The sequence below is a fragment of the Microbacterium aerolatum genome (genome assembly GCF_007988825.1).
Lineage (GTDB): Bacteria > Actinomycetota > Actinomycetes > Actinomycetales > Microbacteriaceae > Microbacterium > Microbacterium aerolatum.
This window is the reverse complement of record NZ_BJUW01000001.1, coordinates 398,163-446,009: the sequence shown is the minus strand read 5'-3', so window position 1 is coordinate 446,009 and position 47,847 is coordinate 398,163. Positions and strand designations below refer to the sequence as shown.

Below are 47,847 nucleotides of genomic sequence, written 5' to 3'. Positions count from 1 at the left end.
GCCGTCGTCGCCGAGCTGCTCGCGCTGCTGCCGCGCCACCGGGTTTGGGAGAGGACGGAGGGCATCCCGGCCTGAGCACGCGTCGGCTCTCGGAGCTTCCGAGAAGATCTGAGACGATGAGGCATCTCGCGACACTCTCCCAGTGAGAGACACCGAAAGGAAGCGGATGTCCGAGCTGTCTGCGGATCAGGATCTCGTGGCACGGGCCGCGGCGGGAGACGAGAGCGCCTTCCGCGAGCTGTACCGCGTGCACGTTCGGCCGGTCTACTGGATCGCGCACGGCATCCTGCGCTCCCCCGCCGACGCGGAGGACGTGACACAGGAGACGTTCGTGACCGCGTGGCGCAAGCTGCCCGGTCTCGAACTGGCGGGGGAATCCCTGCTCCCGTGGCTGGCGACGATCTGCCGGTTCCAGTCGGCCAACCGGCTGCGCACACGCCGCAGGGAGCAGGCGCACACCGCGGACGCAGTGGACGAGGACCTGCCCGACACCGTGAACGTGGAGGAGCAGGTGATCACGGCGGAGCTCGCCGAGCGGATCACCGACGCGCTCGGCACACTCGGCGAACTCGATCGTGAGATCTTCCGGCTGTGCGCTGCCGAGGGCTTTGCCTATCAGGCGGCGGCCGACGAACTCGAGGTCACGACGGCAGTGGTTCGGAACCGTCTCTCACGGGTGCGCACGCAGTTGCGCGGCACCGTCGAGGAGATGAGAGACGCATGAACGACCAGACGCCCACGAACAGCGCATCGGATCTGCCCGAGCTGTCGCAGGCCAGCATCGACCGCATCGAGACGGCGGTGTTCTCCGAGATCGCGAAGGACCGTGTCGCCGCGCCGGCAGCGAAGGCGACGGCGGTGTCGTCGAAGCGGCGCAGCCGCCGCCGGGTCTGGCTCACCGGGCTCGGTGTCGCGGCGGCCTTCGTCGCCGGGGTGCTGCTCACCCCGCCTCTTCTGAACATCACGACGGGCACGACCGCCGGCAGCGCGGGCGACACGATCGGGCTCGTCTCCGACTCCGCCGGGGGCGGAGCGGTCGGCGAAGCGCTGCCGGAGAACGCCTCGATGGATGCCGCAGACGGGGCCGCGACGGAGGACAGTGCGCGCGAGATCATCGCGACAGCGCAGGCGACCCTGCGCGTCGACGACATCGCGGGCGCGGTGGATGACATCGCGGCGCTCGCCGAAGAGCACGACGGCTACGTCGAGAACACCGACATCTCCGCGACGGAGCCGTCGGCCGACACGAGCGTTCCGGTCCCTGCGCCCGAGGGCGAGTACGGCTGGATCAGCATCCGCGTTCCGGCCGCAGACCTGACGACGGTCATCAGCGAGCTCGGTCAGACCGGCACGGTGGTCTCCTCGTCGACATCTCAGCAGGACGTCACGACGGCGGCGATCGACCTGCGCGCACGCGTCGATGCCACCCGTGCATCGGTTGACAGGCTCACGGAGCTGATGTCGCAGTCGGGCAGCGTTTCAGAACTGATCGACGCCGAGGTGGCGCTCACCGACCGTCAGGCTCAGCTCGAGTCGTACACGCAACAGCTCGCCGCTCTCGAGGACCAGGTCGCGATGTCGTCGCTGCAGGTGCAGGTGACGAAGTCGACGACGGTGGCGCCGGCGGACCCCGCAGGCTTCGCTGACGGGCTGCTCGCCGGATGGAACGGACTGATCGCGTCACTGAACGCCCTGGTCATCGCGATTGGGTTCCTCCTCCCCTGGCTCGTCGTCGCGGGGGTCATCGCCGTGATCGTCTGGGGCATCATGCGCAGGCGTCGCCGGAGTACCGCAACCGAGATTCCCTGATTTTCCGCGGTATACAAGAACTCTTGTGAGAATTCGGGACCACGCTTAGCGTGGCTCCCATGGAAGAGATCGAGGCGATCACCGCCGTCCATCAACCGGTGCGACGGCGGATCGTCGACTACCTGGGCCTGTACGGCCCCAGTCAGGTGACGAGCCTGGCTCGCTCGCTGGACCAGCAGGTCGGCAGCATCAGCCATCACCTGCGGATGCTGGAGCGGGCGGGCATCGTCGAACGAGCCGATGACCCGACCGGCGACCGGCGTACGAGCTGGTGGCAGACCGCACGCAAGAGCTTCTACTGGTCGGTCGACGACTTCGCCGATTCCCCGGCCGACGCGATGCTCGCCCGCAGCGCAGAGCGAGCGAACATCAACTCCCAGATCGCGCGCCTGTCGGCCTGGCACCGGAGTGCCGCACCGAGCCCGGAATGGAATCGCTCCGCGTTCAGCACCGACACGCTGACCTGGGCGTCCGCGCAGGAGCTTGCGGCGCTGTCCGCCGCCGTCAACGCGACGATCGAATCCTGGCGGCGTTCGATCGATCTCGAAGACGGCGTCGAACGCCAGCCGGTCTTCGTCTTCGCGCACGGATTCCCCACGGCGCCATGACGACCTCCGAACCCGCCCTGCTGCGCGAGCCGCCCAGATTCTCGCGCGACCTCGCCGTCCACGCCTGGATCACGGTCAAGGCGCTGTCCGACGCCGGCGACGCGATCTGGTCGATCGCGCTGGCCTGGACCGCGGTGCAGATCGCCTCCCCCGCCGTCGCGGGGCTCATCGTCGCAGCGGGCACCGTGCCGCGCGCGGTCATCCTGCTGTTCGGCGGCGTCCTCGCCGACCGCGCGAACGCCCGGCACGTCATGATCGTGTTCAACGTGCTGCGGGTCGGCGTGCTCGTGGGCGTCGCGCTGTGGGTGCTCGCGAACCCGCCGACCGTGCTCGTGCTGACACTGGCCGCGATCGCATTCGGCGTGTGCGACGCGTTCTACGAGCCGTCGGCGGCGACCATCGGCCGACAGCTCGTCCGCGTGGACGACCTCCCGTCGTACAGCGCAGTGATGCAGACCGCGACGAGGCTCGGAACGATGGGAGGCTCAGCCCTCGGCGGGTTCCTCGTCGCGTATGCCGGCCTTGCCGGGAGCGCGTCCATCAACGCCCTCACCTTCACCTTCGTGATCGCCTTCATCGCGATCTGGCTGCGTCCCCGGTTCGCACTGGCTCGCGCCGAGAAGGAGACCGCGCTTCGCGGCATCCTGCGCGGCTTCACGCACATGAAGGATGCCCCGACGACGCGCACACTCGTCATCGCCCTCTCCGGGCTGAACCTCGCGGTGGGCCCCGCGACCGGCATCGGTATCGCGCTGCGCGCTCACGATGAGGGCTGGGGCGCACAGGCCGTCGGCATCTTCGAGGCGCTCATCGGCCTCGGCGCCGCGCTCGGCGCGATCGCTGTCGCCAGGTGGCGGCCGCGGCACGAGGCGCTCGGCGGGTTCTGGGCGCTGGTCGTGCAGGGCGCCGGAATCATCCTGATCGGCGTCGGTCCGGTCTGGCTGACCGGCATCGGAAGCTTCGTGATCGGCCTGACCGCGGGATTCGCCTCCGTGCTCCTGAGCGCGACGTTCGCGGCTACGATCGACACGGCCTATCTCGGCCGGATGAGCGCGATCACCCGGCTCGGCGACGACGTGTTCATGCCGCTGGCGATGGCCGCATTCGGCGCGCTGGCCGCTGCGACGGCCGTCTGGATCGCGTTCGTCGTGTTCGGGCTGGCGCTCATGGGCATGATGTGGTTCCCGCTGCGCAATCCGCAGTTCCGCGAGATGTCGCTGCGGGCCGGGTAGTCGCAGCATCCCCATACGCGAAAACCCCCGGCAGAGCCGGGGGTTTCGGTGTTGTGTGACCCCAGCGGGATTCGAACCCGCGTTACCGCCGTGAGAGGGCGGCGTACTAGGCCGCTATACGATGGGGCCAGGTCTTGCGGAGCGTTTCCGTCCCGCGACAACCGTTCAAGTATGCCACGAGGATTTCACCTGCGCCAAATCGAGGCGAGGCGCGCGCGAATCCCGGGCGCGTCCCGCCGTCAACCCCGTTTGCCGTACATGCCGGAACGGAGTTGACTCTCTCCATGCGCGTAACGAAGCACGAACATGCCACCCTCCGTCTTGACGAGAGCGGAGAGAGCCTCATCATCGATCCCGGCTCGTTCACCACACCCCTCGACGAGCTCTCGAGCGTGGTCGCCGTGGTCCTCACCCACGAGCACCCCGACCACTGGACGCCCGAGCACCTCGACCGCATCCTTCGCGCAGCTCCCGCGACTCCGATCTTCGCCCCGGCAGGGGTCGCAGCCGCCGCCGGCGACTACGAGATCACCGTGGTCTCCCCCGGCGACACCGTGACGGCCGGGCGCTTCACGCTGCGCTTCTTCGGCGGCGATCACGCCGTGATCCACTCCTCGCTCCCCCTGGTGCAGAACGTCGGCGTCCTCGTGAACGACGTGCTCTACTACCCGGGCGATTCGTACGCGGTGCCCGAGGGCGTCGAGGTCGACACCCTGGCCGCCCCCGCCGGTGCCCCGTGGCTGAAGATCGGCGAGGCGATGGACTTCGTGCTCGCTGTGAAGCCCCGGCGCGCGTTCGGAGTCCACGACATGACCCTGTCGGTGATCGGCCGTGGCATGCACCGCCAGCGGCTGAAGTGGGCGACAGAGCAGAACGGCGGGGAGTTCTTCGAGCTCGATCCCGGCGACGCGCTCGACCTGTGACGCGGCGCCTGTTGCCGCAGCCGACCACACGGCTGCGGTTCCGCGAGATGACCACCTCTGACCTCGATGAGATGGCCGCGATGCTCGGCGATCCCGACGTCATGGCGTTCTACCCGACGCCGAAGACTCGGGCCGAGAGCCTCGAGTGGATCGAGCGGATGCAGGAGCGCTACGCACGCGACGGCCACGCCCTCTGGGTGATCGAGACGCACGACGGCGAGTTCGTCGGCGACTGCGGCATCACACGGCAGTCGTACAACGACACCCCGGTCAGAGAGGTCGGCTATCACGTGGTGCGCCGCTTCCAGCGTCGGGGCCTTGCGACCGAGGCCGCCGGGGCGTGCGTGGAACTGGTGCGTCGTGAGTTCGCCCCGACGCTGCTGACGGCGATCATCCACCCCGAGAACGCCGCATCGCGCAGCGTCGCCGAGCACCTCGGCATGACGCACATCGATGACGACCGCGCGCACCCGTGGATCGTGCGCACCGTGATGGGGATGACCGTCGAGGCCGCGGATCAGCCTTCGCGCTGAGGCTGATCCGCGCGTACGCGAAGATCGCGCGCCAAGTGGTCGCGCTGCTCCACGATCAGACGTCGCAGCGCAGCCGGCGCGGAATCGTTCGCTGCGAGCCAGCCGTCGACGAGATCCAGATCCGGGGATGCCGGGAACAGCCCCACCACGAGGCGTCGGGCGATCTCGATGCTGCGGTCCTGCCACGCACCGGCGACCCGCTCGAAGTATCCCTCGTCGAGTGCACCGATGAGATCTCGGCGTCCGCCGGCGCGCACGCCGTCGATCGTGGCGCTGAGGTGGTCGTTGCTCAGCTCCTCGTCCTCCCAGGCACGATGCCAGGCGACCAGACGCACCTCCTGCACCGGGCGCGACGCCAGCGCCCGCAGGGCCGCCGTCCGCCCGCTCGCGGTGTCGTCGCGCGCCAGCTCGGCAGCCACGTCGTCACCGCTCGCTTCGCCGACCGTCGTGAGCGCGGTGAGCAGCGCCCAGCGCAGATCGGGATCGACGCGCAGGCCGTCGGGCCCGCGACCGTCGAGGATCGCACGCACGTCGGTCGCACGTGAGGCATCGAAGGCGGACGCCGCGGCGAATGCCCGCGCCCATGACAGCTGGGCGTCGCTGCCGGGTGCGGCATCCGTCAGCGCGGCCCAGGTCCGCTCGAGCCAGGTCGCGCGGTGGGCGGCTCGCTCGTCATCCGGCACGTAGTGGCCGATGGCGTACGAGGCGTTGGCCAGCACGCCGGTGAGCAGGCCGATGTTCTGCTCGGCCGGGGCGTGGGCGCCGACGATCGCGAGGTATCGGGCGGCGGGCAGCTCGCCATCGCGGGCGGCGTTCCACAGCGAGGACCACACCAGGGCGCGCGGCAGCGGCTCGAGCGTGGACAGCGCCTGCTCGACGGCGTCGAGGGAGCGTTCGTCGAGCCTCGCCTTGGCGTAGGTGAGATCGTCGTCGTTGATGACGACGAGGTCGGCATCCGCGAAGTCCACCGGGGTGCGCGCGGAGGCGATGTCGAGTTCGACCTTCTCCCTCAGCGACAGCGCACCGTCTGTGAGGCCGTACAGTCCGACGCGGAGCCGGTGCAGGCGCGGGTCGGTCTGCACCAGCATCCGCCCGCCGTCGGCCGCGGTCTCCAGCGCGATCGTCGACATGCCGCTCGTCTCGAGCCAGGCCCGCGACCAGGCGCGCACGTCGCGACCGGAGACCGCCTCGAGCTCCACGAGCAGGTCTTCCAGAGCGGTGTTGCCGTAAGCGTGGGCGGCGAAGTAGCGGCGTGCGCCCTCGAAGAAGTTCTCCTCGCCGACGAAGGCCACCAGCTGCTTGAGCACGGACGCGCCCTTGGCGTAGGTGATGCCGTCGAAGTTGAGCTTCGCTGCCTCGAGATCGGTGATGTCGGCGACGATCGGATGCGTGGTGGGCAATTGGTCCTGCTGGTACGCCCACGCCTTGCGGTTCGCGGCGAAGCGCACCCAGGCGTCGGTGTACCGCGTGGCGGCGGAGGACGCGTGCGAGCCCATGTAGTCGGCGAACGACTCCTTGAGCCACAGGTCGTCCCACCAGCGCATGGTGACGAGGTCGCCGAACCACATGTGCGCCATCTCGTGGAGGATCGTGTTCGCGCGTGCGCCGCGCTGCGCGTCCGTGGCGGCGCCACGCGACAGGTACGCCTCGGTGAAGGTCACCAGTCCGGGGTTCTCCATGGCGCCGAGGTTGTACTCCGGCACGAAGATCTGGTCGTACTTTCCCCACGGATACGGGAACGCGAAGGCGTCGGTGAAGAAGTCGAGCCCCTGCTTGGTGACCTCGATGATCTCGTCCGCCTCGAGGAACTCCGCCAGAGAACGCCGGCACAGCACGCCGAGTGCGATGGTCTGGTCGTCGCGGGTCCACTCCGCGTCGACGCGATGGTACGGGCCGGCGGCGACGGAGGTGATGTAGCTCGACAGCGGCAGCGTCGGGGCGAACTCGACGGTCTTGGCGCCGTCGTGCTGGCTGACGGCGGACGCGCTCTGGTTCGACAGCACCTGCCAGCCACCGGGCGCGTGCACGACGAAGGTGTACACGGCCTTCATGTCGGGCTGCTCGAAGCAGGCCATGACCCTGCGCGCATCGGCGGGTTCGTACTGCGTGTACAGGTAGGTCTCGCCGTCGACCGGGTCGACGAAGCGGTGCAGCCCCTCGCCGGATCGCGAGTAGACGCCGACTGCGTCGATCACGACGGTGTTGGATGCCGCGAGCCCCGAGATCGCGATGCGTGCGCCGTCGTACTCGACCGGCCGGGCCTCGCCGTTCACTGTGACGCCATGGACGGCACCGCCGATGAAGTCGATCCAGGTGTCCGGTGCGGTCGCGTCGAAATGCAGCGTCGTGGTCGTGGGGAACCCGGTCTGCTCGGGATCGGGCGCCGCACGAAGATCGAGCTCGACTCGAACGGTGTGCAGTGTCACCGCCGCAGATCGCACGGCAGTCTCGTCCCTGGTCAGATTCGCAGAACTCATCGCTCCATCGTTTCATGAGGATTCGGCTCAGAGTGAGGCGCAGAGCGAAGAATCCGTTAGGCTGAGCATGTATCCGCGATGGCATGAGGAATCTCCACATGCTCATCGGTCCGAATGCCTCACCGCATGGTGGCCACTTGTTCTTCCGCCCCTCATCTATCTCACCCTCACCGGGCACGTAACGCCGCTTCTTCGCCGCTCCCCGGAGAGTCTCCGAACTGCCGAGCCGATTCATGGTCTCGGTATGACGGGTCGACGGTCGACCCATGAACACCAAAGGAAAACAGCATGGCCACTGGCACTGTCAAATGGTTCAACTCCGACAAGGGCTTCGGCTTCATTGCTCCCGATGACGGATCCGCCGACGTCTTCGCGCACTTCAGCGCGATCCAGTCGAGCGGCTACCGCAACCTCGAGGAAGCGCAGAAGGTCGAGTTCGACACGGAGCAGGGACCCAAGGGCCCCCAGGCGACGAACATTCGTCCGCTCTGATCTGAGCTTCGAAGGCCCGATCCCGCATCGCGGGGTCGGGCCTTTCTCATACCTGTTCAGCGACGGCTGAGCACCTTGAGCACGCACTGCTCCTCGACGGTGAGGTGCTTGCGCGGTCGCATCCGGCTCATCGCGCCGCGCACCTGCGGGATCGTGACCCCGTCTTCGAAGGCGGAGAACACCCGAGGGTCGATGTACGAGTCCTTCGTGACCGCCGGGGTGTTGCCGAGGCGCTCGGCGACGTGGGCGACGACATCGCGGACGACGGCCGCGTCCTCCGCGTCGTCGTCCGTCTCCATCGCGAGAAGGGCCGAGGTCGCGAGCAGCGTGCCGCCCCAGGTGCGGAAGTCCTTGGCGGAGAACTCCTCCCCCATGTGGCGCTTGACGTAGGCGTTCACGCGCTTGCTGTCGACGTCGTGGATGATGCCGTCCTCGTCGAAGAACCGGAAGATGTCGTACCCCGGCATTTCCTCGAGCTGGGAGATGACGCGTACCAGCTGCGGGTCGCGGACGGTCTTCACATGGCGACGGCCGCTCTTGCCGACGAAGTCGAACGTGACTTTCGAGCCGGACACCTCGGTGTGCTTGCGCCGCAGCGTCGTGACACCGTAATGACCGTGCTTCCGGGCGTACTCGGTGTTGCCGACACGGAAGAACTCCTGGTCGATGAGCCTCACCACGCACGCGACGACCTTGTCCTCGCTCAGACGACGGCGTCGGAGGTCCTTCTCGGCCTGGATGCGCAGACGCGGGAGCCGTTCGGCGAACCGCAGGATTCGCGCGAACTTCGCCTTCTCCTGGCGGCGCCGGAACGCGGGGCTGTAGATCGTCTGCGTGCGGCCCGCGTCGTCGACGCCCTTGGCGAGCACCTTCGTCGAGGAGGAGCGCGAGATCCCGACCTCCGTCCATGCCGGCGGGATGGCGAGGGAATCGATCCTGGCGATCTCGCGCTTGCTGGTGATGCGGCGGCGGCCGTCGCGGTACACGGTCTCGTCGTCGACGAATTCGCGGGTGATCGGCAACCGGCGTGCCCTGGGCGTCATACGTCTATTGTGCGGCCCGGCGCTCGCGGAGGACGCCGTCGTGCAGTTCGAGCACGCGATCGGCGCGCGCGAGCATCGCCTGGTCGTGTGTGACGACGACGGCCGCAGTGCCCCTGTCGTGCACGAGCCGCGCGATCAGATCCATGATCTGCGCGCCCGTCTCGCTGTCCAGTTGCGCGGTCGGCTCGTCGGCGAGCAGGATGCCGGGCGCTGTCACGAGCGCCCGTGCGATGCCGACGCGCTGCTGCTGACCGCCGGAGAGCTCACCGGGGCGCTGCTGCGCATGTTCCTCCAGACCGACATCGCGGAGAGCGTCGGCCACGCGGCGGTCGCGCTCGCGCGGATCGACGCGGCGGATGCGCAGGGGCACCTCGACGTTCTCGGCCGCGGACAGAACCGGGATGAGCCCGGCTGTCTGGAAGACGGAGGCGATGCGAGGGCCACGCAGCGCCGTGACGTCCGTCGACGGATCGGCGAGATCTGCGCCGTCGACGAGGACCCGGCCCGCCGTGGGGCGATCCAGCCCTCCGAGCATCGTGAGCAGGGTCGTCTTGCCCGCACCAGACCTTCCCGCGACGACGACCAGCTCCCCCGCCGCCACGGCGAGGTCGGCATCCCGCACCGCGAGGACGTCGCCGCCCGGGCTCGGGAAGGTTCGCGAGAGCGACTCGGCTCTCAGCACGATCGTCATTCGGCGGTCTCCTTCGGTGTGCCCTCGTCGACGTCCGGGCGTCCCTGCCCCGGTGCGACGCGAACATGATCAGGTTCGAGGGTGAGCCGCACGCGCTCTCTCAGGTCGAGCGCGGAGACGAAGTCCGCGGGGAGCTGCATGCGGCCGGCACGGTCGAGCACGGCATACTCCTGGGCGGTCCGGACAGCGCGGCCCTCGTGATCGGTGTCCGTGTGGCGCAGCGTCTCGGTAGAGGTGCGGCCGTCGCGGATGTGCACGGTGCGGTCAACGTGCTCGGTAACACCCGTGTCGTGCGTCACGATCAGCGTCGTCACGCCGCGTTCGCGGTTCACCGTCTCCATGGCGGCGAGCACCTCTGCGCTGGTGTGCTCGTCGAGCTCGCCGGTCGGCTCGTCGGCGAGCAGCACCCGCGGTCGGTTCGCGAGGGCGACGGCGATCGCGACACGCTGCCGCTGTCCGCCGGACATCTCCGCGGCGCGCTTGTCCGCGACCTCGCCCGCGCCGAGCAGGTCCAGCAGCTCGTCGCCGGCGGCGGCGCGCTCGAAACGCGGCACGACACCGGCGACCTGGTGCACCATCGCGATGTTCTCGCGCGCCGACAGGTACGGCAGCAGGTTGCGCGCGGACTGCTGCCACACGAATCCGACGCTGCGGCGCCGGTAGCCCAGACGCTCCGCGCCCTTCATGGTCACCAGGTCGTGGCCGGCGACCCGTGCCGAGCCCGCGGTGGGGCGATCGAGTCCGGCGAGGATGCCGAGCAGAGTGCTCTTGCCGGATCCGGAGGCTCCGACTACGGCGACGAGCTCCCCGGTCGTCATCCGCAGGTCCAGTCCCTGCAGAGCCTGCACCTCGACGCCCTGCGCCGTGAAGATCCGCACGAGCCCCTCGCACACGATCGCGCCGTCCGACATGTCAGCCATTGTCTCGCTCCTCTCCCATCACTGTCCCCCTTCGTCGTCCGCGCGGATCACGTCCGCCGCGCCCGCACGCGAAGCGAGGGCGGTCGCCGCGACGACCGCGCCGAAGACGCTCAGCGCGAATCCCGCCACGACGAGCAACGACCACGCACCGCCCAGATCGATCGGCGGCTGGCCCGATCCGCCAACGAAGCCGCGCAGATCCAGCTGCGGGATCACCAGCCATGCCATGGCGATCCCCGCCGCCAGTCCAAACGGCAGGGCAAGCAGCAGCGCCGGCGCCACCTCCCATGCGACGAGCCGCCCAGCGGCGCGCCGCGGGTGGCCGAGCGTGCGGAGGATGGCCAGGGTCCGCGCCCGAGCGGGCGCACCGAGCACGAGCGTCGCGACGACGGCCACGGCCAGAAGCAGAGCCACCAGCAGGCTCGCCGCGACCAGCGCTCCCTGCACGATTGCGAAGACGGGATCCTGCGCGTAGCCCGCGGCGACCGAGGCGGGCGTCTCGAACGCGGCGTCACCGCCGAGCGCCGCCACGGCCGCCCCGCCGACGGCGTCGGGATCCGCGCCTGGGGCGAGCGCGAGATAGAGCTGCGATGCCCCGGTGCCCCGCTCCCCCAGAGCCGCCGCGTTGGCAGGGTCGACGATCACCCACTGCTCGGCCGTGCCGAAGGGCACCTGCGACGGCGCGGTCCCGACGACGCGCACCTGCGTCCCGGCGACCTCGAGTTCGGCCTCGCCCGGGTCGTTCACACCGAGACGCGCGAGCAGTCCCTCCGAAACCACGACCGGCACGCCTTCGTCGGCATCCTCGGTGAGCGCGTCCGCGAGGGGCAGCGGCGTCGCGCTGCCCCTCTGAACGGTGACCATCTCGTCCCGATCGACCGTGTACACGTGCGCTCGCACCGGCTTCCCGCCGACGGACACGTCGACGGTCGAATCGCCGCGCAACGACGCCATGGCCGCGACGCCGTCGAGCGCGGCGACTCGGTCCGCGCCGGCACCGTCGATGTACGCGGCGTCGACGCGAACATCCGCACCCACGTTGATCATCGCGGAGCGATCGACACCCGAGGAGACGGTCGCGACGAACGCCACGGAGAACACCGCGACGCCCAGCCCGACCGCGGCCGCGAGCACAGGGGCGATCCGTACGACGGGTTCTCTGCGTGCCCGAGCCGGACCGAGCAGTGCGGTGAGCGACGGTCTGCGTCGACCGCGGTTCTCAGCGAGCCGGAGGAGCACCGGCAGCACGCGCAGCGCCAGGATGCCACCAGAAGCGCCGAGCAGCACAGGCAGAGAGAGCAGCAGAGGATCGACGCCGCCCGCCCGGCTCCGCGTCACGACGAGGACGACGAACACGACCGTGACGGCGAGTATCACCAGCTCCAGCGCTGCACGGCCGGCTCCGGACCGGCTCCGCTCGCCCAGGTCGCCTCGGCCGCGCCCCTCGGCATCCGTCAGCGCGCCAGAGGGCAGCACGAATGCGGGCACGACGGCGAGGAGGATCGGAACGAGGAGGACCCAGGGTGCGGCCCAGCCCGGCTGCACAGCGGCGATGCCGGCGCCGATCAGCGCGCCGAGCAGGCCCAGTGCCGCGCCCTCGCCGCTCAGCAGCGCGATGAGACGTGCACGGGATGCACCGCGTGCCCGCAGCACTCGAGCGGCAACCGTGCGGCGCACCGCGATCAGACGGCTCACGAGGGCCACCACGACGAGCGCCGCGGCGATCGGGCCGCCGGATGCGACGGCGACGACGTCCGTCATCGCATCGCCGCGAAGGGTTCCGGTGTCGATCGCCTGCGGAAGCGAGGAGCCGAACGCCAGTCCGCGGTTGAAGAACGTCGTGTCGTGCAGCGGGACCTCGACGGGGCTGGCGGTGAGCAGCCGCAGCTGCGCGGCCGTGGTCGCCGCTGAAGCCCCGTCGAGCGCGGCGGAGTCGAACGGCATCCACGCGCTGGTCTTGACGTCGCCGCTCCGAGCGGTGAGGGCTGCCGCCTCGTCGACGTGCATGAACGCGGCGGTGACAAGGGTGCGGTTGCCGTCCGCATCGACCTCGATCAGGGGCTCGACGGATCCGCTGATGAATGCCCAATCGCCGTCGTCGTCCGCAGACGGGGCGACGAGGCCCGTGAGTGTGAGCGTCGTGCCATCCCACTGGCGCACGGTGCCCGTCTCCCAGCGCAGCTGTTCGGCGATCGCCTGCGTGAGCACGATCTCGATCCCGTCAGCCGGATCGGTGATCTCAGGGAAGCGTCCCTCCACGAGGTCTGCCCGGCCGAGGAGTCCGGGATCGGAGACGAGTCCGACCTTGTTGCGCGGGACGACGGAGGCAGATCCGGGGTCGGCACTGGGGGACGGATCGACCGTCACCGTGACGCGAGGCTCGCCCAGCAGGCTGCGCAGCGGCTCCGGCTGCTCCGCGCGCTTCGCCTGCACGGCCGCCAACGTGCGGCCCCAGACCCCGACACCGGGTTCGGAGACGGCGGTGAACGCGGGAAGCCCTGGCGCGGTCGCCGAGGGCCACCGTGCCAGCTCCGGCAGGGAGTCGACCGCGCGCTGGACGGTCGCGGTGCGCCCATCGGCGAGGACGGCAGGAGCCGCGACCCCGAGATACGACAGCACCGCGATCACGACGACCAGGAACAGCGACAGAGCGGGGGTGGTGGATGCGCCGCGCATCGCGAGCGGAGTCCGGCCCATCATGCGCCCAGCCCCAGCACGATGGGCAGCACCGCCGCGGCCACGCAAGCCCCCAGAACGGAGCCCACGAGCAGCGCGTAGACCGCGACGCCCGCGATCTCGCCCGCGCGCAGGGCCCGCTGACGCGACAGCCCGAGCCCGAGCGCCCGCAGCACGAGAGTCTCGTCGCGGCGAGCACGACTCGCGGCCGAGGAGGCGGCGAGGAAACCGATCACGCCCAGCAGCGCGGCGACGAGCGCGCCGGCGGTCAGCAGCGCGGGGGCGACCGACACGACCGGCGCTGCGCTGACCTGATCGGCGGTGAGGATGCGCACTGGGTCAGTCGCTTGCGCACGCACCTGCGCCGCCGTCTCCTCGGGAGTCTCGCTGCCGATCCAGAGCTCGTTCGCGGGCAGCTCCGCACCCGCCGCGCGCAACTGGTCAGGGTCGGCGGCGACACCGAATCGCTCTCCCACACCGGGGAGGGCATCGACGATGCCGGCGACTTCGATCGGCACCGGCCTGGCCACCGAGCGCACGCGGGCAGTGAAGACCGCCCCCGTCGTGGCGCCGAGCCGTTCACCGAGACTGCGGGTGATCACGGCGGAGATCGTTTCGTCCGCGCCTGCGGGAATGGGACCTGAGAGTCCCAGGGCATCGGGCGGACCCGCGACGAGAACGGCGGTGTCGGATCCCACAGTGAGGGGCGTGCGCAGAATCTCGGTCGCGTCCGTCACGCCGCTCCACGTGTCAGCGGACCTGGCGATCGCATCCAGGCCGTCGTCCGCGATCACCCGGACGTCGCCGCCGAGAAGGGCACCGCGCGTGCGCTGCTCCGCGGCATCCGCGGCTCCCGGCGCCGTCACGGCAAACGCCACGGATGCGGCGGCGAGAGCCAGGCACAGGATCGCGACGGCGACGCTGCCCATCCGTCGGGCGATCTGCCGGATGGGCAGGATCGGAGCGATCCCGCGGCTGCGGCGCAGGAGCCGCTCGGCGACGGCGGCCAACGGGCCGATCGCGACGGGGCCGACGAGGCACGCGGTGACGAGCAGCAGCGCCGGCGCCGCGGCGGCCAGTGGGTCCGGAGCGCCGTCTGCGCGCACGACCGTGCCGGTGGCGAACAGTTGCCATGCCGACAGGGCCGCCAGTCCCACGGCGACACCGGCGACCAGGAGCAGCACGGCGGGTGGGCGCACACCCGCGTCGCTCCGCTGGGCCTCGGGACGCCTGCTGTCCGCGCGACCTGCACTGCGGACGGCGAGGAGGCCTGCTGTGACAGCCGCGGCCACGACCGCGCCGATGGCCGTCAGAACCGCGGTCGTGCCGATGCCGACGGCGACCGCGAGACCCGCCAGCGCGAGGGAGGAGCCGACCGCGGCGGAGACCGCGGCCTCGCCCGCGGCGCGGACGGCGAGACTCCGTCCGGATGCGCCTCGGGCGCGCAGGAGGACGAGCTCCTCACGACGGACCGTCGACAGTGTGGAGAGCACGGCGCCGAGCACGAGTGCGCCCAGCAGCGCGATGATGAGAAGCGGGGCGACGAGCAGTCCGCGTGTGGCGGCGACAGCGGCCGACTGGCGCTGGAGCGTGTCTCCGAGGCCGCCCAGGACTCTGGTGTTGTGCTGACGCTGCGGATCGATGCCATCGGGCAGGCTGCGCAGCGACGTGATTCCGCGCTGCATGCGCTCGAGATCGGTGAGCCGACTGGCGGCGGGGGTGATCTCCCAGGTGACCGTCGGAGCAGCGGGGAAGGATTCCAGCGCGCCCGGCGCGACGACGCCAGGGCCGGTGGCGCCGTCGCTCTGCCCCGAGACCACGGCCGAGTCGCCCTGCCAGGCGGAGTCCTCGGGATCGTCAACGGTCCAGGTGCCCACCAGAGTGAGCGTCGTGCCGTCACGTGAGACGGTGACCGCGTCACCGATGCCGAGGTGCTGTCGCGCCGCCGCGGCCTCCGGCAGTGCGATCTGGTTCGGCGACCGCGGCCACTCCCCGTTCGTGAGCGTCGCGAGATCCGGAATCCGGTCGTCGTGGAGCAGTCGCAGGGTGAACGTCTCCCCCATCGGCGTCTCGGCTGCCGCCTCGAGCTCGGCCTGGCGTGCGACGACGACGTCGACGCCCGTGAACGCGTCAGCGATCGCTTCTCGCACCTGGCCGTCCTGCGCGGTGAGATCGGGAGCCTGGACGGCCACGACTCGGATGCTGCGGGCAGCGGGCTCCGCGTGTGTGAGGATCCGTGTCGCACCGTCGGCGATCGACCGATCGGCTACGGCGTCGATCCCTCCGATGCCGGCGACGACGAGAGCCACCACGAAGGCGAGGAGCGACAGTCGGCCGACGTGTTCTCCGGCCTGCTTCGCTGCAAACCTCATTGGTCCCCTTTACAAGAAAACCCCCGCCTGAGCGGGGGTTCTTCTCTGCTGGGGTACCTGGACTCGAACCAAGAATGGCGGTACCAGAAACCGCTGTGTTGCCAATTACACCATACCCCAAGGGCGAAACCGGAGTCTCGCACCGAGGTACAACTGTACCCGAACTCAGCGGCGCCGCCAAAACGACGCGGGCGCGCCGGGCGCGTCGCGCGGGCTCAGATCTCGACCCGGCGGCCGGACTGCGCCGCCTCGATCCATGGTTCCAGGTCATAGCCCTGTGCACGGGCCTCGGCGAGGTAGGCCGAACGCGTCTCGTCGTCGATACGCGGATCACGGCTCAGCAGCCAGAGGTACTTGTGATCGGGGGTGCCGACCAGCGCATGACGGTAGTCGGGGTCGATCTTCAGCACCCAGTAGTCGGCCTTCGTGAACGGGATCCAGCGCAGGCCCTCCGGCAGGAAGGTGACTTCGAGGCGGCCCGGATGCTCTTCGTCGGGAATGCCCTGGCCGAGCGCCTGCGTCGGCTCGCCATCCTCGTCGAGGCAGCGGTTGTCGACCTTCACGGTGCCATCGTCGTCGAGCGAGTACTCCGCTGTGACGTCCGTGGCCGTGTCGTCCTCATACTTCAGCGGCAGGCGGCCGATCTCGTACCAGAGTCCGAGGTACTTCTGCAGGTCGAACGCCTCGACGGATTGCACTTGTGCTTCGGTCATCGTTCCTCCTCGTCGTTTCCCGCAACGCTACGTGCGTGGCGGAAGAACGACGAGGGGCTTGCCTAACCGGCCAGGTGCTGAGACAGTGCGGCCAGTCGCCGCAGCGACTCGTCCTTGCCGAGCAGTTCCATGGACTCGAACAGCGGAGGCGACACCCGGCGCCCGGTGAGAGCGACGCGGGGCGGGCCGTAGGCGATGCGGGGCTTCAGCTCGAGCTTCTCCACCAGCGCGGCGGAGAGGGCATCCTGGATCTTCTCAGTGGTGAACTCGGTCACCGGCTCGAGCGCTGCGACGCAGGCGTCGAGGACCTCGGCGGCGTTCGCGGGCAGGCCCTTCAGCGCGTCGGCGTCGTACGAGACGTCGTCCGTGAAGAGGAAGCCGACCATGCCCGGCACGTCGCCCAGCAGCTGCACGCGCTCGTGCACGAGCGGCGCGACGCGGAACGCGAGCACCAGCTGCTCATGGCTCGGCTCGTCGAAGAGTCCGGCCGCGGCCAGGTACGGGATCGTGCGCTCGGCGAAGTCCTTCACATCCAGCATCCGGATGTGGTCGCCGTTGATCGACTCGGCCTTCTTCTGGTCGAAGCGCGCCGGGTTCGGGTTGACGTTCGCGATGTCGAACGCGGCGATGAACTCATCGAGCGAGAACACGTCACGGTCGGGACCGATCGACCAGCCGAGGAGGGCGAGATAGTTCAGCAGGCCCTCGTGGATGAATCCGCGTTCGCGGTGCAGGAAGAGATCGGCCTGCGGGTCGCGCTTGGAGAGCTTCTTGTTGCCGGTCTCCCCCAGCACGAGAGGCATGTGCGCGAAACGCGGGACGAAGGTCGTGACGCCGGCGTCGATCAGCGCTGCATACAGCGCGAGCTGACGGGCGGTCGACGGCATGAGGTCCTCGCCGCGCAGCACGTGCGTGACGCCCATGAGGGCGTCGTCGACCGGGTTCACGAACGTGTACAGCGGGATGCCGTTGGGCCGCACCACCACGAAGTCGGGGAAGGAGCCGGCCGGGAAGGTGACCTCACCGCGGATCAGATCCACGTAGGTGAGGTCCTCGTCGGGAACGCGCAGCCGCAGCGCCGGCTGGCGGCCCTCCGCGCGGAACGCGGCCTTCTGCTCATCGGTCAGGTCGCGATCGTGGTTGTCGTAGCCGAGCTGCTTCGCCCGGCCGTTCGCCTCATTGCGGGCGTCGATCTCGGCAGCGTCGGAGTAGCTCTCGTAGAGCGCGCCGGTGGCGAGAAGCTTGTCGATGACGCCGCGGTAGATGTCGTGGCGCTCGGACTGGCGGTACGGCGCGTGGGGTCCGCCGACCTCGACGCCCTCATCCCAGTCGATCTCCATCCAGCGCAGCGCGTCGAGCAGCTGCCGGTAACTCTCCTCGCTGTCGCGGGCAGCATCGGTGTCTTCGATGCGGAACACGAGCTTGCCGCCGTTGTGGCGGGCGTACGCCCAGTTGAACAGCGCGGTGCGAACGAGGCCGACGTGCGGCAGACCGGTGGGCGACGGGCAGAAGCGCACGCGCACATCGGAGCCGGTCGCTGTCGTGGTGAGGGGATGAGGAGTAGCCATATCCCGTCAATCCTACGCGTCGGGACGGCTCTCAACGGGCGAGACCGACCGCCACCGCCGCAGTGTGCTCGAGCTCGATCCGGTCGCCGACCGAGAACTCGTCGCAGAGGTGATCGAACGCCTCCCGGAACCGCGAGCGATCGTGGCCGCTCAGGGACAGGTAGAGCGCCCCGGCGGATGCCACTCCTCCGGCGACTGAAGCCCACAGCGCCTCCGGCGACGCCTCCCAGCTCCAGGTGAGCTCTGTCACCTCGACGCTGTGCCAGCCGCCTTCGGCCAGCATCCGCCCGAAACCGGTGGCAGTGCGCTCGAAATCCTTGTCCGCGGGGAGCCGCTGCCCGGCCGCAGCGGGCAGTCCGGCACGCTCGCACACCGCTGCCCAGAACCACGACGGCGAAAGCGTCCAGACGCTCGCGACCAGAGCTGCACCCGGCTTCGCGACGCGAGCCATCTCTCGCGCTGCCGCGCGCGGGTCGGGGACGTGGTTGAGAACGAAGTTCGCCGCGACGGCGTCGTATGCGCCGGTGGGGATCGGCAGCCCGGGCAGGGCCCCGTCGATCAACGGGAGCGATGGATGCCGGTCGGCGCAGATCTCGCGCATGCTCGGTTCCGGCTCGCAGGCTGTGACGAGCCACCCGGCATCCGCCAGCCTCGCTGCCAGTGCGCCGGTGCCGGCGCCGACGTCGAGCAGCGTACGTGAGCCCGCGGGTCCGAGCCCCGCCAGGATCGCGTCGGCGGTGCCGGCGCACAGCGAGGCGTACGAGGCTTCGTATGCTCGCCCGACCCCGCGCCACTTGCTCATTCCGTGCGCATCCGCCCCAGCGGCGATGCGACGACGATCGCGACGACCAGCACGGATGCCGCCACCGCGAGCCCTGGGTACTGGAAGTACGACAGGATGATTCCCGCCAGCACTGCGCCGCCTGCCGCGGAGAAGCTCATCAGCGAGTCGCTGCGGCCCTGCCGGCGCGTGCGCAGCGCGGGCGTCGTCGCCTCGGTCAGCAGCGCGGCTCCCGACACGGTCGATGCGCTCCAGCCGAGTCCGAGCAGGATCAGCGCGGCCATGACGCCCCACGCCTGGTCGCTGGTCAGGATCGCGAAAAGGAGAGCGCCGCCGAGCAGCACCTGGCCGAGCAGCACGACGCGCAGCCGGCCCCAGCGGTCGGCGAGGATGCCGAACAGCGGCGAAAGCGCATACATCCCGGCCACATGCATCGCGATGGTGATGCCGACCAGGGACGAGATGTCCGCCGAGGTCGCATGGCCGCCGTGTGCGCCGTGGGCCATGTGCGCCAGGTGAATCGGGGTCATCGCCATGACGGACGCCATCACCACGTGCGACGCCGCGATCGCGAACATCGCGTAGCGGGCGACCACCGGGTGGTCGCGACGTTCCTCGAGCGGGTTCTGGTCGGCCCCGGCGGCGATGATCCGCTGCGCGAGGAGCAGAGGGTCAGGGCGCAGCGCCACCAGGTACAGGATGAAGGCCGCCACCTGCGCGACCAGCGAGAACAGGTAGGAGCCGGTCTGCGGCGGCATCCCGATCGCCTGTCCGACGACTTCACCGGGACCGAGCAGCAACGGACCCGCGACTCCCCCGACGGTCGTCGCCCAGACGACGATCGAGAGATCCCGCCCGCGGTGGCGGGAACTCGCCAGGTCGGTGGCCGCGAACCTCGACTGCAGGTTGCCGGCGTTGCCCGCGCCGATCAGGATGATGCCGACCAGCAGCAGCGGGAAGACCCGAAGGGCCGCGGCAAGGATGACGATCCCGATGCCGATCAGGGCGAAGAGGTTGCCGAGCGTGAGGGCACGGCGCCGGCCGAGCTTCATGGCGAGCCGTGCGAGCGGGATCGCGCACAGCGCGGCCCCGAGCGTGACGGATGCCGTGGCGAGGCCCGACAGCGCGTCGTCGCCCGAGATGTCGGCGGCCAGCAGCGCGCCGAGAGACACCGTCGCACCGAAGGCGATGCCTCCCAGCACCTGCCCGGCGGACAGGACCGCGACGGTGCGCCGCTGCACCGCCTGCTGCTGCGCGACGGTGGGCAGGGTCATGCGACCGGAAGAGCGTCGCGCACCGTGTTGCGCAGGATGCCGATGCCGGAGACCTCGACCTCGACGGTGTCGCCGGCGGCGAACCGACCGACCCCGGCGGGCGTGCCGGTGAGGATGACGTCGCCGGGCAGCAGCGTGAACACGGCCGAGGCGTACTCGATGATGTCTGCGACGGAGTGGATCATGTCGGAAAGCGGCGCGTGCTGGCGCACCTCGCCGTTCACGCGGGTCTCGATCGTGGCATCCGCGTCGTCGAACTCGGTCTCGATCACCGGTCCCAGCGGGCAGAACGTGTCGAAGCCCTTGCCGCGGGTCCACTGACCGTCCTTGCGCTGCAGATCGCGGGCGGTGACGTCGTTGGCGACGGTGTAGCCGAACACGTAGTCGAGCGCGTCCTCGGCTTTGACGTTCTTGGCGATGCGGCCGATGACGACGGCGAGCTCGCCCTCGTGCTCGGTCTGCTCCGACAGCGTGGGGCGCACGATCGTGTCGCCGGGGCCGATCACCGAGGTGTTCGGCTTGAGGAAGAGCAGCGGCTCCTCAGGGGCGACTCCGCCCATCTCTGCGGCGTGGTCGTGGTAGTTCTTGCCGACGCAGACGACCTTCGAGCGCGGGATCACCGGCGCGAGCAGCGCGGCATCCGCCAGCGGCACGCGCTCGCCGGTGGTGTCGAACCCGGCGAACATCGGGTCGCCCGCGAGGACCACCAGCTCCTGCTCGTCAAGGATCCCGTACTGGATGGCGTCGTTGTGGCTGAACCGGGCGATCTTCACCCGCCCAGCCTATCCCCGCCGTGCTCCCCTCCGCCGTGTTGGGGTTGTTGCGGTTGCGGCCACCATTGACCCGCCGGTTCCCGGACACGCCCGTGCAGCGCGTCCGGGAAGTCGCGAGTGTTCGGAGGACTCACCCACAACAACCCGGACACGCGCCGCCGCCGGGCAAGTGCCGCCGGGTGCGGGCCAACCGATCAGGCGTCGAGGCGGTACAGCCAGCCGTGCTTGTCTTCGCGGCGGCCGTACTGGATGTCGGTGAGCTCCTCGCGCAGCGACAGCGCGAGCTCGCCGGTCGGCTGCGCCTCTTCGAAGTCCGCCGTGACGAGAGCGCCGATCGGGGTGACGACCGCCGCCGTGCCGCAGGCGAACACCTCGACGATGTCGCCGGATGCCACGCCGTCGCGCCACTCCTGCAGAGACACCGCGCGACGTTCGACGGTGTGCCCGCGGTCCTCGGCGAGCTGCAGCAGCGAGTCGCGCGTGATGCCCTCGAGGATGCTCTCGGACTGCGGGGTGACGATCCGGCCATCCTTGTAGACGAACACGACGTTCATGCCGCCGAGCTCCTCCACGTTGCCGTCCTGGTCGAGGAAGACGACCTGGTCGCAGCCCTTCTCGTACGCCTCGGCCTGCGGCAGCAGACTGGAGGCGTAGTTGCCACCGGTCTTGGCAGCTCCCGTGCCGCCCTTGCCCGCACGCGCATAGGTCTCGGACAGCCAGATGCGCACCGGCTTCACGCCGCCCTTGAAGTACGAGCCGGCAGGACTCGCAATCAGGTAGTAGGCGACCTTCTCCGCCGGGCGGACCCCGAGGAACGCCTCCTTCGCGAACATGAACGGGCGCAGGTACAGGCTCTGGTCGTCGCCGGAGGGCGTCCAGGCGCCGTCCACGGCGATGAGCTCGCGGATCGACTGCAGGAAGTACTCGGCCGGCAGCTCCGGCAGCGCCATGCGCCGAGCGCTGCGCTGCAGACGGGCAGCGTTCTGCTCGGGGCGGAACGTGTGGATCGAGCCATCGGCGTGCCGGTAGGCCTTGATACCCTCGAAGATCTCCTGGCCGTAGTGCAGCACGGCGGCCGCCGGATCGAGCGAGATCGGGCCGTAGGGCTGCACCCGCGGGCGGTGCCAGCCGCCGCGGACGGACCAGCAGATGTCGACCATGTGGTCGGTGAACGCCGTGCCGAAGCCCGGGTTCTGGAGGATCTGCTCGCGATCGGCAGGCGACTTGGCTGCGAGGTTGCGGGTCACGGCGAACTCGAGCGGGGCGAGTTCGGTTGAGGTCGTTGTCATTGTCACATCCTGCGTTCGGTGCGGGCGGAGCGCTCGTGCGTCCAGGCTACGCCTGGAGCCGGGCGATGATGGCGTCGCCCACTGCTGTGGTGGTTCGAGAGCCTGACCGATCGGCGATGTCCGCCTCGACCGCGCTGGTGACGCGACCGGCTTCCTCGCGGAGCCCGAGGTGATCGAGCAGGAGGGCGACGGACAGGATGGCCGCCGTGGGGTCGGCTTTCTGCTGGCCTGCGATGTCGGGCGCCGAACCATGAACGGGCTCGAACATCGAAGGGAACGTGCCGTCGGGGTTGATGTTGCCCGAAGCGGCGAGGCCGATGCCACCGGTGACGGCGCCTGCCAGATCCGTGAGGATGTCGCCGAAGAGGTTGTCGGTGACGATCACGTCGAAGCGAGAAGGGTTCGTGACCATGAAGATCGTCGCCGCATCGACGTGCAGATAGTCTACGACCACATCCGGGTGCTCCTGCGCCACCTCGTTCACGATGCGCTGCCACATGCCGCCGGAGTGGACCAGCACGTTGGTCTTGTGCACCAGGGTGAGCTTCTGGCGACGACGCTCCGCCAGTTCGAATGCGTAGCGGACGACGCGCTCGACGCCGTACGCCGTGTTCACGCTCGTCTCATTCGCGATCTCGTGCGGGGTGCCGGCGCGGATGGCGCCGCCGTTGCCGACGTACGGGCCTTCGGTGCCCTCCCGCACGACGACGAAGTCGACCTCGCCGGGCTCGCTCAGCGGTCCCGGTGCACCGCTGTACAGCTTCGACGGGCGCAGGTTCACGTAGTGGTCGAGGGTGAAGCGGAGCTTGAGCAGCAGGCCGCGTTCGATGTTGGCGTCCTTCAGGCGCGGGTCGCCAGGCGTGCCGCCGACCGCTCCGAGGATGATCGCGTCGTGAGCCTTGATGGCCGCGAGGTCGTCATCGGTGAGCGTGTCGCCCGTGTCGAGGAAGCGTGCGGCGCCCAGCGAGAACCGCGTCTTCTCGAACGTCACGTCGCTGTCCGCCGTGACGACGTCGAGCACCTTCTCCGCCTCCGCGACGACTTCGGGACCGATGCCGTCACCCGGGATGACGGCCAGCTTCACGACACGCGACATTCGCACTCCTTGCATCGGGATGCCCGCAGCGCTGCGCAGGCGCGGGTGCTCCCAGCGTATCGGTCAGCGTGAAGCGGGCGTGCGCAGTGTGACGGCGGCGATGACTCCGGCCGCGACCACCAGTCCTGCTCCGATCAGCGAAGTGACGGTCACTCCCGATTCGAACGCGGATGCCGCGGCATCCCACAGCGCGCTGCCCACCGCCTCCGGCAGCTGCTGCGCCGTGGTGAACGCACCGGCGAGGGTCTCGCGCGCCGCGTGAGCCGCCTCCGCCGGGACCGCATCCGGAATCACGAGCGCGCCGCGGTAGAACGCCGTGATGATCCCGCCGAGGACGGCCGTGCCGAGCACCGCGCCCAGCTCATAAGCGGTCTCGGAGACCGCGCTGGCGGCACCGGCCTTCGCGGCGGGGGCGTTCGAGAGGATCAGCTCGTTCGAGATGGTCTCGGCCGCCCCGATCCCGATCCCCAGCACGACGAAGGCGATGATCAGCGGCAGCGCCCCGTGCCCCTCAGTGGTGAAAGCCACCAGGATGTAGCCGACGACCGAGAAGACGAGAGCTGCGGGAACCACGACGTGCGGCGGGAAGCGGCGCGAGATCGGCACGATCGTGAGACCTGCCACGATCACGGCGAGCATGCCCGGCACAAGGGCCAGCCCCGCCGTCATCGGCGACATCCCCAGAACGAGCTGCAGATGCTGCGGCACGAAGTAGAGGAATCCGACGAGCGCCACGACGCTCAGCAGGTTGACGAGGATCGCCCCCGAGAACGAGCCCCGCCGGAACAGCGCCATGTCGAGCATCGGCGTCTGCGCCCGCAACTGCCGACGCACGAACAGCGTGCCCATCACGATGCCGAGCAGGGCCCACCCCGCCGCGAGGAACGTCGGTCCGTCGACGGCGAACGACTTGATCGCGTAGACGACGGGGATCATGGCCGCCATCGAGAGCAGGATGCTGATCGGGTCGATCCGGCCGGGCGACGGATCGCGACTCTCGGGCACCAGCAGCGGCGCCGCGATCAGCAGCGGGATCAGCACCGGCACGGCGATCAGGAACACCGAACCCCACGCGAAGTGCTCGAGCAGGAAGCCACCGACGATCGGTCCGAGGGCGGAGCCCGCCGAGAACGCTGATGCCCACACCGCGATCGCCATCCTCCGCTGGTCGCGGTTCAGGAAGATCGACCTCAGCAGAGACAGCGTCGACGGCATCAGCATCGCGCCGAAGAATCCGAGCAGCACGCGCGCGACGATGAGGAGGCCCGCGGTGGGTGCGAAGGCCGCCAGTGCGGAGACTGCCGCGAACCCGGTGGCGCCGATCAGGAGCATCCGACGACGTCCGAAACGGTCGCCGAGCGTGCCCATCGTGACGAGGAGGCCGGCGAGCACGAGCGGGTACGCGTCGATGATCCACAGCTGCTCGGCACCAGACGGAGCCAGCGCGACGGCGATCTCCGGGAGCGCGAAGCTGAGCACCGTGTTGTCCACCGACACCAGCAGCACCGGCAGCATGAGCACGACGAGCGCGAACCATGCGCGCGCTCCTGCGCGTGGCGCGTGGATTCCGCCGGTGTCCGTCGGCGTGGCCTGGCTCATCGAGCGCCTCTCTGTGGTGATCGTTCCTGTTACTAAACCGTCCGGATGGTATAGTAACAGAATGCCCCGGCCTCCTCTTGCCCGCGAACGCGTGCTCGACGCGTTCGAGTCGATCCTCATCGAGGACGGCGAGCGGACCGCGACCCTGGATGCCACGGCGAAGGCCGCGGGCGTCTCGAAGGGCGGTCTGCTCTACCATTTCGCGTCGAAGGACGAGCTCGCGGCGGGCATGATCGCTCGGCTCGAAGACCTCGTCGACGAGGATCTCGTCGGCATGTCGGCTGCGGAGGACGGCCCGGTGTCCTACTACGTCCGAACCTCGGTGATGGAGAACGCTCCGCTCGACCGTGCGCTCATCGCCGTCTCACGGCTGGCACAGGGCGGTTCGGCCGATGCGGCCGGCGCGCTGCGTCAGACGCGCCGCAGCTGGAGCGACGCCATCCGGCCGCACGTGCGCGACGAGACAGCGCTCGATCTCGTGATGCTCGTCAGCGACGGCCTCTACTTCAACAACTCGCTCGACGTGAACGGTCCTGAGCGTCTGGTCCCGCGAGGGGCGGAGTTGCGCGCACTCGTCGATCTGGTCGTGCGCGCAACCGCCTGAGCCCGCTCAGACCTCTGCGATCTCGATCTGCTTCATGACGCTGGCCTCGATCGCCTCTCCGACCTCGGCGAGGAGCTCCTCAGGAACGCGCGAGTCGACGGTGAGGACGGTGAGCGCCTGGCCGCCTGCCGCGCGGCGGGCGACCTGCATGCCGGCGATGTTGATGCCGGCATCTCCGAACTTCTGACCGTAGACGGCGACGATGCCGGGGCGATCGATGTACTGCATGACGATGTGGTTCGTCTCGATCGGCACCTCGATGTCGTGCCCGTTGATGCCGACGATCTTCTGCACCATGCGGGTTCCCGCAAGGGTGCCGGCGACCGTGAGGATCGTGCCGTCGGCGAGGGCGCCGCGGAGGGTGGTGAGGTTCCGGTACTCCGGGCTCTCCTTCTCGACGATCAGGCGCGCCTCGATGCCGCGCTGCTCTGCGAACAGGGGCGCGTTCACGTACGAGACGTTCTCGCTGACCACGTTGGAGAGGATGCCTTTGAGGGCCGCCAGCTTGTAGACGCTCACGTCGTAGTCGGCCAGCTCGCCACGGACCTCGATGTCGAGCGTGGTGACCGCGGATCCCGCGAGACCGCTGAAGACCTGGCCGAGCTTCTCGACCAGGGCGATGCCGGGGCGGACGAACGGGTCGATGATGCCGCCGGCGACGTTCACGGCATCCGGGACGAGGTCGCCCTCGAGGGCGAGCTTGACCGAGCGCGCGACCGAGACGCCCGCCTTCTCCTGCGCCTCATCCGTCGATGCGCCGAGGTGCGGGGTCACGACGACGTTCGGCAGTGCGAGCAGGTCGCGGGCGGATCCGCCCTCTGCGGGCGGCTCGGAGGTGAAGACGTCCAGACCTGCGCCGGCGATCTCACCCGAGACCAGCGCCTCGCGCAGGGCGACCTCGTCGATCAGGCCGCCACGGGCGACGTTGACCACGAAGGCCGAGGGCTTCATCGCCGCGAACTGCTCGGTGCTGATCATGCCGGTGGTCTCCGGCGTCTTCGGCATGTGGATGGTGAGGAAGTCGGCCTCTGCGACGAGCTCGTCGAGGCTGCGCAGCTCGACGCCGAGCTGCTGGGCGCGGGCGCTGGTGACGTAGGGGTCGTAGGCGACGACGTTCATGCCGAAGCTCTGCATGCGGGCGGCGACCAGGGCGCCGATGCGGCCGAGGCCGACGATGCCGAGGGTCTTCTCGAACAGCTCGGTGCCGGTGTAGGCACTGCGCTTCCACTGCCCGTCCGCGAGCGACGCGTGCGCGGCGGGGACGTGGCGGGCGAGGCTGAGGATGTGCGTGCAGGTGAGCTCGGCGGCGGAGATGATGTTCGACGTCGGCGCGTTGACCACCATGACGCCCGCCTTGGTGGCGGCCGGGATGTCGACGTTGTCGAGGCCGACGCCCGCGCGGGCGATCACCTTGAGCTTCGGGGCGTGGCCGAGCGCCTCGGCATCCATCTTCGTGGCCGAACGCACCAGTACCGCGTTCGCGTCCGTCAATGCCGAGAACAGCGCCTCGCGATCGGTTCCGTCGACCTGACGGATATCGAAGTCGGGGCCGAGGGCCTCGATCGTAGCGGGCGAGAGAACTTCGGCAATGAGCACGACGGGCTTCGGCACAGGCGGATCCTTCGAGTTAGCGGCACAGCGCGGATGGGGATCGATGCGCCGCACACCGTCGGGGGCGCGATCGAGTCCACCCTACCCGAGGGTGAACGGTGCCCTGTGCCGTGTGACGGAGGCGTCAGGTGGTCAGCGAAGAGAAGTTCAGCGCGCTGAGAGCGACGACATTCATCCAGAACACCGCGACGAGGGCCAGGCCCGCGAGCATCACGACCGCGAACTCCGTCGCGCCGCGGCGGCGATCCAGGGCGAAGGCGGCTGCGAACACGATGATCGGGAACAGCACCGAGAAGATCAGCACGAACCAGCCGTACGCGTTCATGCCGTACTGCGCGACCGTGACGAGGTGGGCAACGGCGTTCCATACACCGTAGGCGTAGAACAGGACCGAGACACCCAGGATCAGCGTCTTGAGGATTCCAAGGCGCTCACGCGACGACACCTGCTGCTGCTCGCTCATGCGCCCACCGCCCCGGTCATCACGAACGGCCATGGCACCAGCAGTACGGCACCGGCGAGGAGGCCGAGCACGCGCACCCAGCCGGCCGAGCGCCTCGTGAGCAGCCAGACCGCAGTGAACCACAGTGCCGGCGCTAGAACGGCGGCCCACACAGCGACCTGGTACATCAGACTCGGCACGAGGAAGAGCGCGCTCATCTCGAGGTTCAGCCCGCCGATGATCCAGCCGACCGTATAGAGCAGGTAGACGCCGCCGACGATCCCGACCAGCAGAAGCATGGGCGTGCTCAGCGACTGCGGCTCGGCAGGTTCGGCAGGTTCGGCGACCGCGCGGTCAGCGCCGAGCCGCTCGACGCTCTCGCTGTCCTTGCCGACGGCCTTCCAGCCGTCCGGGAGCTGCGCGGCCGACGCCGGCGTTCCGGCGGTCTGCTTCCTGCGCGTGCCCGCCGACCCGTCTTCGTCGCCCTCCCAGGAGAGCGCGTCGTCAGCATCCGATGTCATATACCCAGCGTAGCCATCGCGACACCCTCCGGATATGCTCAGGGAGTTCACAGAAACCGAGGGGTTCACCGTGGCTGAAGGCAACAAGGACACCGCCCTGCCGACAGAAGTCGGCTCGGCTCCGGACCGCTCCTGGTCTCCGACCGCGGAGGGCAGACGGAAGGCGACGACGTTCCGGTGGATCGCCGCCGCACTGTGGGCCATCGCGATCGCGGCCGAAGCAGTCGCGATCTTCTGGCTGCTGCGACAGCGGGAGTTCACCGGCGCGGATGGCGAGCTGGTGCGCAACCCCGACACGGGTCTCCTCGAAGAGCGGGGCGCGACCGCGCAGTTCCCGCAGTGGGCGTTCATCGCGCTGCTCGTCGCGTTCGTCGTCATCGCCGCGCTCTCGATCACCGGGTCGATCCTGTGGAAGAAGGCGAACCGCCTCGACCCCGCGAAGAAGTCCGACACGGTGCGCTTCTTCGTCCAGAACCAGCTCGGCGCCATCATCGCGGTCATCGCCTTCCTGCCGCTGATCATCCTGGTCTTCCTCAACAAGGACATGGACAAGGGGCAGAAGACCACCGCCGGCATCATCGGCGTGGTGCTCGCGGTCGCCGCCGTCGCGCTGGGCATCGACTACAACCCGCCGTCCGTCGAGCAGTACACCGCCGACCGGTCGACGGTGATCCAGCTCCTCGGCCAGGACGAAGTCGTCTGGGTCGACGGGGGCTCGGTCTACCACGTGTGCGAAGAGGTTCCCGATATCCAGACCGGCAGCGAGAAGCGCACCGGTACGACCGCCGAGGCCGTCGAGGCGGGCAAGATCCGGCTGACCCTGAAGTTCGCATCCGAACTGCGCACGTGCGGGCTGGCCGTGCCGGAGAACGCGGATGAGATCACCGATGCACTCCGCGCCATCCAGGCCGGACAGGTCGACACGCTGCTGCCCGCGCCGGTCTGGGCCGACCCCGCCGATGCCCCGATCGAGGTTCCGGATGCGGCGCCCTCGGCCGAAGAGTCTGAGTAGCCGGGCTCCCCCCTACTCCCCCAGCGCCTCCACCAGGCGGTCCTCGGCCGACGCGAGGTGCGCCGCGAGCAGGTCGGCGGCGCGCGCGCCGTCGCCGGCTGACACGGCATCCAGGATCTCGGCGTGCTGGGACGCGATGTCACGCGCGTCAAGAAGACGCCGGCCCTGAACCTGCGCCATGCACAGGCGCACCTCGTCCAGCACGCTGCGATACATCCGCGAGGTTCGGGCACTGGCGACGCCGTCGATCAGCGCAGTGTGGAATCTGAGATCCGGATCGACACTTGCGGGATCGGGCCCTGCCGGCAGCGCGAGGATCTCGGCGTTGGCGGCGGTGGCGGCATCCGGCACGATTCGGGTGGTCGCGAGTTCGCGCAGCGCGGCGCTCTCCAGGCGCGTGCGGGTGCGGTAGACATCGCGCACCATGGCGGCGTCGATCGCGACGACCCGGGCGGAGCGGTGCGCCGTCCGCACCAGCAGACCGCTCGCGACGAGCTGCTCGATCGCGGCCTTGGCGCTGGGGCGGGCGACCCCGAACGACGCGGAGACCTTCGCCTCGGTCAGCGCGGTGTCCGCCGCGATGTCGCCCGCGAGAATCTGCGCGCGCAGGCTGCGGGTCACGGCATCGACGATGCCGATCACGCCGAGCTCCGTGATGGTCATAGCGCTCAGCCTAGAGGAGGCTAGACTCGCGAGTAATCTTGTCTGACAATTCTTGGGAGGCTGCCGTGTCCACGGCTCTCGTGCACCCGCTCGACATCGACGTGCTCGGGGCCGACACGACGATCACATCCCGCTCGATCGATCGATTCGCCCGCGCGCACGATGCCTCGCACTACCTGCTCATCCCGGATGCCGTCCTGGCACCGCGGGATGCCGCCGGCGTCGCCCGCGCATTCGACGCGGTCCGCGCGGCCGGTCGCACCCTCACCTTCCGTTCGGGCGGAACGAGCTTGTCGGGGCAGGGAGTCTCCGGCGACATCCTGGTCGACACTCGCAGCCACTTCCGCGGCATCCGCGTCGAGGACGAGGGGCGTCTGGTCCGCGTCGAGCCCGGCGCCACCGTGCGCCAGGTGAACACGCGTCTCGCGCGACACGGTCGCAAACTCGGGCCGGATCCCGCGAGCGAGATCGCCTGCACGATCGGCGGCGTGATCGCCAACAACTCCAGCGGCATGGCGTGCGGGGTCACGGAGAACTCGTACCAGACGGTCGATTCGCTGCTGCTGGTGCTTCCGAGCGGGACTGTCGTCGACACCGCCGCCCCCGATGCTCTCGAGCATCTGCGGGACGCGGAGCCGGCACTGGTGGACGGACTCGCCGCTCTGCGGCAGCGATTGCTCGGCGCGCCGGAGTCCGCCGCGTTCGTACGCGCGCAGTTCGCGATGAAGAACACGATGGGCTACGGCCTGAACGCCCTGCTCGACTTCGACGATCCGGTGAAGATCCTCGAGCATCTCGTGATCGGCTCGGAAGGCACGCTGGCGTTCGTCGCCGAGGCGCGGTTCCGCACGGTGAAGGTTCGCCCCCACATCGCGACCGGCCTGCTCGTTTTCGCCTCCCTCGCCGATGCCATGGCCGCCCTGCCGGGTCTCGTGACGCAGGGACTCGCGACGATCGAGCTGATGGATGCCGCGTCCCTCCGCGTCGCGCAGGGGCTCAGCGACGTCCCGGCATCCATCGCGGCGATCGAGGTCGATCAGCACGCCGCGCTCCTCGTCGAGGTGCACGCCTCGAGCATCGATGAGCTCTCCGTCGCAGGCGATGCCGCCCTGCATCAGTTCCGGGCGCTGCCGCTCGCCGTCGAGCCGGCGCTCACGACAGACGCCGCCGAACGCGCGTCGCTGTGGCAGGTGCGCAAGGGGCTGTACACCGCCGTCGCGGGGGCCAGGCCGTCGGGCACGACCGCGCTGCTGGAGGACATCGTCGTGCCCGTCGACCGGCTGCTGGCCACGTGCGAACGGCTGATCGAGCTGTTCGAAGAGCACGAGTACGAGGACTCGGTGATCTTCGGGCACGCCAAGGACGGCAACGTGCACTTCCTCCTCAACGAGCGCTTCGACGACGCGGCGAGCATCGAGCGGTACCGACGGTTCACCGCGGATCTGGTCGATCTCGTGCTCGGCCAGGGCGGATCGCTCAAGGCGGAGCACGGCACAGGGCGGATCATGGCGCCGTTCGTGCGTCGCCAGTACGGCGACTTCCTCACCGACATGATGTGGGAGATCAAGCGGCTCGTCGATCCCGCCGGCATCCTGAACCCGGGCGTCGTGCTCTCGGAGGACGCCGAGTCGTATCTCCACGACCTCAAGCGGGTGCCGACCGTCGAGAGCGAGGTCGATCGCTGCGTCGAGTGCGGCTACTGCGAACCGACGTGTCCGAGCAAGGACATCACGCTCACGCCGCGGCAGCGGATCGTGCTGCGCCGCGACATGGCCTGGGCCGAGGAGCAGGGCGACACGGAGCTGCTGAACGAGCTGCGCGCGGACTACGACTACGAAGGCGTGCAGACCTGCGCGGTCGACGGCATGTGCGGGGTCGCGTGCCCGGTCGACATCAACACCGGCGACCTGGTGCGGCGCCTCCGCGCCGAGGAGGCTTCGAAGCTCGAGGACGGCCTGTGGGATGCCGCGGCGAAGGGCTGGGGTGCGGTGACGCGGATCGGCGGTGTCGCCCTGACCGTCGCGGAGGCTCTGCCCGCTCCGCTGGTGACAGGAATCACCCGGGTCGGCCGCGCCGTGCTCGGGGCTGACACGGTGCCGCTGTACGACGCGGGTCTCCCCCGCGGCGGGGCCAAGGCACCGTCACCGGCCTCGCCCGCGGATGCGCAGGCGGTGTTCTTCGGCGCCTGCATCGGCACGATGTTCGGCGCTGAGGGCGACGGCCACGGCTCTCGCGACGCTCTGCGGGCGCTTCTCGACCGCGCGGACATCCCCGTCGTCGTTCCGGATGAGGCGGGCGGCCTCTGCTGCGGAACGCCGTGGAAGTCGAAGGGTCATCTCGCCGGCTACGACCGGATGACCGTGCGCGTGCTCTCCTCGCTGTGGGAGGCGAGCCGGCACGGCGAGCTGCCCGTGGTCTGCGATGCGGCATCCTGCACCGAGGGACTGCACGTCATGCTGTCCAAGTCGCTCGCCGAGTATCCGGAGTATGCCGGATTGCGCATAGAGGACGCGACGACGTTCGTCGCGCGCGAGGTGCTCCCCCGCCTCGACGTGCCAGCGAAGCTCGATTCGATCGCCGTGCACCCGACTTGTTCGACGACGGCGCTCGGGGCGACCGGCGCGCTCACCGCCCTCGCGGGAGCCGTGGCGGAGGAGGTCTACGTGCCGGACGGCTGGGGATGCTGCGCGTTCGCCGGCGACCGCGGGATGCTGCATCCCGAACTCACCGCCAGCGCCACGGCCGTGGAATCGGCCGAGGTCGCCGCGGCGGACGAGGCACGTGCCGGATTCGACGCCTTCGTGTCAGCGAACCGCACCTGCGAGATCGGCATGACCCGCGCGACGGGCAAACCCTATCGTCACGTGATCGAGGTGCTCGAGGAGCTCACCCGCTAGGGGACGTTTCGACTCGCTCCGCTCGCTCAACGCGTTTCGGCTGCGGGGCTCCGCCCCTCCGCTCAACGATCCGCAGAAGATCCTCTCCGCCGGTGATCCTCGATCACAGGGGATCCAATCCCGCGGGGCCCTTCCCACAGGGGCTCCCCAACGGGCTCCATGTGCGGGGCGTTGAGCGACGAGCGCAGCGAGGAGACGAAACGGGTTGAGCGAGCCGAAGGCGAGTCGAAACCTGCACTCCCGAACGCGAAAGGGCGCCCCGAAGGGCGCCCTTTCTCAGTGACGTCGGATCAGCGCGCAGCGCTGCCGTCGACGTAGTCCTCGTCCTGCTGCTTCCAGGCGAACAGCGAGCGCAGCTCCTTGCCGGTGACCTCGATCGGGTGCTGCTCCTCCTTGGCGCGAAGCTCCTGGAACTCCTTGGCGCCGTTGTCCTGGTCGTCGATGAAGCGCTTGGCGAAAGCACCCGACTGGATGTCGGCGAGCACGCCCTTCATGCTCTCCTTGACAGCCGAGTCGATGACGCGCGGGCCGGAGACGTAGTCGCCGTACTCAGCGGTGTCGGAGATCGACCAGCGCTGCTTCGCGATGCCGCCCTCCCACATGAGGTCGACGATCAGCTTGAGCTCGTGCAGAACCTCGAAGTAAGCGATCTGCGGCTGGTAGCCCGCCTCGGTCAGCGTCTCGAATCCGGCTTGCACGAGGTGGCTGACGCCACCGCAGAGCACAGCCTGCTCGCCGAACAGGTCGGTCTCGGTCTCTTCCGTGAAGGTCGTCTTGATGACGCCGGCGCGGGTGCCGCCGATGGCCTTCGCGTACGAGAGCGCGAGGTCCCAGGCCTTGCCGGAAGCGTCCTTCTCGACGGCGATGATGTCCGGGATGCCGCGGCCCGCGACGAACTCGCGACGCACGGTGTGGCCGGGCGCCTTCGGCGCGACGAGGATGACGTCCACACCCTCGGGTGCGTCGATGTAGCCGAAGCGGATGTTGAAACCGTGCGCGAAGGCGAGGGTCTTGCCCGCGGCGAGGTTCGGCGCGATCGACTCGGAGTAGATCGTGCGCTGGTGCTGGTCCGGCGCGAGGATCATGATGACGTCGGCCCAGGCGGTGGCATCCGCGACGTTCTTGACCGGGAAGCCGGCCTCCTCGGCCTTGGCGATCGACTTGGAGCCGTCCTTCAGCGCGATGGCGACCTCGACGCCCGAGTCGCGCAGGTTCATCGCGTGGGCGTGGCCCTGCGAGCCGTAGCCCACGATCGCGACCTTCTTGCCCTGGATCAGGGACAGGTCGGCGTCGTCGTCGTAGAAGATCTCAGTACTCACGTTGTGTTTCTCTTTCCTATCGAGGTTTGTGGGATGACTCAGCCGCGCAGAACGCGTTCGGTGATGCTCTTGCCGCCGCGGCCGATGGCGAGGAGGCCCGACTGCGCGATCTCCTTGACGCCGAACGGCTCGAGCGCGCGCAGCAGCGCCTCGACCTTGCCCTGGTCGCCGGTGACCTCGATCACCAGCGCGTCAGAGGCGTAGTCGACGACCGAGGCGCGGAACAGGTTCACGACCTCGATCACATTCGACCGCGTCGTGTTGTCCGTGCGCACCTTCACCAGCATGTGCTGGCGCTGCACGGACCCGGCCGGGTCGAGTTCGACGATCTTGATGACGTTCACGAGCTTGTTCAGCTGCTTGGTCACCTGCTCGAGCGGCAGCTCCTCCACGTCGACGACGACCGTGATGCGGGACACGCCCGGCACCTCGGTCACGCCGACCGCGAGGGATTCGATGTTGAAGCCGCGACGGGCGAAGAGCCCCGCGACGCGGGTCAGCAGACCGGGGGTGTCTTCGACGAGAAGACTCAGCACGTGCTTGGACATGACTCAGACCTCCTCATCGAACGCGGGAGCGTGGTCACGCGCGTACTGGACGTAGTTGTTGCTCACTCCCTGCGGCACCATCGGCCACACCATCGAGTCGGCCGAGACGACGAAGTCGATGACCACGGGGCGGTCGTTGGTCTCGAGCGCCAGCTTGATCGCGGCATCCACCTCCTCTTCCTTCTCGACGCGGATCGCGAGGCATCCGTACGCCTCGGCGAGCTTCACGAAGTCGGGGATCCGGATCGTGCCGTGACCGGTGTTCAGATCGGTGTTGGAGTGGCGACCGTCGTAGAACAGGGTCTGCCACTGGCGCACCATCCCGAGAGACGAGTTGTTGATGATCGCGACCTTGATCGGGATGTTGTTGATCGCACAGGTCGCGAGCTCCTGATTGGTCATCTGGAAGCATCCGTCGCCGTCGATCGACCACACCACACGGTCGGGCTCGGCGACCTTCGCGCCCATGGCGGCAGGCACCGAGTAGCCCATCGTGCCCGCTCCCCCGGAGTTCAGCCAGGCGTTGGGACGCTCGTACTTGATGAACTGCGCCGCCCACATCTGGTGCTGCCCGACGCCGGCGGCGTAGATGCCCTCCGGACCGGTCAGCTCACCGATGCGCGAGATCACGTACTGCGGGGCGAGCAGACCGTCGCTGGGCTCGGTGTAGCCGAGCGGGAACTCGTCACGCAGTCCGTCGAGATAGGACCACCAGTCCGAGATGTCGGGCTTGGCGCTGCCGACGACACCGCGGTATGCGGCATCCAGGTCCGTCAGCACGTCGCGGACGTCACCCACGATCGGCACGTCCGCCGTGCGGATCTTGGAGATCTCGGCCGGGTCGATGTCGACGTGCACGACCTTCGCGTTCGGGGCGAACAGCGCCGCCTTGCCCGTGACGCGATCGTCGAACCGCGCGCCGAGCGAGATGAGCAGGTCGGCCTCCTGCAGCGCGAGCACCGCTGGCACAGTGCCGTGCATGCCCGGCATGCCGAGGTGCTGCGCGTGCGAATCGGGGAAGGCGCCGCGGGCCATCAGCGTGGTGACCACGGGGGCGCCGGTCGACTCGGCGAGCTCCTTGAGCTCGGCTGCCGCGCGTCCCCGGACCACACCGCCGCCGACGTACAGCACTGGCTTCTTGGCCTCAGCCAGCAGAGCGGCGGCAGCCTGGATCTGCTTGCCGTGCGCCTTGGTCACCGGGCGGTAGCCGGGCAGGTCGATCTTCGGCGGCCAGACGAACGGTGCGACGTTCTGCTGCGCGTCCTTGGTGATGTCGACGAGCACGGGGCCGGGGCGACCGGTCGAGGCGATCTCGAACGCCGCGGCGATCGCACCGGGGATGTCGCCTGCATCCTTGACGAGGAAGGAGTGCTTGGTCACCGGCATGGTGATCCCGACGATGTCGGCCTCCTGGAAGGCGTCCGTCCCCATCAGCGTCGAGAACACCTGGCCGGTGATCGCGACCATCGGCACCGAATCCATGTAGGCATCCGCGATCGCCGTGACGAGGTTGGTCGCGCCGGGACCGGAGGTCGCGATGCACACGCCGACCTTTCCGGATGCCGAGGCGTAGCCCTCTGCGGCGTGGCCTGCGCCCTGTTCGTGTCGAACGAGGATGTGCCGGAGCTCTGACGCGTCCATCAGCGGGTCGTAGACGGGGAGGATCGCGCCTCCGGGGAGCCCGAAGACGTCGGTGACGCCGAGAAGCTCGAGCGAGCGGACTACGGCCTCCGCGCCGGTGATCTCCGGTGCGGAGCTCTTCGAGGACGGCGGCCGGGGCACGGCCGATACAGCGTCAGCAGTCATGTCATTCCTTGGTGATCTGAATGTCGTCGACGGACGAGTGGATCATCCGGTCGTCGCGCCCTCCGCGGCGGAGCGCACGAGTCGCGAGTACTTGGCAAGAACGCCACGGGTATAGCGCGGGGGAAGCGGCTCCCAGCCAGAGCGGCGGGAGGCGAGCTCTGCCTCATCGACGAGTAAGTCAAGAGAGCGAGCTGCGATATCGACCCGTATCAGATCACCATCGCGCACGAAGGCGATGGGACCTGCGTCCACCGCTTCGGGTGCTATGTGGCCGATGCACAGGCCGGTTGTGCCGCCTGAGAATCGTCCGTCCGTCAAGAGTAGTACATCTTTTCCGAGCCCAGCGCCCTTGATGGCCGCGGTGATGGCGAGCATCTCGCGCATGCCCGGTCCGCCCTTGGGGCCTTCGTAGCGGATGACGATGACCTCGCCGGCTTTGATCTCGCCGTTCGCGACGGCGTCCATCGCAGCGCGCTCGCGCTCGAAGACGCGAGCCGGGCCCTCGAACACGGTGGCGTCGAACCCGGCCGTCTTCACGACCGCGCCCTCCGGGGCCAGCGACCCGTGCAGGATCGTCAGACCGCCGGTGGCGTGGATCGGGTTGTCGAACGTGTGGATGACCTCGCCGTCGATCGGGTCGGGGTCGAGGTCTGCGAGGTTCTCGGCGAGGGTCTTGCCCGTGACGGTGAGAGCATCGCCATGCAGCAGCCCCTCGTCGAGCATGGCCTTCATGATCACCGGGATGCCGCCGTGACGGTCGACGTCGTTCATGACGTACTTGCCGAACGGCTTCATGTCGGCGACGTGCGGAACCCTGTCGCCGATGCGGTTGAAGTCGTGCAGGCTCAGTTCGACCTCCGCCTCGCGGGCGATGGCGAGCAGGTGCAGGACGACGTTGGTCGACCCGCCCAGGGCCATGGCGAGGGCGATGGCGTTCTCGAAGGCTTCCTTGGTGAGGATGTCGCGTGTCGTGATGCCCTGGCGCAGCAGGTTGATCACGGCCTCGCCGGAGCGATGCGCGAAGTAGTCGCGGCGGCGATCGGCTGCCGGCGGGGCTGCGGAGCCCGGCAGGCTGAGCCCCAGCGCCTCTGCGACCGACGCCATCGTGTTCGCGGTGTACATGCCGCCGCACGCGCCTTCGCCGGGGGCGATCGCGCACTCGATGCGCTTGAGGTCCTCCTCGCTCATGAGCCCGGCGCGGCAGGCGCCGACGGCCTCGAACGAGTCGATGATCGTGACGTCCTTCTCGGTGCCGTCGGAGAGCTTGACCCAGCCAGGAGCGATGGACCCTGCGTACAGGAACACGCTGGAGAGGTCGAGGCGGGCGCTCGCCATCAGCATGCCGGGGATCGACTTGTCGCAGCCGGCAAGCAGGACGCTGCCGTCAAGGCGCTCGGCCATCATGACGGTCTCGACCGAGTCGGCGATGACCTCGCGCGAGACGAGCGAGAAGTGCATCCCCTCGTGGCCCATCGAGATGCCGTCGGAGACGGAGATGGTGCCGAACTGCAGCGGGTAGCCACCGCCGGAGTGCACGCCCTCCTTGGCTCCCTGCGCGAGCCGGTCCAGGCTCAGGTTGCAGGGAGTGATCTCGTTCCAGCTGGACGCGATGCCGATCTGCGGCTTGTCCCAGTCCTCGTCCCCCATCCCGACGGCGCGGAGCATGCCTCGGGAGGTGGTGGCCTCGATGCCGTCGGTGACGACGCGGCTGCGGGGCTTGATGTCGATGGGCGCGTTCGAAGAAGGATCTTGCGAGGACATGACGGCAGTCTATTCCCGTCCGGCAGCGCGCTCGGACGCCAGCGCCTCCAGAAGAGCGGCGATGTCTTGTGGAGTGTCCACACGGACTGCGGCCGCCGTCTCGCCGGGCCCGACGCGCACGCCGAGGTCGCCGGACTGGAGCACCCGCATGGCGTCCTCGTCTGTGACGTCGTCCCCTGCGAACAGGATGCCGGTGGCGTCGAACTGCTCGCGCAGCACGCTCATCGCGGTGTCCTTGCCCTCGACGCGCGAGGAGAACTCCAGCACCCGGTGGCCGGAGCGGCGCCGCCAGTGCGGGAATCGCTCGGCGACCAGCGCGTCGATCTCTGCGAACGCCGCGGCCTCGACCTCCGGTGTCGCGCGCCGGGTGTGGATCCCCATGCCGAAGGTCTTCGGCTCGAGTCCGACGCCCTCATAGCGGTCGACGATCGGCTGCGCGGCGGCCCAGAGCTCCTCGCGCGCACCGTCCTCGGTCGAGGATCCGGGGGCGTCCGAGTCGCCGATGCCGGGGAACCAGTACTGCGCACCGTGGGATCCGGCCAGCGAGACGATCGAGTCGTCGGCGTGCTCGGTGATCACGCGCAGGTCGTGCATGCTGCGTCCGGAGACGTAGGCGACGAAGGTGTCGGGCAGGGCTGCGAGCCGGTCGAGCTGCACCTTGACCTCCGGCAGCGCGCGTGCGGCCATCGGGTCGGGCACGAGCGGGGATGCCGTTCCGTCGAAGTCGAGCGCGATGACCAACCGTGGGGTGGTGGCGATGGCGGTCAGTGCGTCGTCGGCGGTTCCGGGCGTCCAGGTGCGGGTCACGGCGGGTCTCCTCGTCGGGGGTCGATTCCCGACCAGCTTCTCACGCGTGCGGAGACCCGAGCGCACGCATGACGGCGCTCAGGCGTGCCGTGCGCGCACGGCGGACAGCGCCTCGAGGAAGGACGACGACCAGGCGTTGACGTCGTGCTCGAGCACGCGCTTGCGCAGCGACCGCATCCGCCTGCCCTGCTCGGCCGGCTCCATCTCGACGGCCGTCATGATGGCGTCCTTCAGGCCCTCGATGTCGTGCGGGTTCACGCGCACCGCCTGGCGCAGTTCGTCGGCGGCTCCGGTGAATTCGCTCAGTACGAGCACGCCGCGGTTGTCGGCCCTGGTGGCGATGTATTCCTTGGCGACGAGGTTCATGCCGTCCCGGAGGGCTGTGACGAGCATGACATCGGCGGCGAGGTAGAGGGCGACCATCTCCTCGCGCGGGAACCCCTGGTGCAGGTAGCGGATGGCGCTGTGGTCCATCGTGTCGGTGTCGCCGTTGATGCGGCTCACCAGAAGCTCGATCTCGTCGCGCAGGTGCACGTAGGCGTCGACACGCTCACGGCTGGGACTTGCGACCTGGATCAGCGTGACGTCCTCCACCTTGAGCCGGCCCTCTGCGAGCAGCTCGCCATAGGCCTTGATGCGGTGGCGGATGCCCTTGGTGTAGTCGAGTCGGTCGACGCCGAGGAGAATGCGCTTGGGGTGGCCGAGGCTCTCGCGGATCTCCTTCGCCCGTGCCTGCACCTCGGGCTTGGCGATGAGGTCGAGGTACGGCGATGTGTCGATCGAGATCGGGAACGCCTTGGCGAGAACCGGACGCGAACCGGTCTCACCGGGAACATCCACGATCGACGCCTTGACGTTGTACTGCAGACGACGCCGCACGGCGGCGAGGAAGTAGTTCGCATCCTGCGCGCGCTGGAAGCCGATCACATCGGCACCGAGCAGCCCGCGCAGCACCTGGTCTCGCCAGGGCAGCTGCGCGTACAGCCCGTGCGCGGGGAACGGGATGTGATGGAAATAGCCGATCGTTACATCTGGACGCAGCGCGCGCACCATCTCCGGCACGAGCTGCAACTGGTAGTCGTGCACCCACACGGTGCCGTTCTGCGCCACAGCGTGCGCTGCCGCCTCGGCGAAGCGCCGGTTGACGGTCACGTAGGCGTCCCACCACTCCCGGTGATACTGCGGGGGCGCGATCACATCGTGATAGAGCGGCCAGATGGTGTCGTTCGCGAATCCCTCGTAATACTCGGCGACCTCCTGCTCACTGAGGGCGATCGGGATCAGGCGGATGTCGTTCGCGACGAACGGCTCGAGCTCGAGATCGGCCTGACCGGCCCAGCCCACCCACGCGCCGTCGACGGACTTCATCACCGGTTCGAGAGCCGCGACGAGCCCTCCCGGAGAGGTGCGCCAGGTCTCCGAGCCATCCGCTCCCACGACCCTGTCCACCGGAAGACGGTTCGCGACGACGACGAATTCTGCGGTATTCATGGGAGCTCCTCGCACCAGTGGCCTGTCCCCAGGCTACCGAGTGCGCGGCCGGGTGCGGCTGGCGAACCAGTTCAGGATGCCGGCGACGAGCACGATCGCCGCCGCACATGCAGGCAGCATCAGCGCCGGGGCGGTGCCGAAGGTCTGCGCGATCTCGCCCGTGACGGCGGAGCCGATCGACTGGCCGACGATCACGGCTGATCCGAGCATGGTCATCACGGTCGCCGACCTGCCCAGCGGACTTCGGGCGGCACCGAAGCTGTACTGCGTCACGAGCGTCGGGCCGATGCCGATGCCCATGACCGCCAGCACGGCGGCCATGCCGGCCGGAGACTCGACGAAGCCGAGCAGCAGGGAGCCGAGCAGCAGGATGGCGGCGAACACCAGCCAGCGGGACCGCAGCGAGAAGCGCGGCGGCAGCCAGGCGACGCCGAGTGCGAGGATCGCGGATCCGACGCCCATGACGCCGTAGAGCAGCCCCGCTTCCTCCGGCGCTCCCCTGTCGGCCATGAAGGCCGTGAGCGAGGTCAGCGTGGCGCCGAAGAAGAGCCCGACGCCGAGGATGCCGATGACCACGACGAGCAGTTGCGGACGGAACAGCTCCGACGTCGCGGACGGCGCCCGCCCGTCGCTTCCCCGCTCCGCTGAGACGTGACGCCCGCTCGGATGCAGCGCGAAGGCCCCGACGAACGCGACCGTGAGGGCTGCGGCGCCGATCAGGGGTGCCCACGGCGCGATCCAGGACCCTGCGATGCCGACGAGGAACGGACCGAACACGAACACGGTCTCATCCGCCGCTGATTCGTACGCCATGGTCCCGGAGAGCGTGCGTGCGCGCTGCGGTTCCGGCATCCGCTCGTTGATGATCGCGACCAGTCGCGATCTGGACATCGGCGCTACCTGCGGCGCGGTCGCGCCGATTCCGAAGGCGGCGAGCAGCACGAGCGGGTCCACGGCGGCGCTGTAGACGACGAGGGTGAAGACGATCAGCATGGCGCTGTTGGCGATCGCGAGGATCACCAGGACGGCGCGCTGGCCGAAGCGGTCGGCGGCGGCACCGAGCAGCGGTCCGAAGCAGGCGGTCCCGATGCCGACCGCGGCGGACGTGAGACCGCCGAGCGACAGCGACCCGCGGGCCGAGACGACGACGGTGAGGACGCCGACGACCATCATGGCGAAGGGCAGACGCGCCACGAATGCGATCAGGAAGTAGGGAAGCCCGGCGGTGCGGAGCAGGCTCGCCGATGCGGGCCCTCGGGAAGGGGCGGATGCGTGTGTCTGGGTCATCGCTCTCGCGCGCCCGAACGGCGCGGGATCAGGTGCCGCCGCTTTCCGCCGGGATGCCGACGGCCGGTAGATACACAGCTTCGGGCGCTCGCGCGCCGCGTCGATCTTAGCGATCCTCGCTGAGTGTTTCCAGGCCTTTCTCGTGCGAGAACGGATGCCGGTAGCGTGGGGCCATGCGCTACCTCTTCAGCACCGGACTCGTCGCAGCGATCTCGGCAGGAGTGCAGTTGCTGCGCGGCACGCGCGACGAACCCATCACCTGGCGGTCCGTCATCTCCTGGTTGAGCTGGGGAATCACCCTGGCGCTCGCGATCGGCGCCGTGGTGGACATGCGACGTGAGCGTCGCGGCGACCACGTAGACGCCGACTCGCCGCAGTCGGTCAAGAAGGCGAAGAAGGCCCAGCGCCTGCAGTTCCGGTCGCAGAAGGCGCTGAGCGACGCCCAGGGACACGCCAAGGACCGCCGCTGACGCGACGGCCCACAGCCTGCGCTCACCGGGTGAGGATCAGCGCCTCGCCCTGACCGCCGCCGCCGCACAGTCCCACCGCGACGGTGCCCGTCCCGCGCTTCGCGAGCTCGTGCGCCATGTGCACCACGAGCCGGTTCCCCGAGGCGCCGATCGGGTGACCGATCGCGATGCCGCCTCCGTGGATGTTCACGATGTCGCTCGAGATGCCCAGCTCGGTCTGCGAGCGTGCGACGACCGCGCCGAAGGCCTCGTTGATCTCGACGAGGTCGAGGTCGGCGGCCGTGATCCCCTGCTTCTCGAGAGCGCGGGCGATGGCCCGGGCGGGCTGCGCCTGCAGCGAGTTATCGGGTCCGGCGGTCTGACCGCTCGCGCCGATCGTGGCGAGTACCGGCCACCCCTGGGCCTCGGCGTTCTCGCGGGTCGTGACGACGACGGCGGACGCGCCGTCGGAGATCTGAGACGAGTTGCCCGCCGTGATCGATCCGCCCTCGGCGAATGCGGCGCGGAGCTTGCCGAGCGTCTCGACCGTCGTGTCCGGGCGGACGCCCTCGTCGCGGTCGACGACGATCGGCTCGCCACGGCGCTGCGGCACCTCGACGGCGACGATCTCGGTGTCGAACGCGCCGGCGTCTGCACCGGCGGCGGCACGCTGGTGCGACAGGGCCGCCACCTCGTCCTGCGCCTGTCGGGTGAGCTCGAAGCGCTCGTTGTGGCGCTCGGTCGATGCGCCCATGCTCTCCTGGTCGTACGCATCCGTGAGCCCGTCGTGGGCCATGTGGTCGAGCACCTCGACCGTGCCGTACGTCCAGCCGTCGCGAGAACCCATCAGCAGGTGCGGAGCGCGGGTCATGGACTCCATGCCCGCGGCGACCACGGTTGTGGCATCCCCGGTGCGGATCATGCGCGCGGCGTCGATGATCGCGGTGAGACCGGACAGGCAGACCTTGTTGACGGAGTGCGCCGGGACGTCCCAGCCGATGCCTGCGCCGATGGCCGCCTGACGTGCCGCGTTCTGGCCGGAGCCCGCCGCCAGCACCTGGCCGACGATGACGGCGTCGATCGCGGACGGGTCGATGGATGCCTGCGCCAGGGCGCCCTTGATCGCGAAGGAGCCGAGCTGCGGAGCGGTGAACGACGCGAGCTGCCCCTTGAGGCGCCCCTGCGGGGTGCGTGCCGCGGCGACGATGACGATGTCGCTCATGAGATCTCCTTCAGTTCGTCCGCCACGATCAGAGGCGGTTCGGTCGCGTCGATGACCTGCTGAACGCTGACTCCTGGCGCGGTCTCGACGAGGACGAGTCCTTCGTCTGTGACGTCGATCACGGCGAGGTCGGTGATGATGCGGTGCGCCACTCCCCTGCCGGTCAGCGGCAGCGAGCACTCGTTCACTATCTTCGCCGATCCGTCCTTCGCGACGTGCTCCATGAGGATGATGAGGCGGCCTGCGCCGTGGACGAGATCCATCGCGCCGCCGGGGCCCTTGACCATCTTCCCCGGGATCATCCAGTTCGCGAGGTCACCGGTGGCGGAGACCTGCATGGCCCCGAGGATCGCGGCGTCGATCTTGCCACCACGGATCATGCCGAAGCTCGTCGCGGAGTCGAAGAACGCCGTGCCCGGGAGGGTCGTGACGGTCTCCTTGCCGGCGTTGATGAGATCGGGATCGACGGCGTCCTCGGTCGGGTACGGGCCGACCCCGAGGATGCCGTTCTCGGACTGCAGCACGACCGTCACACCGTCGGGCACGTAGTTCGGTACGAGGGTCGGCAGCCCGATCCCGAGGTTCACGTAGGAGCCGTCGGTGAGTTCGGCGGCGGCGCGCGCTGCCATCTGCTCGCGGGTGAGTGCCATGATCAGGCTCCTTCCGTCTTGGTGACCGTGCGGCGCTCGATGCGCTTCTCGATGTCGGTGCCGACCTCGACGATGCGGTGGACGAACACACCGGGCAGGTGCACGCGGTCCGGGTCGATCTGCCCGGGTTCGACGAGCTGCTCGACCTGTGCTATGCAGATCCGGCCCGCCATGGCGGCGAGCGGGTTGAAGTTGCGCGCGGCCTTGTTGAAGACGAGGTTGCCGTGGCGGTCGCCGGCTGCGGCGTGCACGAGTGCGAAGTCGGTGGTGATGGCCTCTTCGAGGACGAAGTCCTTGGCTGTTCCGTCGACGTCGAAGGAGCGCACGTCCTTCACGGGCGAGGCGACCGCGATCGAGCCGTCGGCGTTGTAGCGGCGCGGCAGACCGCCCTCGGCGACCTGCGTGCCGACGCCGGTCTGGGTGAAGAAGGCTGCGATACCGGATCCGCCGGCGCGCAGCTTCTCGGCGAGGGTCCCCTGCGGGGTGAGTTCGAGTTCGAGTTCGCCGGAGAGGAACTGCCGCTCGAACTCCTTGTTCTCGCCGACGTACGACGAGGTCATCTTGCGGATGCGCTGGGCGTTCAGCAGGATGCCGAGGCCCCAGTCATCGACGCCGCAGTTGTTGCTGACGATGCTGAGATCGGTCGTGCCCTGCGCGAGCAGCGCCTCGATCAGCGCGATCGGGTTGCCGGAGAGCCCGAACCCTCCCACGGCCAGGGACGCACCGTCCTGGATGTCGGCGACGGCTTCGGCGGCCGATGCCCATTGTTTGTCGATCACGCAGCACTCCTTCGTGTGAGGTCTTCTTCCAGCATCCGCCCTCGTCATCCCGGGCCGAAGCCCGGTCTTGCGATGTGGGCGATTCTGAGGGTAGCGTCCACATTATGGACACCCCAGGGCGCTCGGTTCCCGGCGCGCAGGCCGTCGCGCGCGCGTCGCGCCTGCTGCGTCTGGTCACTGCCGGCGGAGAGGACGGCGCGACGCTGCAGTCGCTCGCGCAGGCGGCCGATCTGTCCCGGTCGACCACCCATCGCCTTCTCAGCGCGCTGCGCGCAGAGGGGCTCGTCGATCGCGACGAGGAGAGCGCCAGATGGATGCCGGGACCCGAGCTGTTTCTCATGGGATCCGTGGCCGCGGCCCGGTACGACGTCACGGCGCTGGCACGCGATATCGTACGATCGCTCGCCGTCAAGACGGAGGAGAGCGCGTTCCTCTCGGTGCGCCGCGCCGACGAGACCGTCTGCCTGCTGCGCGAGGAGGGTTCGTTCCCGATCCGGTCGTTCGTGCTCAGCGAGGGCGTGCGCTTTCCGCTCGGCGTCGCCAGCGCGGGGCTTGCGATCCTGTCGTTCCTGCCTGACCACGATGTGGATGCCTATCTCGAGCGTCATCCCGAGCTCAGCGAGCGCTGGGGACGCACTCACGGGCTCGCTCCGCTGCGGCGACGGCTGGCCGAGACCAAGGAGCGCGGCTACGCCGTGAACCCCGGCCTGATCGTCGAGGGCAGCTGGGGCATGGGTGCCGCGGTCTTCGACCGCAGCGGTCGCCCGGAGTGGGCGCTGAGCCTGACCGGCGTCGAGTTCCGGTTCGGCCCCGATCGCCTCGCTCAGCTGGGGCGGACGCTGATGGCGCACGCGCACCAGCTCTCCTCCCGGATCGCCGGCGCGCGCCGCTGAGTGCGGTCCGCCGGTTACGCCCCGACGACTCCGATCGCCGACTGCACGAGCGGCGCGAGCGCTGCGGCGCCGCGGTCGCTCATGACGATCGTGTAGTGGTTCAGGCCGTCGATGTGGCGATGGCTGATCTCCGGGTGCTCGGCGAGCAGCCGGTCGCGGTGGGCCGGCGGGTACAGGCCGGGCTCCTCGTTCTGCAGTCCGCGCGGCACGGTGACGAACAGCGTCGGGTGCGCGAGGTGTGCGAGGGCGTCCGCGAGCGCGGTCCCGAGGTTGAGATCGGCGGTGTCCTCAGCGGCGGTCTGGTAGCCCGTCGCCGGGCGGAACCTCTCCCCGTCGGGCAGCAGGTCGTACGCGATGTAGCGCTCGAGCGCCGGGCTCCAGTCGGCCTCGAACGCCGGGTGGTGCCGCCAGAACACCTCGGTGTACTCGTCGACGTCTTGCCAGCGCTTCGACAGACGGTCGGCCGTGGGCCCCAGGATGATCGAGACCAGCTCCTCGGGCGCGACGCCCGCGGGGACGTCGAGCGGGAGACCGCCGTCGATGAGGATCAACTGTTGAACCCGCTCGGGGTGCAGGTGCGCGAGCACAACGGCGACGAACCCGCCCATAGAGTGGCCGATGACGGGAACTGCGGTAAGCCCGAACGCATCCAGGACGGCGAGCATGTCGGTCGCGTGCGCGGTCATGCCTGCGGGACCGTCGATGCCGCTGCTGGCACCACGACCGCGCAGGTCGGGGGCGATCACGCGGATGCCCGGCAGCTGCTCGACCAGGAAGGGCCAGGCCAGGTGCGAGGACGTGACGCCGTGGATCGCGAGGATCGTGGGGGCGTCTTCCGTGCCCTCCGCCGGATCCCAGACGCCGACCCGCAGGTCTCCGCCTGACACCGGGATGTCGACGGTGCGGTAGGTGTGCGTGCTCATCGTGAGGTCCACCCGCCGTCCATCGTGTAGGAGGCGCCGGTGACCATCGCGGCGTGGGGCGAGGCCAGCCAGCCGGCGAGCGATGCGACCTCGGTCGCGTCGACGAGGCGCTTGATCGCGCTTTCGGTGAGCATGATCTTCTCGACGACTTCGCTCTCCGGGATGCCGTGGACCTTCGCCTGATCGGCGATCTGCTTCTCGACCAGTGGTGTGCGCACGTAGCCGGGGTTGATGCAGTTGCTCGTGACGCCGTGCGGACCGCCCTCCAGCGCAGTCACCTTCGACAGCCCCTCCAGTCCGTGTTTGGCGGCGACGTAGGCGGCCTTGAACGGGCTCGCGCGCAGCCCGTGCACGCTGGAGATGTTGATGACGCGGCCCCAGCCGCGTTCGTACATGCCGGGAAGCGCGGCGCGGATGAGCAGGAACGGCGCTTCGAGCATGATCCGCTGAATGGCCCGGAACGCGTCGGGGTCGAACTCCGCGATCGGACTGACCCGCTGGATTCCGGCGTTGTTGACCAGGATGTCGGCTTCCAGCGTCAGGGCATCGAGTGCGCCCGTGTCGGACAGGTCGACCGCCCACGCCTCGCCGCCGAGCGCATCTGCGTGCTCTTCGGCCGCGTCCCCGTTGAGGTCGGCGATCACGACGTGCGCACCGCGCGAGGCGAATTCCTGCGCACAGGCGAGTCCGATCCCGCTCGCTCCCCCGGTGACGACGGCGCGGCGGCCCGCCAGGTCCTGCTCAGTCATCGTCGCTCTCCCTCTCCTGCATGAGTGTCGGCGTGCCGGCCGTGTGGGGCCGGAGCGCGTTGCCGATGAAGCGCGTCATGCCGTCGATGACGGCGTCGTCGATCCGTGCGGGCGGACGCCCGTCGGCATCCCGCTCCCAGAGCAGGTAGCGCATGCCGATCAGCTCTCCGGCTCCCATGAGTGCCCACGCCGCGACCTCTGGGTCGAGCGCGGGGTCGACGTCGCCTTCCCGCTGCGCGGCACGGAGCCCTGCACGATACCCCTCGACGATGCGCTCGTAGTGGATGCGCAGCGTGGCAGGCGAGACGAACTCGGCCTCCCGCACCACGCGGTAGAGCGCGGGATGCGCCGCCGTGAAGCGGAAGAAGCCCTCGAACCCGAGACGCTCCGCCTCGATGCGGTCGGTGGCCTGCGCCATCGACTCGGACATCGAGTGCCGCACCCTGCGGTTCAGGTCGATCACGAGCGCCTCGAAGATCGTCTGCTTGCTGTCGAAGTACAGGTAGAAGGTGCCCAGGGCCACGCCGGCGCGCTCGGTGATCTT

At 69.3% G+C, this 47,847-nt stretch carries 43 protein-coding genes and 2 tRNA genes (1 of these 45 cut by a window edge); 12 read left to right on the top strand and 33 right to left on the bottom strand.

Going from position 1 to position 47,847, the window contains the following annotated elements:
- The first annotated feature begins 166 nt into the window (after positions 1-166).
- From MAE01_RS02110 to MAE01_RS02095, 4 genes are read left to right on the top strand one after another with little or no spacing between them, the layout of a single operon-like run.
- Positions 167-724, top strand: a complete 558-nt coding sequence (locus tag MAE01_RS02110) for an RNA polymerase sigma factor (RefSeq protein WP_147037889.1) — start codon at positions 167-169, stop codon at positions 722-724.
- On the top strand, positions 721-1,809 hold the full coding sequence (locus tag MAE01_RS02105; RefSeq protein WP_147037888.1) for a DUF4349 domain-containing protein: 1,089 nt from the start codon (positions 721-723) through the stop codon (positions 1,807-1,809). The genes MAE01_RS02110 and MAE01_RS02105 overlap by 4 nt, the downstream gene beginning before the upstream one ends.
- 59 nt (positions 1,810-1,868) lie before the next feature.
- Positions 1,869-2,417 (top strand): ArsR/SmtB family transcription factor, encoded by a 549-nt coding sequence (locus MAE01_RS02100; RefSeq protein WP_147037887.1) that lies wholly within the window; start codon positions 1,869-1,871, stop codon positions 2,415-2,417.
- On the top strand, positions 2,414-3,649 hold the full coding sequence (locus tag MAE01_RS02095; RefSeq protein WP_147037886.1) for an MFS transporter: 1,236 nt from the start codon (positions 2,414-2,416) through the stop codon (positions 3,647-3,649). Before MAE01_RS02100 ends, MAE01_RS02095 begins: the two co-directional genes overlap by 4 nt.
- A gap of 56 nt (positions 3,650-3,705) precedes the next feature.
- Here the strand turns inward: MAE01_RS02095 and MAE01_RS02090 are convergent.
- A tRNA-Glu gene (locus MAE01_RS02090) sits at positions 3,706-3,778 on the bottom strand.
- Between the two features lie 155 nt (positions 3,779-3,933).
- Here MAE01_RS02090 and MAE01_RS02085 point away from each other — a divergent pair.
- Together MAE01_RS02085 and MAE01_RS02080 are read left to right on the top strand one after the other, a co-directional pair.
- The gene (locus MAE01_RS02085) at positions 3,934-4,572 is read left to right on the top strand and encodes an MBL fold metallo-hydrolase (protein WP_147037885.1); all 639 of its coding nucleotides are present in this window, start codon (positions 3,934-3,936) and stop codon (positions 4,570-4,572) included.
- Positions 4,569-5,105, top strand: coding sequence for a GNAT family N-acetyltransferase (locus MAE01_RS02080; RefSeq protein ID WP_267901831.1), 537 nt, complete (start codon positions 4,569-4,571; stop codon positions 5,103-5,105). Before MAE01_RS02085 ends, MAE01_RS02080 begins: the two co-directional genes overlap by 4 nt.
- On the opposite strand, the gene pepN is transcribed toward MAE01_RS02080, so the two are convergent.
- Positions 5,090-7,582, bottom strand: coding sequence for an aminopeptidase N (gene pepN / locus MAE01_RS02075; RefSeq protein ID WP_147037884.1), 2,493 nt, complete (start codon positions 7,580-7,582; stop codon positions 5,090-5,092). The genes MAE01_RS02080 and pepN overlap by 16 nt on opposite strands.
- Before the next feature lie 288 nt (positions 7,583-7,870).
- On the opposite strand from pepN, the gene MAE01_RS02070 reads away from it, so the two are divergent.
- Positions 7,871-8,074, top strand: coding sequence for a cold-shock protein (locus tag MAE01_RS02070; RefSeq protein WP_147037883.1), 204 nt, complete (start codon positions 7,871-7,873; stop codon positions 8,072-8,074).
- 56 nt (positions 8,075-8,130) lie between these two features.
- Here MAE01_RS02070 and MAE01_RS02065 read toward each other — a convergent pair whose 3' ends face one another.
- The 14 genes from MAE01_RS02065 to MAE01_RS02000 all read right to left on the bottom strand — a co-directional run bounded on the left by MAE01_RS02065 (position 8,131) and on the right by MAE01_RS02000 (position 24,869).
- Positions 8,131-9,117: a DNA topoisomerase IB gene (locus MAE01_RS02065; RefSeq protein WP_147037882.1), complete on the bottom strand. Its 987-nt coding sequence runs from the start codon at positions 9,115-9,117 to the stop codon at positions 8,131-8,133.
- Positions 9,118-9,121: 4 nt separating this feature from the next.
- Complete coding sequence (locus tag MAE01_RS02060) at positions 9,122-9,808, bottom strand: ABC transporter ATP-binding protein (protein ID WP_147037881.1); 687 nt, start codon at positions 9,806-9,808, stop codon at positions 9,122-9,124.
- On the bottom strand, positions 9,805-10,728 hold the full coding sequence (locus MAE01_RS02055; RefSeq protein WP_371861754.1) for an ABC transporter ATP-binding protein: 924 nt from the start codon (positions 10,726-10,728) through the stop codon (positions 9,805-9,807). Before MAE01_RS02055 ends, MAE01_RS02060 begins: the two co-directional genes overlap by 4 nt.
- An 18-nt stretch (positions 10,729-10,746) precedes the next feature.
- Positions 10,747-13,428, bottom strand: coding sequence for an ABC transporter permease (locus MAE01_RS02050; protein WP_147037880.1), 2,682 nt, complete (start codon positions 13,426-13,428; stop codon positions 10,747-10,749).
- Positions 13,425-15,776, bottom strand: coding sequence for a hypothetical protein (locus MAE01_RS02045; protein WP_147037879.1), 2,352 nt, complete (start codon positions 15,774-15,776; stop codon positions 13,425-13,427). The genes MAE01_RS02050 and MAE01_RS02045 overlap by 4 nt, the downstream gene beginning before the upstream one ends.
- Before the next feature lie 48 nt (positions 15,777-15,824).
- Positions 15,825-15,896 (bottom strand) — tRNA-Gln (locus MAE01_RS02040).
- A 95-nt stretch (positions 15,897-15,991) separates the two neighbouring features.
- A complete protein-coding gene (locus tag MAE01_RS02035) occupies positions 15,992-16,489 on the bottom strand; it encodes a lipocalin family protein (protein WP_147037878.1) in 498 nt (165 codons plus the stop codon).
- A 62-nt stretch (positions 16,490-16,551) separates the two neighbouring features.
- The gene (gene gltX / locus MAE01_RS02030) at positions 16,552-18,057 is read right to left on the bottom strand and encodes a glutamate--tRNA ligase (RefSeq protein ID WP_147037877.1); all 1,506 of its coding nucleotides are present in this window, start codon (positions 18,055-18,057) and stop codon (positions 16,552-16,554) included.
- 31 nt (positions 18,058-18,088) lie between these two features.
- The gene (locus MAE01_RS02025) at positions 18,089-18,859 is read right to left on the bottom strand and encodes a class I SAM-dependent methyltransferase (protein ID WP_147037876.1); all 771 of its coding nucleotides are present in this window, start codon (positions 18,857-18,859) and stop codon (positions 18,089-18,091) included.
- Complete coding sequence (locus MAE01_RS02020; RefSeq protein ID WP_147037875.1) at positions 18,856-20,112, bottom strand: MFS transporter; 1,257 nt, start codon at positions 20,110-20,112, stop codon at positions 18,856-18,858. The genes MAE01_RS02025 and MAE01_RS02020 overlap by 4 nt, the downstream gene beginning before the upstream one ends.
- Positions 20,109-20,885, bottom strand: coding sequence for a fumarylacetoacetate hydrolase family protein (locus tag MAE01_RS02015; RefSeq protein WP_147037874.1), 777 nt, complete (start codon positions 20,883-20,885; stop codon positions 20,109-20,111). The genes MAE01_RS02020 and MAE01_RS02015 overlap by 4 nt, the downstream gene beginning before the upstream one ends.
- Before the next feature lie 194 nt (positions 20,886-21,079).
- Positions 21,080-22,174 (bottom strand): branched-chain amino acid aminotransferase, encoded by a 1,095-nt coding sequence (locus tag MAE01_RS02010; protein ID WP_147037873.1) that lies wholly within the window; start codon positions 22,172-22,174, stop codon positions 21,080-21,082.
- A 46-nt stretch (positions 22,175-22,220) separates the two neighbouring features.
- Positions 22,221-23,270: a 3-isopropylmalate dehydrogenase gene (locus MAE01_RS02005; protein WP_147037872.1), complete on the bottom strand. Its 1,050-nt coding sequence runs from the start codon at positions 23,268-23,270 to the stop codon at positions 22,221-22,223.
- 63 nt (positions 23,271-23,333) lie between these two features.
- Positions 23,334-24,869, bottom strand: a complete 1,536-nt coding sequence (locus tag MAE01_RS02000; protein WP_147037871.1) for an MFS transporter — start codon at positions 24,867-24,869, stop codon at positions 23,334-23,336.
- Positions 24,870-24,930: 61 nt separating this feature from the next.
- On the opposite strand from MAE01_RS02000, the gene MAE01_RS01995 reads away from it, so the two are divergent.
- Positions 24,931-25,473: a TetR/AcrR family transcriptional regulator gene (locus MAE01_RS01995; protein ID WP_147037870.1), complete on the top strand. Its 543-nt coding sequence runs from the start codon at positions 24,931-24,933 to the stop codon at positions 25,471-25,473.
- Positions 25,474-25,479: 6 nt separating this feature from the next.
- Here the strand turns inward: MAE01_RS01995 and serA are convergent, their stop codons facing one another.
- The 3 genes from serA to MAE01_RS01980 form a co-directional block, all read right to left on the bottom strand.
- Positions 25,480-27,084, bottom strand: coding sequence for a phosphoglycerate dehydrogenase (serA, locus tag MAE01_RS01990; RefSeq protein ID WP_147037869.1), 1,605 nt, complete (start codon positions 27,082-27,084; stop codon positions 25,480-25,482).
- Positions 27,085-27,208: 124 nt separating this feature from the next.
- The gene (locus MAE01_RS01985) at positions 27,209-27,547 is read right to left on the bottom strand and encodes a hypothetical protein (RefSeq protein WP_147037868.1); all 339 of its coding nucleotides are present in this window, start codon (positions 27,545-27,547) and stop codon (positions 27,209-27,211) included.
- Entirely contained in the window at positions 27,544-28,047 is a 504-nt protein-coding gene (locus tag MAE01_RS01980) for a hypothetical protein (protein WP_147037867.1), read from the bottom strand. The genes MAE01_RS01985 and MAE01_RS01980 overlap by 4 nt, the downstream gene beginning before the upstream one ends.
- Before the next feature lie 70 nt (positions 28,048-28,117).
- On the opposite strand from MAE01_RS01980, the gene MAE01_RS01975 reads away from it, so the two are divergent.
- Positions 28,118-29,059: a hypothetical protein gene (locus MAE01_RS01975; protein ID WP_229718199.1), complete on the top strand. Its 942-nt coding sequence runs from the start codon at positions 28,118-28,120 to the stop codon at positions 29,057-29,059.
- Positions 29,060-29,071: 12 nt separating this feature from the next.
- Here MAE01_RS01975 and MAE01_RS01970 read toward each other — a convergent pair whose 3' ends face one another.
- The gene (locus tag MAE01_RS01970) at positions 29,072-29,722 is read right to left on the bottom strand and encodes a GntR family transcriptional regulator (RefSeq protein WP_147037866.1); all 651 of its coding nucleotides are present in this window, start codon (positions 29,720-29,722) and stop codon (positions 29,072-29,074) included.
- 38 nt (positions 29,723-29,760) lie between these two features.
- On the opposite strand from MAE01_RS01970, the gene MAE01_RS01965 reads away from it, so the two are divergent.
- Positions 29,761-32,619 carry an FAD-binding and (Fe-S)-binding domain-containing protein gene (locus tag MAE01_RS01965; protein WP_371861753.1) on the top strand — a complete coding sequence of 953 codons (2,859 nt, stop codon included), beginning with the start codon at positions 29,761-29,763 and terminating at the stop codon, positions 32,617-32,619.
- Positions 32,620-32,909: 290 nt separating this feature from the next.
- On the opposite strand, the gene ilvC is transcribed toward MAE01_RS01965, so the two are convergent.
- The 7 genes from ilvC to MAE01_RS01930 all read right to left on the bottom strand — a co-directional run bounded on the left by ilvC (position 32,910) and on the right by MAE01_RS01930 (position 41,638).
- Positions 32,910-33,938, bottom strand: a complete 1,029-nt coding sequence (ilvC, locus tag MAE01_RS01960; protein WP_147037865.1) for a ketol-acid reductoisomerase — start codon at positions 33,936-33,938, stop codon at positions 32,910-32,912.
- A gap of 38 nt (positions 33,939-33,976) precedes the next feature.
- Positions 33,977-34,486: an acetolactate synthase small subunit gene (gene ilvN, locus MAE01_RS01955; protein ID WP_147037864.1), complete on the bottom strand. Its 510-nt coding sequence runs from the start codon at positions 34,484-34,486 to the stop codon at positions 33,977-33,979.
- A gap of 3 nt (positions 34,487-34,489) precedes the next feature.
- Complete coding sequence (locus tag MAE01_RS01950; protein WP_147037863.1) at positions 34,490-36,292, bottom strand: acetolactate synthase large subunit; 1,803 nt, start codon at positions 36,290-36,292, stop codon at positions 34,490-34,492.
- Between the two features lie 42 nt (positions 36,293-36,334).
- Positions 36,335-38,053: a dihydroxy-acid dehydratase gene (gene ilvD, locus MAE01_RS01945; protein WP_147037862.1), complete on the bottom strand. Its 1,719-nt coding sequence runs from the start codon at positions 38,051-38,053 to the stop codon at positions 36,335-36,337.
- Between the two features lie 9 nt (positions 38,054-38,062).
- Positions 38,063-38,860: a trehalose-phosphatase gene (otsB, locus tag MAE01_RS01940; RefSeq protein WP_147037861.1), complete on the bottom strand. Its 798-nt coding sequence runs from the start codon at positions 38,858-38,860 to the stop codon at positions 38,063-38,065.
- 78 nt (positions 38,861-38,938) lie between these two features.
- Positions 38,939-40,351 (bottom strand): alpha,alpha-trehalose-phosphate synthase (UDP-forming), encoded by a 1,413-nt coding sequence (locus MAE01_RS01935; protein WP_147037860.1) that lies wholly within the window; start codon positions 40,349-40,351, stop codon positions 38,939-38,941.
- Between the two features lie 33 nt (positions 40,352-40,384).
- Positions 40,385-41,638, bottom strand: a complete 1,254-nt coding sequence (locus tag MAE01_RS01930) for an MFS transporter (RefSeq protein ID WP_147037859.1) — start codon at positions 41,636-41,638, stop codon at positions 40,385-40,387.
- A 173-nt stretch (positions 41,639-41,811) separates the two neighbouring features.
- Here MAE01_RS01930 and MAE01_RS01925 point away from each other — a divergent pair, with 173 nt between their 5' ends.
- Positions 41,812-42,108 (top strand): protein BatD, encoded by a 297-nt coding sequence (locus MAE01_RS01925; protein WP_147037858.1) that lies wholly within the window; start codon positions 41,812-41,814, stop codon positions 42,106-42,108.
- Positions 42,109-42,130: 22 nt separating this feature from the next.
- On the opposite strand, the gene MAE01_RS01920 is transcribed toward MAE01_RS01925, so the two are convergent.
- The 3 genes from MAE01_RS01920 to MAE01_RS01910 are packed head-to-tail and all read right to left on the bottom strand — an operon-like array spanning position 42,131 to position 44,738.
- Positions 42,131-43,309 carry an acetyl-CoA C-acetyltransferase gene (locus MAE01_RS01920; RefSeq protein WP_147037857.1) on the bottom strand — a complete coding sequence of 393 codons (1,179 nt, stop codon included), beginning with the start codon at positions 43,307-43,309 and terminating at the stop codon, positions 42,131-42,133.
- Positions 43,306-43,959 carry a CoA transferase subunit B gene (locus MAE01_RS01915; RefSeq protein WP_147037856.1) on the bottom strand — a complete coding sequence of 218 codons (654 nt, stop codon included), beginning with the start codon at positions 43,957-43,959 and terminating at the stop codon, positions 43,306-43,308. The genes MAE01_RS01920 and MAE01_RS01915 overlap by 4 nt, the downstream gene beginning before the upstream one ends.
- Before the next feature lie 2 nt (positions 43,960-43,961).
- Positions 43,962-44,738, bottom strand: a complete 777-nt coding sequence (locus MAE01_RS01910) for a CoA transferase subunit A (protein ID WP_147037855.1) — start codon at positions 44,736-44,738, stop codon at positions 43,962-43,964.
- Between the two features lie 104 nt (positions 44,739-44,842).
- Between MAE01_RS01910 and MAE01_RS01905 the strand changes: the two genes are divergently transcribed.
- Positions 44,843-45,631, top strand: a complete 789-nt coding sequence (locus MAE01_RS01905) for an IclR family transcriptional regulator (RefSeq protein ID WP_147037854.1) — start codon at positions 44,843-44,845, stop codon at positions 45,629-45,631.
- Positions 45,632-45,645: 14 nt separating this feature from the next.
- On the opposite strand, the gene MAE01_RS01900 is transcribed toward MAE01_RS01905, so the two are convergent.
- The 3 genes in view from MAE01_RS01900 to MAE01_RS01890 are tightly spaced (each overlapping or abutting the next) and all read right to left on the bottom strand, a layout consistent with a single transcriptional unit that may run on beyond the window.
- Positions 45,646-46,554 (bottom strand): alpha/beta fold hydrolase, encoded by a 909-nt coding sequence (locus tag MAE01_RS01900; RefSeq protein WP_147037853.1) that lies wholly within the window; start codon positions 46,552-46,554, stop codon positions 45,646-45,648.
- Positions 46,551-47,303: a 3-hydroxybutyrate dehydrogenase gene (locus MAE01_RS01895; protein ID WP_147037852.1), complete on the bottom strand. Its 753-nt coding sequence runs from the start codon at positions 47,301-47,303 to the stop codon at positions 46,551-46,553. Before MAE01_RS01895 ends, MAE01_RS01900 begins: the two co-directional genes overlap by 4 nt.
- On the bottom strand, positions 47,296-47,847 hold the 3' portion of the coding sequence (locus MAE01_RS01890; RefSeq protein WP_229718200.1) for a TetR/AcrR family transcriptional regulator. Its footprint extends 156 nt past the window's final position; only the last 552 of its 708 coding nucleotides appear in the window; its start codon lies beyond the right edge, outside the window; its stop codon occupies positions 47,296-47,298. Before MAE01_RS01890 ends, MAE01_RS01895 begins: the two co-directional genes overlap by 8 nt.

Coding starts and splice junctions, on each gene's coding strand:
- MAE01_RS02110 (WP_147037889.1), top strand. CDS start 167: ATGTCCGAGCTGTCTGCGGATCAGGATCTCGTGGCACGGGCCGCGGCG.
- MAE01_RS02105 (WP_147037888.1), top strand. CDS start 721: ATGAACGACCAGACGCCCACGAACAGCGCATCGGATCTGCCCGAGCTG.
- MAE01_RS02100 (WP_147037887.1), top strand. CDS start 1,869: ATGGAAGAGATCGAGGCGATCACCGCCGTCCATCAACCGGTGCGACGG.
- MAE01_RS02095 (WP_147037886.1), top strand. CDS start 2,414: ATGACGACCTCCGAACCCGCCCTGCTGCGCGAGCCGCCCAGATTCTCG.
- MAE01_RS02085 (WP_147037885.1), top strand. CDS start 3,934: ATGCGCGTAACGAAGCACGAACATGCCACCCTCCGTCTTGACGAGAGC.
- pepN (WP_147037884.1), bottom strand. CDS start 7,582: ATGAGTTCTGCGAATCTGACCAGGGACGAGACTGCCGTGCGATCTGCG.
- MAE01_RS02070 (WP_147037883.1), top strand. CDS start 7,871: ATGGCCACTGGCACTGTCAAATGGTTCAACTCCGACAAGGGCTTCGGC.
- MAE01_RS02065 (WP_147037882.1), bottom strand. CDS start 9,117: ATGACGCCCAGGGCACGCCGGTTGCCGATCACCCGCGAATTCGTCGAC.
- MAE01_RS02060 (WP_147037881.1), bottom strand. CDS start 9,808: ATGACGATCGTGCTGAGAGCCGAGTCGCTCTCGCGAACCTTCCCGAGC.
- MAE01_RS02055 (WP_371861754.1), bottom strand. CDS start 10,728: ATGGCTGACATGTCGGACGGCGCGATCGTGTGCGAGGGGCTCGTGCGG.
- MAE01_RS02050 (WP_147037880.1), bottom strand. CDS start 13,428: ATGATGGGCCGGACTCCGCTCGCGATGCGCGGCGCATCCACCACCCCC.
- MAE01_RS02045 (WP_147037879.1), bottom strand. CDS start 15,776: ATGAGGTTTGCAGCGAAGCAGGCCGGAGAACACGTCGGCCGACTGTCG.
- MAE01_RS02035 (WP_147037878.1), bottom strand. CDS start 16,489: ATGACCGAAGCACAAGTGCAATCCGTCGAGGCGTTCGACCTGCAGAAG.
- gltX (WP_147037877.1), bottom strand. CDS start 18,057: ATGGCTACTCCTCATCCCCTCACCACGACAGCGACCGGCTCCGATGTG.
- MAE01_RS02025 (WP_147037876.1), bottom strand. CDS start 18,859: ATGAGCAAGTGGCGCGGGGTCGGGCGAGCATACGAAGCCTCGTACGCC.
- MAE01_RS02020 (WP_147037875.1), bottom strand. CDS start 20,112: ATGACCCTGCCCACCGTCGCGCAGCAGCAGGCGGTGCAGCGGCGCACC.
- MAE01_RS02010 (WP_147037873.1), bottom strand. CDS start 22,174: ATGACAACGACCTCAACCGAACTCGCCCCGCTCGAGTTCGCCGTGACC.
- MAE01_RS02005 (WP_147037872.1), bottom strand. CDS start 23,270: ATGTCGCGTGTCGTGAAGCTGGCCGTCATCCCGGGTGACGGCATCGGT.
- MAE01_RS02000 (WP_147037871.1), bottom strand. CDS start 24,869: ATGAGCCAGGCCACGCCGACGGACACCGGCGGAATCCACGCGCCACGC.
- MAE01_RS01995 (WP_147037870.1), top strand. CDS start 24,931: ATGCCCCGGCCTCCTCTTGCCCGCGAACGCGTGCTCGACGCGTTCGAG.
- MAE01_RS01985 (WP_147037868.1), bottom strand. CDS start 27,547: ATGAGCGAGCAGCAGCAGGTGTCGTCGCGTGAGCGCCTTGGAATCCTC.
- MAE01_RS01980 (WP_147037867.1), bottom strand. CDS start 28,047: ATGACATCGGATGCTGACGACGCGCTCTCCTGGGAGGGCGACGAAGAC.
- MAE01_RS01970 (WP_147037866.1), bottom strand. CDS start 29,722: ATGACCATCACGGAGCTCGGCGTGATCGGCATCGTCGATGCCGTGACC.
- ilvN (WP_147037864.1), bottom strand. CDS start 34,486: ATGTCCAAGCACGTGCTGAGTCTTCTCGTCGAAGACACCCCCGGTCTG.
- MAE01_RS01950 (WP_147037863.1), bottom strand. CDS start 36,292: ATGACTGCTGACGCTGTATCGGCCGTGCCCCGGCCGCCGTCCTCGAAG.
- ilvD (WP_147037862.1), bottom strand. CDS start 38,053: ATGTCCTCGCAAGATCCTTCTTCGAACGCGCCCATCGACATCAAGCCC.
- MAE01_RS01935 (WP_147037860.1), bottom strand. CDS start 40,351: ATGAATACCGCAGAATTCGTCGTCGTCGCGAACCGTCTTCCGGTGGAC.
- MAE01_RS01930 (WP_147037859.1), bottom strand. CDS start 41,638: ATGACCCAGACACACGCATCCGCCCCTTCCCGAGGGCCCGCATCGGCG.
- MAE01_RS01925 (WP_147037858.1), top strand. CDS start 41,812: ATGCGCTACCTCTTCAGCACCGGACTCGTCGCAGCGATCTCGGCAGGA.
- MAE01_RS01920 (WP_147037857.1), bottom strand. CDS start 43,309: ATGAGCGACATCGTCATCGTCGCCGCGGCACGCACCCCGCAGGGGCGC.
- MAE01_RS01915 (WP_147037856.1), bottom strand. CDS start 43,959: ATGGCACTCACCCGCGAGCAGATGGCAGCGCGCGCCGCCGCCGAACTC.
- MAE01_RS01905 (WP_147037854.1), top strand. CDS start 44,843: ATGGACACCCCAGGGCGCTCGGTTCCCGGCGCGCAGGCCGTCGCGCGC.
- MAE01_RS01900 (WP_147037853.1), bottom strand. CDS start 46,554: ATGAGCACGCACACCTACCGCACCGTCGACATCCCGGTGTCAGGCGGA.
- MAE01_RS01895 (WP_147037852.1), bottom strand. CDS start 47,303: ATGACTGAGCAGGACCTGGCGGGCCGCCGCGCCGTCGTCACCGGGGGA.